A 57,671-nucleotide genomic window follows, 5' to 3' on the forward strand; every position below is an offset into this window, starting at 1 on the left:
GCCGTTACCCAAATAACGGATATACCCCCAAAGCCGTCAGTACCCGCTGCTACCGTAATCCACCTGAAACACAAACCCCTCAACCCGCTCCACACCCGTTTCCAACCGCCCGTCGGCATGCAACCGCAGCCAGCGATACCCAGGCGCCTGCTCACTCACCTTGAAATCCTCACTCCCGGGAGCGAACTGAATACAGGTAGAAGGCGAAGCCAACAAACGCACCCCATTACGCTCCCGGTCAATTTCCTGATGCACATGCCCCCAAAGCACCGCCCGCACCTGAGGAAACCGATCCAGCACCGCAAACAGCGCCTCAGGATTACGCAAACCAATAGGCTCCATCCAAGCGCACCCAATCGACACCGGATGATGGTGAAAACACACCAGATGATGCCGCGTCGGCGCCTCACTCAACGATTGCGCCAACAGTTGCAGTTGCTGGTCCTGCAAATACCCCGGCACCGAGCCCGGCACCGCCGAGTCCAGCAGGGTGATCCGCCAGTTGCCCACATCCACCACCGGCTCCAGCAAGGCACTGTTGATCGCCGCTTGCAGCATCACCTGCGGCTCATCGTGATTCCCCGGAATCCAGCGCGCCGGCGCCTGAATCTGCCGCGTCATGTCACGAAACGCCTGATACGACTCCAGCGTGCCGTCCTGGGACAAATCCCCGGTGGCCAGCACCAGATCAATCTGCGGCTGCTGCGCCAGCACCAGTTCGATGACCCGTTGCAGGCTCTCGCGGGTTTTCATGCCCAGCAGCCCGCCGTCCGCCTCGGCAAACAGGTGGCTATCGGACAACTGCACCAGCAACGCCGGAGCGTCAGGGTTCAAGGCGGATACGCTCGGCAAGGCGTTCTCCCAGGGCGTGATCACAGGAATGGACATTTGAGGCGATTATGCTGGGGCAGGACACAAAGAGGAAACCCGTGAAGCGGACACAGTTCACATCTATCGAACGACTTCGAACTCGTGGCCCAGGGCCAGGCAGTGGCTCAACCATTCGCCGAGGAACACATTGAGCTGTGCTTTCTCATCGGGCTGGTGCATGAACACATTGGGGTAAGGATAGATGCTGCGAAAGCGTCGCGCATGTTCGGCGCTGATCACTTCGGCCATGCGCGCGTCGTGGTACACCTGCACTTCCAACTGCGGCACCGGCAACCAAGGCAGGCTGTGCTCCTGACGCACCCGCAGGGTGGTGGTGTACGGGCAATTCACGATCACTTCCAGGGTCAGCACGCCGAGCATCTGGTCGCCGTGAGTCACGGCGATGCGCCGCGCCTCGGGGGTGTGGCGCATGTCCGGCAGCAGCCGCATCAGCCGTGCATAGTTGGCCTCGCAGGCTGCTTGCAGCCCGATCAGGTCAACCCGATATCGCTCCCGTGCCTTTACTGCCATAACCCCCTCACTTCCGCGCGATTAAGCGCAAGCCATTGCAGGGCAATAATGCTTGCTGCGTTGGAAATTTTACCGTCACGTACCGCTTGCAGGGCGTCTTCAAAGGCCCAGACGGTGACGCGGATATCTTCGGCTTCCTCTTCCAGCCCATGGACGCCACCGGCCCCGGCGCTTTCGCAACGGCCCAGGAACAAGTGGACAAATTCGGTGCTGCCACCCGGCGACGGAAAGTACTTCGTGATCGGCCAGAGTGCAGAGAAGGTAAGGCCAGCTTCCTCTTCGGCTTCGCGGTGTGCAACCTCCTCCGGTTGCTCATCTTTATCGATCAGGCCGGCGACCATTTCGATCAGCCATGGGTTTTCGGTACGGCCCATGGCGCCTACGCGAAACTGCTCGATCAGCACCACTTCGTCGCGCTGCGGGTCGTAGGGCAGCACACACACGGCGTCATGACGAACAAAGACTTCGCGATTGAGCTCACGGCTCATGCCGCCATCAAACTTCTCGTGCCGCAGCTTCAGCCGATCCAGTTTGTAGAAGCCCTTATAGGCATTGTCGCGCTGAACAATCTCAACCTTGCTCGGCGTCGATTTCGCTGTGTCCGTCATATCAACCCTCGTTTTTTGCCTTGCGGTATCGAGGCGGCCTCGACATCGCGCCATCCTAACGCGCCCGTGCCCCTTGATGCAGCCCCTTTCCGGTTGCCGGGATAGACGGCGGGCGTCAAACTCACTCTAATCAGCTTAGTGGCGAACTGACTGCCTTGTCGGTAGTCGAAGCTCCACATTTTCACCTTTCCTCGATTTATGAAGGACACACATGTCGCTTTTAAAAATCGCCTCCGTGGCCTGTATCGCCTTGACCCTGGGTGCTTGCCAGAGCCTGTTCCAACCGAGCTATCTCAAGCCGCTGGACACCACCGCCGACGCCTCCGAGCAGATCAAACCCGGCTGCAGCAGCCCGGATTGCCCGCTGGTAAACATCGACACCGTGCACTTCCCGTCCGAGCCACAGCTGGACCAGATCATCGAACAGCGCCTGCTGCAGATGGCCAGTACCTCGCCGAGCCAGAGCATGCCCGCTACCCTGAACGCCTACCGCGACAAGTTTTTGCGTGAGTCGCCTGACCGCAACAGCATGTACTTGCAGGCCAAGGTACGTGAGCAGCATGACGGACTGGTGATCATCGAAGTGTCCAGCTACCTGGACACCGGCACCGCCCATGGCGAGCCGGGCCGCGGCTTCATCAACTATTCACGCCTGCTGCACAAAGAGCTGAGCCTGACCGACATGCTGTTGCCGGGTCAGGAAGATGCGTTCTGGAAGACCGCAAAAGTCGCCCACAACAACTGGCTGATCAACTCGCAGATGGACCGCGACCCGGAGTTCGTGAAGAGCTGGCCGTTCCAGAAAACCCCGAATGTGGCGTTGACCAGCAATGGCGTGGTGCTCAAGTACAACGTGACCACCATCGCCCCGTACGCATTGGGGCTGATCGAAATGACCATCCCCTATGCGCGCCTGACTGGCGTGATCAAGCCTGAGCTGGTGCCCGCACGCCACTGAAGGCCCGGCCCAGGATGAAGTGCAACAGCCCTGCCAGCACCAGCGCCGGCAGGGTCGCGCCGACATCCGGGTACAGATTCGCCAGCAAGTGATAAGTACTGACGCCACCGAGCCAGGCCAACAGCGCCGGCCAGCGTAGGTTGGCAGCGACGCCAAGGCCACGGCGGCGCAGGATAAAGTGATCCACCAGCACCACGCCGAACAGCGGCGCGAACACAGAACCGATCAGCAGCAGGAAGTTCTGGTACTGCGCCAATGGCGCAAAGCAGGCGATCAGCGTGCAGATAACACCAATGGCCAGCGCCAGGTGCTCGACTTTCAAACGCAACAGAATCCCGCTGGACACCGCCGCCGAGTGAATATCGGCGAAGGCATTTTCTGATTCATCCAGCAGAATCAGCAGCAGCGGAATCCCCAGGCCCGCCCCGGCCAATGCCAGCAGCAACGCATTCACTTCACCGCTCGGCGCAAACGCCAGGGTGTAGGCCACGCCCAGGCTCATCAGCCAGAAGTTACCGATGAAGAAACCCAGCGCCGTGCCGCCGAACACGTTTTTCGCGCGTTTGCCGAAGCGTGAGTAGTCGGCTATCAACGGCAGCCAGGACAACGGCATGGCGATGGCGATATCGAAGCCAACGGCGAATGGCATCGAACCGTCACCGGCCTGGGCCCAGAGTGCGGCCAGGTCGGCTTTGGCGAACAGGTTCCAGGTCAGCCAAAGGCAGGCGGCCAGCAGCAGCCAGATGCCCCACTTGCGCAGGACCTGCCGTACGAAGGTCAACGGACCGCTGACGGCGAGCAAGGTCGCTAGGGCGCCGAATACCAGGGTCCAGAACAATGGGCTGGTCAGCAGGCTGCCTTCGCTGAACGCGCGAGCGCCCAACAGGCTGGCGGCGTCGCGCATCACGATGATTTCGAACGAGCCCCAGCCAATCAGCTGCAGCAGGTTCAGCAGCGCCGGCAGGCTTGCGCCCTTGATGCCGAGACTGAGTTTGAGGGCAGCCATGGAGGACAGGCCGGTGTCGCTGCCAATCACGCCGACGGCGGCCAGCAGCAGGACGCCGACCAGGGTGCCGAGGAAGATCGCCAGCAACGAGCCGGAGAGGCCCAGGCCTGGCGCCAACAGCGCGCCGGTTTGCAGGACCATCAGGCCGATGCCGAGGGAGAACCACAGGGAAAAGAGATCGCGGGCGCCGAAGACGCGTTTGTCCAAGGGGACTGCGATGTCGGGAGAGTAGGTACTCGCTTGAATGCTCAAGGGTGTTATCTCAGAGGAGTATTTGTTGTTTGAGAGATTGCTTTCGCGAGCAAGCCCGCTCCCACATTTGAATGTGTTCACAAATCAAAATGTGGGAGCGGGCTTGCTCGCGAAGAGGCCCTTACAGGCGCCCGCGATCCCGGATCAGACCTTTTTGTACAGCTGGCTACCTTCCTGCTTGAACCGCTCCGCCTGCTCCGCCAGTCCCTTGGCCACGTCCACATCCACCGCCTCTATGCGCTGGTTGGCCGCGTACTCACGCACTTCCTGGGTGATTTTCATCGAGCAGAATTTCGGCCCGCACATCGAGCAGAAATGCGCGACCTTGGCCGAGTCCTTCGGCAAGGTTTCGTCGTGGTACGAACGCGCCGTGTCCGGGTCCAGGCCCAGGTTGAACTGGTCTTCCCAGCGGAATTCAAAGCGCGCCTTGCTCAATGCGTTGTCACGAATCTGCGCCCCCGGATGCCCCTTGGCCAAGTCCGCCGCATGCGCTGCGATCTTGTAGGTGATGATCCCGGTCTTTACGTCATCCTTGTTCGGCAGGCCCAAGTGTTCCTTCGGCGTGACGTAGCAGAGCATGGCGCAACCGAACCAGCCGATCATCGCCGCACCGATACCCGAGGTGATGTGGTCATAACCCGGCGCGATGTCGGTGGTCAGCGGGCCGAGGGTGTAGAACGGCGCTTCGTCGCAGCACTCCAGCTGCTTGTCCATGTTCTCCTTGATCAACTGCATCGGCACGTGGCCCGGACCTTCGATCATGGTTTGCACGTCGTGCTTCCAGGCAATCTTGGTCAGTTCGCCGAGGGTTTCCAGTTCGCCGAATTGTGCGGCGTCGTTGGCGTCGGCAATCGAACCCGGGCGCAGGCCATCTCCCAGGGAGAAGCTGACGTCATAGGCCTTCATGATTTCGCAGATTTCGTCGAAATGGGTGTAGGTGAAGTTCTCTTTGTGGTGCGCCAGGCACCACTTGGCCATGATCGAACCCCCACGGGAAACGATGCCGGTGACGCGCTTGGCGGTCAGCGGCACGTAGCGCAGCAGCACGCCGGCGTGGATGGTGAAGTAATCGACGCCCTGCTCGGCCTGTTCGATCAGGGTGTCGCGGAACAGCTCCCAGGTCAGGTCTTCAGCGGCGCCGCCGACTTTTTCCAGGGCCTGATAGATCGGCACGGTACCGATCGGCACCGGCGAGTTGCGGATGATCCATTCGCGGGTTTCGTGGATGTGTTTGCCGGTGGACAAGTCCATCACCGTGTCCGACCCCCAGCGAATGCCCCACGTCAGTTTCGCCACTTCTTCTTCGATGGACGAACCCAGGGCGCTGTTGCCGATGTTGCCGTTGATCTTCACCAGGAAGTTACGGCCGATGATCATCGGTTCCAGCTCGGTGTGGTTGATGTTGGCCGGGATGATCGCGCGGCCACGGGCGATTTCTTCGCGCACAAATTCCGGGGTGATGATTTTCGGCACGCTGGCGCCGAAGCTGTGGCCGGCGTGTTGCTGGTCCAGCAGGCCTGCGGCACGGGCCTCTTCCAGCTTCATGTTTTCGCGGATGGCAACGTATTCCATCTCGGCGGTGATGATGCCTTTGCGGGCGTAGTGCATTTGGGTGACGTTAGCCCCGGCCTTGGCGCGGCGCGGGTTCTTCACGTGGGCGAAACGCAGGGCAGTCAGTTCGGCATCGCTCAGGCGCTGTTGGCCGAAGTGCGAGCTCAAGCCCGAGAGGCGCTCAGTGTCGCCACGGGACTCGATCCACGGCGAGCGCACATCCCCCAGGCCTTTGCGCACGTCGATGATCACATTCGGGTCGGTGTACGGGCCGGAGGTGTCGTAGACCACCACGGGCGCGTTGATTTCACCGCCGAAGTCGGTGGGGGTCACGTCGAGGCTGACTTCGCGCATCGGCACGCGGATATCCGGACGGGTGCCCTGGACGTAGATTTTTTGCGAGCGGGTAAAAGGCTGTACGGAACCGGAGTCGACCTTGGCCGATTCACTCAGGTGCACGGTATTTTTTGATTTTTGGCTTTTTAATTCGATGCTCATCACGGGCTCTCCAACTATCCAGGCGGTGGATTTTTGTCGGAGTGAACCTGTGACGGATGGACGCACTGTGACAGTGCTGTGCTTGGCGCACGGGCTGTTCGATTGTCGAACAACATCCCGGACGAAGCACAAGAGGACTCGCCGGGTGACGAGAAATCTTGTTCCCTACGCAGGCGCTAACCTGATCAGGTTCAACGGGATCCGGTATTTACCGATCTCAGCCTTCCAACAAGGCACCCCGACAAGAACGCGGCCAGTCTAGACCATGGAGCAGGCAAATTGCCAACGGCGGTGCATTCATCGTGATGAATGGCGTAATTACAGGATTGTTGTGCCGTGATAGCGCCACTACACTCGGTGACTGCTTGAGGTCTTGACGCCAGGAATGGGCCGCCTTAGCCTTGGGCAACAAATTATCGTCGTAATATTATTCTAGGGATCGCCTCATGCTGCGCAAACTTTCACTGGCTCTCGCCGTGTCTTGTGCGACCAACGGACTGGTCTGGGCAGCTGAAGCGCCCCTGACGACCAAAACCGACCTGGTCAGCGTCTACCAGGAAGCGGTGGACAACAACGCCGACCTGGCCGCCGCCCGCGCCCAATACGGCGCGCAGAAAGAAGTGGTGCCCCAGGCCCGCGCCGGCTTGCTGCCGAACCTGTCGGCCGGTGCCGACATCAATAATGTGCGCACCCAGCTCGATCAACCTGCGGCCACGGTCAACCGCGATGCGCATTCCTGGCGCGCGACCCTGAGCCAGCCGCTGTTCCGCGCCGATCGCTGGTTCCAGCTGCAGGCTGCCGAAGCCGTCAACGAACAGGCTTCGCTGCAACTCTCGGCTACCGAACAGAACCTGATCCTGCAAAGCGCCGAAAACTACTTCGCCGTGCTGCGGGCCCAGGACAACCTGGCCTCGACCAAGGCCGAAGAAGCGGCCTTCAAGCGCCAACTGGACCAGTCCAATGAACGCTTTGACGTCGGCCTGTCGGACAAGACCGACGTGCTGCAATCCCAGGCCAGCTACGACACCGCCCGCGCCAACCGGATCCTGGCCCAGCGCCAGGTGGACGACGCCTTTGAAGCGCTGATCACCCTGACCAACCGCCAGTACAACTCGATCCAGGGCATCGTGCACACGCTGCCGGTGCTGCCACCGTCGCCGAACGACGCCAAGGCCTGGGTCGAAACCGCCGGCCGCCAGAACCTGAACCTGCTGGCCAGCAACTACGCGGTCACCGCCGCCGAAGAAACCCTCAAGCAACGCAAGGCCGGCCACGCGCCGACCCTGGACGCCGTGGCGCAATATGAAAAAGGTGACAACGACGCCCTGGGTTTCAGCAACCCGAGCGCCTTCGGCCAGCCGTATCAAGGTGACGTGTCGCAACGCACCGTGGGCTTGCAGTTGAGGATCCCGCTGTACAGCGGCGGCCTGACCAGCTCGCAAGTGCGCGAATCCTATTCCCGCCTCGGACAGACCGAGCAGCAGCGCGAAGGCCTGCGTCGCCAGGTGGTGGAAAACACCCGCAACCTGCACCGCGCGGTGAACACCGATGTGGAGCAGGTGCAGGCGCGCCGCCAGTCGATCATCTCCAACCAGAGCGCAGTAGAAGCCACGGAAATCGGTTACCAGGTGGGCACGCGCAATATCGTCGATGTGCTGGACGCCCAGCGCCAGCTCTACACCTCGGTGCGCAACTACAACAACAGCCGCTATGACTACATCCTCGACAACCTGCGCTTAAAGCAGGCGGCGGGAACGCTGAACCCGGGGGATTTGCAGGATCTGGCGCGGTATTTGAAGGCCGACTACAACCCGGACAAGGACTTCCTGCCGCCGGACCTGGCCAAGGCGGCCGCGGCGCAGTTGAAGGCTAACCCCGGTTACTAAGACTGCCGAATAACTCAATGTGGGAGCGAGCAAGCCCGCTCCCACATTTGATTTGTGTTGTTAGACGTTCAGCAGTCTGCCCAACCCGTCCAGCAAACGCTTCAACGCCCCCTGATTGGCGCGCATCACCGCCAGCCCCGCCTGCCCCATCTTCTGCGCGTCACGCGGCAGCTCGAACAAGCGCTGCACCGCCACCGCCAAACCCTCGGCATCGTCCACTTCCTGCAACGCCCCGGCGTCGCGCATCATTGCGCTGATTTCAAGGAAGTTGAACACGTGGGGCCCGCAAATCACCGGCTTGGCCAAGGCTGCCGGCTCCAGCGGGTTATGCCCGCCCGTAGCGACCAGGCTGCCGCCGACAAAGGCGCTGTCGGCCAGGGCATACAGAAACAGCAACTCGCCCATGGTGTCGCCCAGCAACACGGAAGTCTGCGCCGTCACCGCCTCGCCGCTGGAGCGACGCACGGTGGCGAAGCCTTGCTGCTGGCACAGCTCGAACATCGGGTTGAAGCGCTCTTGATGGCGCGGCACCAAAATCAGCAACGCATTGGGATAGCTGGCGAGCAACTGGCGATGGGCGGCGAGTACCACTTCATCTTCGCCTTCGTGGGTGCTGGCGGCTATCCACACCGGGCGTTCGCTGGCGTGCCATTGCTCACGCAAGGCGGCGGCGCGCTCCAGCAGTTGCGGGTCGATGGTCAGGTCGAACTTGATCGAGCCGGTGACCTCGACGGTCTCGGGCCGTGCACCCAGGCTGCGAAAACGCTCGGCCTCGGTTTCGGTCTGTACGGCGAACAGGCTCATTTCCGCCAACATCGGCGCCGTCAGCTTGGCGAAACGCCCGTAGCCCTTGGCCGACCGGGCCGACAGCCGTGCGTTGGCCAATGCCACGGGGATCCCGCGCTGGGCGCACTGATGAATATGGTTGGGCCACAGCTCGGTCTCCATGATCACCGCCAGTTTCGGCTGCACGCGATCGAGAAACCGCTTGGCCGCACAGGGCAAATCGTACGGCAGGTAGCAATGCTGGATGCTTGGCTCGTTGGCGAACAACGCCTGGATGCGCTCGGAACCGGTGGGCGTCATGCAGGTGACGGTGATCGGCAGCTGTGGATAACGTTCCAGCAGACCGCGGATCATCGGCGCAGCGGCGATGCTTTCGCCCACCGACACGGCGTGCACCCAGATCCCGCCAGGCTGCATCACCGGCAAGCCATAGGAAAAGCGCTCACCCACGCGCTTCGCGTAAGCCGGCGCCTTGCGTGAGCGCAGCCACAGACGTAAAGCCACCAACGGCAGCGCCAGGTAAAACAGACAGCTGTAGAGAGTTCTATTCATGGCGGCGGAGTTTATCGGCTTTTTCAGTCGATCGCCTGCAAGCACTCGGCAAAACGTTCTGCGAGGAAACGCGCGGCCGGGCCGAGGGGTTCGTCGCGGCGCCAGACCAACTCCACCACCAGCGCCGGCGGGGTCCATTCGCTGTTGAGTTCGACCATCTGGTTCTGATAGGCCGGATACTGCACCACATGCCGTGGCAACCAGGCCCAACCCAGGCCCCGCGCCAGCCATTCGGCCAGCACGTAGAAACTGTCAGCCCGCCACACTTGCGGGCTGGCGGCCTCGCTGCCGGGATACACACTGGTCTGAGTGGCCATTAGCAACTGGCGAAACTGTGCCAGGCGCTGGCAATCCACGAACTGTTCCTTGGCCATGGGATGACCGATACCGCACACGGTCACCATCTCCACACTGCCCAGCACCCGGCGCTCCAGCGCTTCGGGGATTTGATCGTGATAGAACAGCAGGCCCAGATCGGCCTTGCGCTCCACCAGTTTGCGCGCGACATCGCCTTGGGCCGCGCTGGACAACTGCACCTCCAGGCTGGGAAATTTTCCCGCCAGCGCTTCGAGGCTATCGAGCACCGGCTGATAGAGCATGGCTTCATCCTGGGCCAGGCGAAGGCGCGCCTCTTCGCCGCGCATCAACGACAAGGCGCGGCCATTCAGGCGCTCACACTGGCGCAAGACTTCCCGCGCCTCTTCGAGCAATGCCGTGCCGGCCTCGGTCAAACGGGGCTGGCGGCCGCTGCTGCGATCAAACAGACACAGGCCCAGGTCCGCCTCCAGCAAGGCAATCCCATTGCTGACCGCCGACTGCGCCCTGCGCTGATCCCGTGCCACCGCCGAAAACGAGCGTTGCTCCGCGACGCTTACAAACAGGCGCATCTGCTCAAGACTCCACTGCACGCTCATGGCTCAACCCATCTTTAATTCGGATAGGTAATGACTTTACCGCATCTGGAAAGTCTCTAGAATGCCGACCTTTGTAGGAGCGAGCTTGCTCGCGAAAAGCCTCAGCGCGCCGCGTTAAACCAGATGCACTGCGTCATCGTTGACTATTTTCGCGAGCAAGCTCGCTCCTACGGTTGAACCCCTGTACCGAGGATTTACCCATGAACGCCGCCTACTATTACCTGGCCATTGCCATCTGCTCGGAAGTGATCGCCACCGTTTCCATGAAAGCGATCAAGGGTTTCAGCACGCCTATCCCGCTGTTGCTGGTGATCGTCGGCTACGGTGTGGCCTTCTGGATGCTGACGCTGGTGGTGCGCACCGTGCCGGTGGGTGTCGCGTATGCAGTGTGGGCCGGGATGGGCATCGTGATGGTCAGCATCGCCGCGCTGTTTATCTATGGGCAGAAACTGGATATCCCGGCGATGCTGGGGATGGGCCTGATTGTGCTTGGGGTGGTGGTGATTCAGTTGTTCTCGAAAACGGCCGGGCACTGATCACCGACAAATCGCCACCGCGCTGTGCCTGTATACTGCGCCTCTTGTCTTGAACACTGAGGTCGCTGCATGCCATCCGTTATTTCCACCGACGTTCTGATTGTCGGCGCCGGGGTTGCCGGCCTCTGGCTCAATGCGCGCCTGCGCCGCCAGGGCTTTTCCACGGTGCTGGTGGAAAGCGCCACCCTCGGCGGCGGGCAAAGCGTGAAGTCCCAGGGGATCATCCACGGCGGTGCGAAATACGCACTGCACGGCGCCCTGACCGGCGCCTCCGAAGCCATCGCCGACATGCCCCGCCGCTGGCGCGAAGCCCTGGCGGGCAACGGCGAGTTGGACCTTTCCGGCGTGCGACTGCTGTCCGAAGCCCACTATCTGTGGTCGCCGGGGACTATCGCCGGCAACCTCACCAGCTTCTTTGCCAGCAAGGCCGTGCGTGGCCGCGTGGACCAAGTGAAGGGCGATGACCTGCCACCGGCCCTGCAAGACCGCCGCTTCAAGGGCAAGGTCTACCGCCTGGCCGAACTGGTGATCGACGTCCCGAGCCTGATCGAACGCCTGGCGCAACTGGCCGGTGACGGCCTGCTTGCCGGGGAGAAGATCGAACCGTTAATGGAAGACGGCACGCTGGCAGGCCTGAAGGTCGATGGCCGCGAGATCCGCGCCCAACGTATCGTCCTCAGCGCCGGTGGCGGCACCGCTGACCTGCTCAGCGCCCTGGGCCTGAGCCAGCCCGCGATGCAACGCCGACCGCTGCACATGATCATCGCCAAGGGCCCCGGCCTGAAGCCGCTGTATGCGCACTGCCTGGGTGGCGGCACCAAGCCGCGAATCACCGTTACCACACACCCCGCCGCCGATGGCAATTGGGTGTGGTACCTGGGCGGCGATATCGCCGAGGCCGAAGGTGTGGCCCGTACCCCGGAGCAACAGATCGCCACGGCACAAAAAGAGCTGGCGCAGCTGCTGCCCTGGATCGATATGAGCCAGACTCAGTGGGCCACCCTGCGCGTGGACCGCGCCGAGCCGTTGCAGTCAGGCCTGACCCGCCCGGACAACGCCTTCCTCGCCGAGCAGGATCGCCTGCTGGTGGGCTGGCCGACCAAGCTGGCATTGGCGCCGGACTTTGCTGATCGGGTGATCAACGCACTGGAACGTGACGGCATCAAGCCCGGCACTACCGAAAAACTGCCTGAACTGCCGAAACCCTCCATCGCCCAACCTGCCTGGGAGCAACTGCTGCCATGACCCTGCCGACCCTGCATGACCTTCATCGCCCGCTGGGCAGCACCGGCCTGCTGGTTTCGCCGCTGGGCCTGGGCACCGTCAAGCTGGGCCGCGACCAAGGGGTGAAATACCCCAGCGGCTTCCAGATTCCCGATGACGATGCCGCGCGGATGCTGTTGCGCCAGGCCCGGCAATTGGGCATCAACCTGATCGACACCGCACCCGCCTACGGCCGCAGCGAAGAACGCCTGGGCCCGCTATTGCGCGGCCAGCGCCAGGAATGGGTGATCGTCAGCAAGGTGGGTGAAGAGTTCGCCGAGGGCGTGTCCCATCATGATTTCAGCGCGGCCCATACCCGACTGTCTGTGGAGCGCAGCCTGAAACGACTTGAAACGGATTTTATCGACCTGGTGTTGGTGCACTCCGACGGCAACGACCTGCATATCCTCAATGACTGCGAGGTTTACCAGACCCTGGCGGACCTCAAGCGCGAGGGCAAGATTCGCGGTTTTGGCTTCTCCGGTAAAACCGTCGAAGGCGGCGTAAAGGCTCTGGAACAAGGCGATTGCGCCATGGTCACCTACAATCTGAACGAACAGGCCGAGAAAGCCGTCATTGATTATGCCGCCGACCATGGCAAAGGCATCCTGGTGAAAAAGGCACTAGCCAGTGGCCATGTCTGCCTCGAATCAGGAGTGGATCCAATTCACGCCAGTTTCATGTTGTTGTTTGCGCAAACCGGCGTCGCCAGTGCTATTGTCGGGACCATTAATCCGCTGCACCTCGCCCATAACGTAGCGACCGCTGCCAAGGTCATTCGCCAACTCTGATGCCGCCGACGCGGCCGACCCCGACGCAAGAAGGAGCCGACATGGCGCGAACGCTCATTAGAAAAAACCCGAGTAACTTTAAAACACTGCCGCTGCATGTCGAAGCCACGCCCGAAGGCTTGAGTTACCAGAGCGTTGGCATGCCGCTCAACTTCGCCCAGACCCTGCAACGGCGCAAGCCGGTGGAGGTGCAAGACACTGAGCGGTTCGTACTGGAACTGGCCAATCTTGGCGTCTCGGTACGCCTGACTCTGCATTGGCAGAACCGCGATTACTGGGTGCTGGTGCGCCAGCGCCGGCAAGACCGCGGCGATGTGGTGCTCAAGCTGATCTCCGGTTATGTGCCGGCCCACGAACTGAACCTGCCACTGCACACCGCCATTCAGGAAATCGCCGAGGAATGCCTGCTGGAAACCCCGGAAGGCTGGCTGGGCGGGCGCTTCAACGACACCTGGCTACCGGCACCCTACTCGTCTGCCCTGCACTACCGCGAAGCGTTGCCGTTTCGCCTCTCGCCGCTGTCCGGGGCCGCGCGCCCGGTGCGCTGCGCCACCATGCAATTGATTGAGCGGCCACGCGCTTACGTGCACCTGCCTACGGCTTCGCTGCAGTTGATTTATGACTTGCGCCTGGAAGTGCCCAAGGAAGCAAAGTCCCTGAGCCTGTTTCATGTGGACGAGCGACTGGAAGGCGATCAACTGGTGGCCCGCCTGGACCGTCAGCGTCCGGACTTGTACCTGATGCCCCTCAAGGACGGGCAGCCGTGTGCAGAGCTGTATACCTTGAAGAAGGATCAGCTGTATCCGGCGAGTACGCGAGGGTTATATCTGGCTGAGAGCTTTGCACAGCAGGAAGGCTGGGTGGTGCGTGATGAGCGAATCCGCTGGAAGGATTGGCTGCGGCAGCAGGGGCTGAGCGCGCCGGAGAAAGAGTCGAAGTTGAAGCGGTTGACGGGTAAGGCGCGGCAGATCTTGCGCAAGATTGTGCCGAAGAAAAAAGCCAACCGGTAACCGGACGTCAGGTCGCGGCGGTCGAATGTGGGAGCGGGCTTGCTCGCGAATGCAGTGTGTCAGTCACTGCATCTGCCAACTGATCCACCGCTTTCGCGAGCAAGCCCGCTCCCACACAAGCCCGCTCCCACCATCAGTTATTGCGGATCTTCTCGACGATCGCCGTAGTCGAGCTGTTTTCCACCAGCCCCAACACTTTGACCTTGCCACCGTAAGCACTGACGATATCGGCACCGACCACCTGGTCGACCGAATAATCACCGCCCTTGACCAGTACATCCGGCTTGACCTGAGCCAGCAGGTTTTCCGGGGTCGCCTCGGCAAAGCTGATCACCCAGTCCACCGCCCCCAACCCCGCCAGTACCGCCATGCGACGGTCGACACTGTTGATCGGACGCCCCGGCCCTTTCAGGCGGCTGACCGATGCATCGTCGTTGACTGCAACGATCAAGCGATCGCCTTGGGCCCGCGCCTGCTCCAGGTAGGTCACGTGACCGGCGTGGAGAATGTCGAAGCAACCATTGGTGAAGACGATGCTCTCGTTGTGGGCACGGGCATCGTCAATCGCCAACAGCAGTTGCTCAAGGCTCAACACACCACGCTCCGAACCTTCCTCACGCTGGATAGCACGACGCAGTTCAGGGGCGCTGATGGCCGCCGTACCGAGCTTGCCGACCACGATACCCGCCGCCAGGTTGGCCAGGGCCACCGCGTGGGGCAGTTCCTCGCCTGCTGCGATTGCCGCGGCCAGGGTGGAAATTACCGTGTCGCCGGCACCGGTCACGTCGAACACTTCACGGGCTCGCGCCGGCAGGTGCATCGCCGGCTGATCAGGGCGCAGCAAGGTCATGCCGTGTTCGCCACGGGTTACCAGCAAGGCGCCCAGGTCGAGGTCGGCCATGAGCTTGGCGCCCTTGGTCACGAGCTCGTGCTCATCGACGCAACCGCCGACGATGGTTTCAAATTCGCTGAGGTTCGGCGTGATCAGGCTGGCGCCCCGATAAATCGAGAAGTCCTTGCCCTTGGGATCCGCCAGCACCGGAATGCCCCGGGCCTTGGCGGCCTGGATCAGCATCTGGTGGTTTTTCAAGGCGCCTTTGCCGTAGTCGGACAGCACCAGCACCTTGATGCCTTCGAGCAACTCGTCGACCTGGGCACTGAGGGCCAGGGCGTCGGTGGCGAAGGGTTCTTCAAAATCGATACGCAGCAATTGCTGGTGACGGCTCATGACCCGCAGCTTGACGATGGTCGGCTGATGCGGGATGCGCTGGAACAATGCACGCACGCCAGCGCCACGCAGGCTGTTGGCCAGGCTGTCGGCGGCTTCGTCGTCGCCGGTCACACCCACCAGGGAGGCCGGGGCGCCGAGAGCGGCAATATTGAGGGCAACGTTGGCAGCGCCACCTGGACGGTCTTCGATTTGCTCGACCTTGACTACCGGTACCGGTGCCTCAGGGGAAATCCGTGAGGTACCGCCATGCCAGTAACGGTCGAGCATGACATCGCCGACCACCAAGACAGGGGCTTGATCGAATCGCGGCATGGACAACTTCATGGAGCAACCCACATACAAAATGAACAGGGGCGCGATATTACCACAGGGTTGTCAAAGGCTTGTGCAATGTAGGAGCCGGCAAGCCGGCTCCTACAAATCAGGTGATGTCGGCCGGGATCGGCGCGTCCAGGCCCATGGCGTGCAGGCGGGCGTAATAACCGTTTTGAGCCAGCAGTTCGCCGTGGGTACCGCGCTCGACGATTCGGCCATCGTCCATGACCAGGATCAGGTCGGCCTTCTCGATGGTCGACAGGCGGTGGGCGATGACCAGCGTAGTACGGCCTTGCATGACCTTGTCCAGGGCTGCCTGGATATGGCGCTCCGACTCGGTATCCAGCGCCGAGGTCGCCTCGTCGAGGATCAGCAGCGGAGCGTTCTTGAGCAAGGCCCGGGCAATTGCCAGGCGCTGGCGTTGGCCACCGGACAGCAGCACGCCGTTTTCGCCGACCTGGGTATCGAAGCCTTTAGGCAACTGGTCGATGAAGTCCTTGGCATAAGCATCGGCCGCCGCCGCCTCGACATCGGCCCGCGGCGCGCCGGCCAGGTCACCGTAGGCGATGTTGTTGGTCACGGTGTCGCTGAACAGGGTCACGTGCTGGGTCACCTGGGCGATGTGCCGACGCAGGTTGAGCAGGCGGTAGTCTTCGATTTCCACGCCATCGAGCAGAATCTCGCCGCTCTCGTGGTGGTAGAAACGCGGGATCAGGCTGGCCAGGGTCGACTTGCCGCTGCCCGAACGGCCCACCAGGGCAACCATCTGCCCGGGCTCTGCGGTAAAGGTAATGTCCTTGAGGACATGCCGCTCGGTGCCCGGGTAGGTGAAGTTCAGGTTGCGCACTTCCAGGCGACCGCTGACTTTGTCGCGCTCGATGCTACCGCGATCGATTTCCACATCTTCATCCAACTGCTCGAAAATGCTTTCGGCACCGGCCACGCCTTTCTGGATGGTTGAGCTGACTTCAGAGAGCTGGCGAATCGGCTTGGGCAACAGGCCGGCCAACGTGATGTAGGCCACCATGTCACCTGCAGAAGCATCGCCGCGAAGGTACAGAACCAGGAACATCAGCACCGCCATGGCGCTGTAGATCACCAGTTGCAGCGCCGGCGTATAGATCGCGCCGGTACGGGTCATGCGCAGTTGCTTGTTGGTGTTGCTCAGGCTGGCCTTGAGGAAGCGCTTCTGCTCATACACCTCACCGCCGAAGCTGCGCACTACGCGGTAGCCCTGGATGGTTTCCGAGGCAACGTGGGTAACGTCACCCATCGCCACCTGGATCTTCTTGCTCTGCTTGCGGAATTTCTTGCTCGCGGTGCTGACCATCACCGCAATCAACGGCAGGATGGCAATCATCACCAGGGTCAGGCGCCAGTTCATATACAGCAACGAGGCGAACAGGAAGATCACCGTCATGCCTTCGCGAATCACCACTTTGATGGCATCGGTCGCCGCACCGGTGACCATGGTCACGTTGAAGGTGATGCGGGAAATCAGGTGCCCGGAGTTGTGATTGTCGAAATAGCGGTTCGGCAAGGTCAGCAGGTTGTTGAACAGTTGCACCCGCAGGTCATGCACCAGGCCCAGGGAAACCTTGGCCAGCAGGTAGTTGCCCAGGAACGAGCCGAGGCCCTGCCACGCGGCGATCAGGATGATCAGCAGCGGCACGGCCTGCAGCAGTTGCAGGTCCCGCAGGCCAGGTACCGTGGGGAACAACACCGCTTCAGGGTTGGACAGGCCGTCGACAAAGTACTTGAGGATGTAGCCCAGCATCGGCTGGGTCGACGCGAAAATCAGAAAGCCGACGATACTCAGCGCGAACAAGCCGGCATAAGGCTTAACGTAGCTGAGCAGACGGAAGTATATTTTCAAGCTCGAAGGGCTTGCGCTCGGACTGGAGTCGGTCATATCACGCGGCGGTTTTGAAAAAGGAGGCTGACTTTAGCACAGCTTCTCTGTTGTACTTGCACGCAGCACAACCGCGGCCCCGTTGGATCCAACGGGCGACATTGTATAGCCACTACTTTAGTATGGTCGGCTTTCTTTATTCTGGAACGGCTTTTCTGTATGCAATCCAAGCGCCTTACATATGGCTCAAACCGCGTTTTCGACTTCCTCTGTCTGTGGATTCTGCCCATCGGCTTGTTGCTGCTCCTGAGTGCGCTGTTCTTCGTTACCAATCGAAATGTGCTGCACAGGTTTTACTACCTGCTGTTCGCCGCACCGACACTGTTGCTGCTGTGCCTGCGCCCGACGGAGCTCAAGCAGGTATTGCGCGAGCCCCTGGCGATTGCCTTCCTGGTTTTCTCGGGCTGGGCGCTCACCAGCCTGCTCTGGAGCCCTGAGGCCACGACAGACTCCGACCTGTTCAAGCGGCCACCGAATACCTTCACGCTGTTTGCCGGTTTCGGACTGTTGCTGCATTACCGCAACGAACTGTTCAAACCGATCTTCTTCTGCGCCGCGCTGATTGCGCTGGTCTCCAGTGCCTGCAGCCTGGTGGCTTTTGCTCCCCACATCTCGGATGGCTCGCGAATGATCGGCGGGCGTGGGGCTCTTGATAATGCGCTACTGAGCTCTCACGTATTCGGATTCTTCTGCGTCTACTGGCTGTACGTATGCATGACCACCAAGCGTGCGCACGTGCTCTGGTTCAGCGTTCCGGCACTGGCAATCATGGCCGCTGCAGTGCTGGCCACCGGCTCGAGAACGCCGCTGGTTGCACTGGTCCTCGCCGTACTCTGGATGAGTTTTACCACTCGCAATCGGCGCTCGGCCCTGCTGATTGCCGGCATGGTGCTGAGCGCGGTGGCGTTATTGCTGTTCTATCCCGAACTGATCACCAATCGTGGCAGCTCCTTCCGCTTCGAACTCTGGGGCATGTCGCTTGAGCGTATCGCCGAACACCCCTGGATCGGCCACAGCTACGATTCAGAGCTGTACCTGACGCTTGCCGACGGCTATCAGCTGCGCGAGCCCCACAGCTTTGCTCTGGGTGTGCTGTATTACGTCGGCATCATCGGCTTCATCCCATGGGCCTTCATGCTCGGTTGGGGCCTGTACAAAAGCCTCAAGGAACGTGCACAGCCGTTGTTCATCCTGGCCTCTTCCCTGCTGGCCTACGGCATCGGTGCCGGCCTCACCGAAGGCGGCGGCATTCTCTCGCGGCCAAAAGAGCACTGGTTCCTGCTGTGGATCCCGCTGGCACTGATCGCCGGCCTGAGCATCGCCCAGCGTCGCCGCAGCCTGCTGCGCATGCCGGTACAACGCCTGAAACCTCAAGACTTCGAACAGTTGTGCGCCCACGCCCACGTGATTGAAGCCGACGGCCTGGGGCCCAAGGTCCTGCGCCTGGAGGATGGCAGCTTCCTCAAGCTGTTCCGCCCTCGTCGCTGGTACACGTCAGGCAGCTTCAATCCCTATTCGGAGCGCTTTGCCAGCAACAGCGAGCAGTTGCGCGCATTGGGGATTCCATCACCGGCCATCCTCAATCTCTACCAACTGCAGGACGCCAGCAGCGCCGTACGTTATCAGCCGCTGCCCGGGCTGACCCTGCGCCAGGCCCTGCAAAGCCTGGACAGCAGCCTGCGAGAGTCGCTGATTGAGCGTTTCGGCGGGTTCATGGCCCAGCTTCACGAGCGCGGGGTGTACTTCCGCTCCCTGCATTTGGGCAACGTGCTGTTGATGGATGACGGCGAGTTCGGCCTGATTGACGTGGCCGACATGCGCATCTACCCGTCGGCTCTGCGTAACGCCCTGCGCCAGCGCAACCTGCGGCACATGCAGCGTTATCCTCAGGACCGCAGTTGGTTGTTCGAAACGCATTTCGAGCAATTGGCCAAGGGCTATGCCTCGGTTGCCTCGCCAAGCGCCACGGCGAAGATCCGTGAACAGGTGCTGAAGCTCAATCGTCCGGTCGCACAGGTCGCGAACCCGGCCAAGTGATGGTTTGAACCGCTGAGGTTCCAAGCCCCTGGCCATTGCGCTATACGCAATGGCCAGGCCAAAGCCCTATGAACTGCGCTGCGGTGCCAGATACAGCCGCACCAACCCACGCAAGGTCTTGCGACCCCAGAACTTCAAGGGAATCTGCTTGAGGATCTCCCGCGCCAGCGGGCGGTCGCGGTCGGCTGTCTTGAGGAACATCGAGTTCAGGAAGTTGTAGCGAACCTGATCATAGGCCGGGTGATCGCTGAACAACCCGTAGGTCTTGAGGATGTTCTGGATCATGTAGCGATGATTCTTGTACGTATTGGTCGCGTGCTGGCGATAGCGCGCCATCACCACGCTCAACACGTCAATGGTGTAGCCGGCGTGGGCAATCTTCAATTCGATCAGCAAGTCTTCCAGCGGAATCAGTGGATCGAACCCCCCGACCTCTTCCAACGCCTGCCGGCGGATCATCAGGGTCGGTGCCGGCGGAAAGGGTTTGCGGTCCAGGAACAGGTCATCGAAATCCAGGCTGCGAAACGGCAAATCGCGGCGCTGCTTCTTCTCCGGGTACGGCTTGCCGTCACCATCGATCAACTCGATATTGCCGGCACAGATGCCCACCTTCGGCTTGCCTTCCATGTAGGCAACCTGAGTGGCAATACGCTCGGGCAGCATGATGTCATCGGAACCGAATGGCGCGATCAGGCTGCCTTTAGCGCGGGCGATGGCGCCATTCAGGGTGTTGGTCAGGCCTTGGTTCTGCTGAACCTGGAAGTCAAACCCGTGCTCGGCCTGCAAGCGCTGGATGCGCTCTACGCTGTCATCCTTGGAACCGTCGTCCACCACCAGTAATTCGATGTTGGCGTAGGTCTGGCCAAGCACACTGAGGATGCTCTGCTCGATGTACGGCCCGTGGTTGTACGACGCAATGATCACGGTGACCAAAGGTTGCTGCAGACTCATGCTTTACCTACTTCGCGCAGACCGGTTTCGATCAGGTTCAAATACTTGTGCCGGAACTCGTCCAGGGTGTGGTTTTCTTCCAGGTAGCGGAACACTTGCTCGCCCTTGGCACGCAACTGCTCGTCGCTCAACGCCAGGTAAGTGTCCAGCGCCACCGCCAGTTGCTCGACGTTGCCCGGGTCATGGGACAGGCCGCCCGCACCTTCCACCAACGGCAACATCGCCGGGCCATTGGAGGCGATCACCGGCAAATGGCCGCTCATGCCTTCCAGCAGCGCCAGGCCCAGGCCCTCGAACAACGACGGCATGGTCCAGATGTCGAAACCGCGCACGTACTTCATGCCATCTTCACGAAAGCCCAGCAGGTGTGCACGGCCGGTCAGGCCCAGGCGCTCGATGTCGGCACGCAGGTCCGCTTCGGCGCGACCAGAGCCGATGATCCCCACCTGAGCCTCAGGGTATTTGTCCTTGAGGGTGGCGAAGGCTTGCAGCAAATGGGTGTGGCCCTTGATCGGTACCAGGCGGCCCAAGGCACCAATCATCCGCGCCTCCAGCGGCAGGCCCAGGGCCTTGCGCGCTTCATCGCGCGGCAACTGCAAGGCTTCGGCCTGGGGGATGTCGATGGCGTTGGTGACAAAGGTCGTGTTTTCGCGGGTGAACCCACAGTTGAGGTCCACCAGGTAATCCCTGACCGCGGCCGACACCCCGACAAATCGCCACGCCGGGCTGACCCACTTCTGGGTCTGGCGCCGGCGATAGCCACGGGCGTACTCGCCAAAACCGTGGGAGATGCCGATGCACAGGGGAATCTTCAACCAGCGGTTGAGGGACAGCATCATGTTCACCGACTTGAAGCGGTTACAGATGACCACGTCGAATTTCTGCTCGCGGCAGTATTTGTAGATCTGCCACATGGCGCCAAAACGGATGCCCTTGAGGGACTTTTCCGGCAGCTCGAAGTAATGGGAGTGTTCAGCCACGCTCAGGGGCTGGCCGGGCAGCGGACGGCCGCTGAGAAACCCGGATGTGACCTCGAAACGTTCAGCCGGCAAGGCCTTGACGATCTGCTCGCCGAGGTCGGCGAAGTCGTGGGTCTTGACGTTGTAGTCCGGCTGTAACTGCAAAACCTTGAAACGAGGTTTCATAACTCTCCATGCTGCAATCTGGCTGCGGGCACGCAGCCCGGCGAAAAAAGGGGCGGCAGGCGCTGCAAGCCTGCCTTCAATAAGGTCTCAGTCCTGCTTTAAAACCCAGAGCAATTCATGGCGGCGCACCGCCTTGCGGAAGAATTCATTTTCTCCGTAAGGCGATGGACTACGGCCCGCCAGTAATTGCTGCAACCACCTGCGCACGCGGCGCTTGAACGGCGCCCGCGGCTGCAAGTCGTGCATCATGCCCAGCGCCATGGCCTTGTCTTGCTGCTGGCTCAGCGTCAACGGCAAGCTGCAAGGCACCAGTTCACGCGTGGCATCAAAGCGTGGCGGCAAGGCCACACCAGCGCCCGAGTCGCCCATGGGCCAACGATCATTATCATGCAGGTGGTTGGCGTAGCCGAGCAACGTGTCGGGTTGCCATTCCAGGCCTTGCAGGGCCTCAAGGATCGCGGCGTGGGCGCAGATGTGATCCGGGTGCGGATCCAGCAGCGGTGTTGGCAACACGATCACCTGTGGGCGCGCCTTGAGCAGCAACGCCCGCAGGTCGGCGATCAGGTTGTTCCAGGTCGGGGCACCGTCCACATCCCCGGGCAAGGCCAGGGCATTGAACTGGCGAAACAGCCGCGTATCGTCCAACTGAGCTTCCCGGGAAGCCTGGGGCTGATCCGGCGCGGCCTGCATCGCCGGCAGTTGCATGCAGAAGTAACCCAACTGCACGCACTGCGCCTCGGGTACGCCCGCCCAGCGAGGCACGGTAACGCTGTCCCAGGCACGCAGGCGGCCTTTGAGCCGTGCGGCATCGGCCTTGGGCATGCCCATTTGTTGATAGTGATCGGCTTCGATTTCGCCCGCCGTGAGCGTGACGATCCAGCTCTCATCGGCCTGGCTGTAAAGGCTGAAAGCTGCCAGCTCGGCATCGTCGGCATGGGGCGCGATCACCATCACACGCTGGCGATGGTAATCCGGCTGGCGGAACAACCACAGCGTCGGCTGCCCCTTGATCCGGCAGAAACGCCCGCGCAAGCGCAGCTTACCTCCGGACAGCGCTTCGCCCATGCCTGTCAGGTTGAGATAGCGCCGGCCTGCGACACCCCGCTCGAAGACTTGCCGGTCTGGTGCATCCAGGCCCGACACTTCCACCGCCGGGTCGAGAAAACGCCCCAGCCACGAGCTTTTGAGTTCAACCCCTACGATCAGGGTTTCATCGCCCACCAAGGGCATGTCCAACAGCAGGCGTCCTGCTTCAAGACGCAGACCCGCGCACTCGCTCCCTTCAGGAAACGCGTACTCATAGTCGTCTTTAGGCGAGTAGAACAGATGGTCGGCAAACCAGGCTTCATGCGCAGCCCACAGCATCACGGCCAGCAGCAGCGGCAACCACCAGGCCACCAGCACACCCACGGCCACCAACAGCAACAGGCCCACCAACAACGCAATACGCTTGTTGCGTCGATGCTGCTTGAGCAGTTGCTGTTTGCGACTCATACGCTGAACACCGGCACCGGATTACACCAGCGCTCCTTGTATTCACGATCGGATCGCCCGAAGGAGAAACGCAGCGGCTTGTCGCTCGCCCGCGCTTGCTCCCAGGCACTTTGGGTATTCAGGAAGCTCAACACGCTGCCAGGACTGAATGCCTTGGTTTCCGGGTCGACACCGCCGTTGACGTACTCGGCGCTGACCCATTCCGGCGCCTGCACCTGATACACCAGTTGCACGGCAATCGCAGCGTCATTGAGAAACAGCACCGAGCCGAACAGGAACTCCTTGAGCAGCTCCAGCACTTCTGCCAGACGCTCGGCGCCCGCAGCCGGGAAACCCCAGCGCCGCTGGAACAGGTCGCAATAAATCGCGGCCAGTTCGCTGCTGGAAAACTCGCCGACCGCCCGCACCACACCGCCCGCCTCTTCCAGCAAACGCAATTCGCGGCGCTGGTTGTAGCGAAACTTTTTCGACAGCTCTTCCGGGGTACGCGCCATGGCCAACTGCTCGGCCTGGGGCTTGAGGGTGCTTACGCGCCCCTCATTCAGTGCAGAGAGATAACGCGCGCGATGGCGCAGCGGCAACTGCGCATCGGCGGCAATCGGCAGGATGATCTCGGCGTTACCCAGATCAAACAGGCCTTTTTTGCCTTTGCGCTTGAGCACGTCCTTGGACAGGGCCAGGTCGCGCCCCCAGGTAGCAATTGCACCCTTCAGCTCGCCGTCCTGCTCCCAGCCCAGGTAACGCACCGGAATCTGCGCCAGGTGCGCCAGCCGCTCGACGATCTGCGGATGAGTCGCCACGCTGCCGCCAAAACGCTGCCAGGCCTGGGCGTAAACCTCGGCCTCGACAGGCGTCCAGCCACGTTCACGCCAGCCCTGGAAGCGGTTCAGCATTTAGACCACAGCGTCATAAGGGTCCACGCCGTCCTTGACCACCAGGATGTCTTCCATGATCAAGTACTGCAGGTCGGAACCGAAGAACATGTTAAGCGCGTCAGTCGGCGAGCAGATCATCGCTTCACCACGACGGTTGAGCGAGGTGTTCAGCGACACGCCGTTGCCGGTCAGCACTTCCAGCTCTTTCATCATGTCGTAGTAGCGCGGGTTGTATTCGCGCTTGAGCACCTGGGCACGGGAGGTACCGTCTTCATGGACCACTTCCGGCACGCGGGTTTTCCACTCTTCCGACACTTCAAAGGTGAAGGTCATGAACGGCGCAGGGTGATCGACCTTGATCATCTGCGGCGCGACGGTGTCGAGCATCGACGGGCAGAAAGGCCTCCAGCGCTCGCGGAACTTGATCTGGTGGTTGATCCGGTCAGCCACGCCGGTGGCGCTTGGGCAACCGATGATCGAACGACCGCCCAAGGCACGGGGGCCAAACTCCATGCGGCCCTGGAACCAGGCCACCGGGTTGCCGTCGACCATGATCTTGGCGATGCGTTTCGGGGTGTTTTCGATCTGGCGCCATACCGGTTTGCTTGGGTGCTTGGCGCACGCGGCGATCACGTCTTCGTTGCTGTAGGACGGGCCGAGATAGACGTGTTCCATCTTCTCAACCGGTACGCCACGGGCGTGGGACACGTAGGCGGCTGCACCAACCGCAGTACCGGCATCGCCGGACGCCGGCTGCACGAACAGCTCCTTGACGTCGTCACGGGCGATGATCTTCTGGTTCAGCTTGACGTTCAGCGCACAACCGCCGGCGAAGGCCAGCTTGCCGGTGTCTTTGAGGATGTCGCCCAAGTAATGGTCGATCATCTGCAACGCCAGCTTCTCGAACAGTGCCTGCATGCTGGCCGCGTAGTGGATGTACGGCTCGTCGGCGATATCACCTTCGCGCTTAGGCCCCAGCCACTCGATCAGTTTTGGCGAGAAGTAGAAACCCTTGCCCTTCTCTTTGTAGCGACGCAGGCCGATGACGTTGGCGTAGTCGGTGTTGATCACCAGCTCGCCGTTTTCAAAGGAGGCCAGGCGCGAGAAATCGTACTTGCTGGCATCGCCATACGGCGCCATGCCCATGACCTTGAACTCACCGTCGAGCATCTCGAAACCGAGGAACTCGGTGATCGCGCCATACAGGCCGCCGAGGGAGTCCGGATCGTAGAATTCCTTGATCTTGTGGATCTTGCCGTTTTCGCCGTAGCCGAAGAAGGTGGTGGCGTACTCACCCTTACCGTCGATCCCGAGGATCGCGGTCTTCTCCTGGAAGCCCGAGCAGTGATAGGCGCTGGAAGCGTGGGCCAGGTGGTGTTCAACCGGTTCGATCTTGATTTTCTTCGGATCGAAACCCAGTTGCTCCAGGCACCAGACGATCTTGTTGCGATAGCGCTTGTAGCGACGGTTGCCCATCAGGATCGCGTCGAGGGCGCGGTCCGGGGCGTACCAGTAACGCTTGGCATAGTGCCAGCGGGCCTCGCCGAACAGGCTGATCGGTGCGAACGGAATCGCAACAACGTCAACGTCGGAAGGCTTGATACCGGCTTGTTCCAGGCAGAACTTCGCCGACTCGTAGGGCATGCGGTTCTTTGCATGTTTGTCGCGTACGAAGCGCTCTTCTTCGGCGGCCGCAATCAGCTTGCCGTCGATATACAAGGCTGCGGAAGGATCATGGCTAAGGGCGCCGGACAGGCCAAGAATCGTCAATGCCACAGGGGTCTAGCCTCTTTTAGTCTGCATGCAGGCGCGTCACGCCTGAAAAAAGTGTGCTCCCCGCCTGGGCGAGAAACAGCTAAAGGGCGGGATTATAGCGTAAACACGGCGCGGGATGATCTAGGGATTGTGGCGACCGGTTGTCACTGCAGGCCTAGCGGAAAATCTCGATGCTGCCGTCCTTGTTCTGGCGGTAGACCGTGTAGGGCAGCACGAGGGTGTCGAGCAGGCCGGAGCCCACAAGCTCGGCAGCGAAGATCGGCAAGGACCCGGAGGCATCGCGGGTGTGCTCTTTGGTGGTGTCGGGGGCGCCGTTCAATGTGCAAAAACCGTAGATCACCCCACTGTAGATACGCGGCACGTTTTCACAATAACTGCGCGATTCCTTGAGGTTCTGGCTGGCAACGGCGTCCGGGCGAAAGACGGTATTGATCGTGCCGCAGGCAGTGGTCGAAAGGAAAATGGCGGCGAGCAGAAGATTCTTTGTAGGATTCACGAGCAATTCCCTTTGGCGCAAGTCGGGCATCTTAACCCAGAGTTGTGTAAGACGTAGGCACCGGCAATCGGCAAGAAGAGTATTCGGCAAAGAGCAGTTGAATCGTTAAACTCGCGCGCTTTTGCGTGCTCTATGGATGTTGGTTTGCTCATGAAAGCTGTTGCTCCTACACGTTTTGCGCTGTTGCTCCCTGGTCTTTTGGGGCTGTGTAACAGCGCCCAAGCCGACGAGGCGCCGCTGATCCTCGACCCGAGCGTGGTCACCGGCTCGCGCAGCGCCGGCCCGTCGTTTGACCTGCCTTATTCGGTAGACAGCATCAGCCGTGAGCAAATCAGCGATGGCCAGTTGGGTATCAATGCTTCCGAAGCGCTGTCTCGCGTACCCGGCCTGGTGGTTCAAAACCGCCAGAACTATGCCCAGGACTTGCAGATTTCCTCCCGTGGCTTCGGTGCCCGTTCGGCATTTGGGGTGCGCGGCATCAAGCTGATCGCCGACGGCATCCCCGCCAGCACCCCGGACGGCCAGGGCCAGGCGGCCACGTTCAACCTCGACACCGCCGAGCGCATCGAGGTCCTGCGCGGCCCGGCCGCTACGCTGTATGGCAGCAATGCGGGCGGTGTGATCCAGATGTTTTCCCGCAACGGTGAAGGCCCGCCGCGCATCGGCGCCGAGACGCTGGTGGGCAGTGACGGCCTGAGCAAAAACCACCTGACTGCCGAAGGCGCGGCAGACGGCGCAGGTTTTGTGCTGGACGCCTCTCGCATGGACACCGATGGCTATCGCGACCACAGCAGCGCCCGCCGCGACCAGACCTTTGCCAAGCTGAATTTCGAGCCTGATGAAGACAGCAAACTGGCGCTGATCTACAGCAGTCTGGAGCAGAACGGCACGCAGGATCCGTTGGGGCAGGCGTGGGAGGCGTACAAGGCTGACCCGCGCTCCGTCAGCAGCGCCGCAGAGCTGTACAACACCCGCAAAAGCATCGACCACCAGCAACTGGGGATGAATTACGAGCGGTACTTTGGTGATGCAACGCTGCAGGTGAATGCCTACACCGGGCGGCGGAGTGTGATTCAATATTTGTCGATTCCCAAGGGAACGCCCGCCAACGAACGCGGCGGCGGCGTGGTGCAGTTCGACCGCAAGTTCTACGGCGGCTCCGTGCGCTGGATGCAGCCAATCGACAGCGTGCCGGGCGAACTGATGATCATCACCGGCCTGGATTTCGACCAGAGCGAAGACAGCCGCCACGGCTACCAGAACTACAGCGGCAACACCCTTGGCGTAAAAGGCCAGCTACGCCGGGATGAAATCGACACCGCTCGCAGCCTCGATCCCTACATCCAGGCCAACTGGGCCATCGACCGCTGGACCCTGCAAGCCGGGGTGCGCCACAGCACCATGGAACTGGACGTCGACGACCAGTTCCTGAGCAACGGCGACTCCAGCGGCAACAAGACCTACCAGAAGAACACGCCGTCCGTCAGCGTGATGTACGCCTTCACGCCCGATCTGCACGGCTACGTCAGTGCCGGCAAGGGTTTCGAGACGCCGACCCAGGCTGAACTGGCGTATGCGCCGGGCAGTGTCGAAGGGTTTAACTTCGGCCTGAAGCCGTCCGAAAGTACGCAATATGAAGTGGGCTTGAAGGCACAGCTGAACGATACCCGGGTCAACGCCGCTGTCTTCCAGATCACCACCGAGGATGAGTTGGTGGTGGATCAATCGATCGGCGGCCGCACCAGCTACCAGAACGCCGGCCGCACCCTGCGTCGCGGCTTCGAACTGGGTATCGAAAGCCAGCTCAGCGAGCAGTGGAGCACCAACATCGCCTACACCCGCCTGCAAGCCACCTACGACAGCGACTTCATCGGCGGCGGCAAACCCGTGGACAAAGGCAACTACCTCCCCGGCGTTCCGCAAACCACACTATTCGCCGAACTGAACTGGAAACCCCGGGACTGGGTCACCACCGCCCTGGAAGGCATGTACCGCAGCAAGGTCTACGTCGAAGACACCAACCAGCAGCACGCGGCACCGGGCTACAGCGTGTTCAACTGGCGTGCGCGCTTTGAGCAGAAGGTGGAGCACTGGACCTTTCACCAGACCTTGCGCCTGGATAACTTGCTGGATCGCCAGTACGTGGGTTCGGTGATTGTCGGGGACGGGAACGGTCGGTACTACGAAGCTGCGCCGGGGCGCTCGTGGTATGCAGGCGCCGGCGCCGAGTACCGCTTTTAACCTTAAAAACGTAGATTTCCGGTCTGCCGCGTACCCTTGCGAACAGTCGGCTGCTGCCTGTTCAGGTCCGTGCGGCTGACACTGGAGTCGGCAGCCGGCACCGGTTCCACAACAGGCTCCGGCTCAATCCTGGCCTCGCGCTTCGGGCGACTGTGCGCCGGATCGACAGCGTTACGGGTGACACCAACAGGGGCATTCAAGCGCATAGGTAGATCTTCGAAAAAGAAATGAGCTGAGAAACTACCTCAGCCCAACTACCCGACAAGACTAACTATTTACCCCACCCACACTCGTTGGTAACCGCTGATCAATCACCCGATACAACGCACTGCTCTCTGGCCAGTTACGCATAAACCTTGCGCGATCCTTGGCGTATGCCGGAGCAAAGCTGCTCAAGGACGTGTGCTGACACATCGAATCCAGGTCGATCAGCGCCCAGCGATCCGAGTGCCAGAACAGGTTGTGCCCCTTGAAATCCCCGTGGCTGATGCGCTCGCGAATCAGCTCGGCGAACAAGTAATCCAGGGCCTGCAACTCGGCCTCGGGCGCCTCACCACTTTCAACATAGGGCGCAAACCGCTCGATGATGTCCGGCCCCGGCAGGTACTCGGTCACCAGGTACGCCCGGCTGCGCAGCCACAGGAAACGCTTTTCCAGCAACGCCAGCGGCTTGGGCGTGGCGATGCCGAGGAACGCCAGGCGATTGCCTTCACGCCACGAATGCCAGGCCCGGCTTGGCCGCCAGAAACGCTTGAGCCAATGGGCAAATCCCTTGATGTTGTAGCGTTTGATCACGAGTGGCCGACCGGCCACCTCGACCTTGGCAACACTGGCTGCACCACCGGTCTTATACAGGTGACCCCGGTCGAGCAGCGCGTCGGCCTGCTCCAGCACTGGCAGCATGGCCGCTTCTTCCTCACGCCGAATCGCGCGCAAGGCAAACGGCCCGCGAGTCACGCTGAACAACGTGCACTCACGACCGACCTTGCCCAGGAAGTCTTTCAAACGCCAGACGCTGACTTTGCGCACCCGCTTTTGCAGCGCCTCCAGCGGCAAGCCGTGTTCGCCGTTGCTGAGCAAATAGTGCACCAGCAATTCTTCGGTAAACGGCTCGAGATTCTTCGGCAGTTGCGCAAAAAACACCCCGAGGTTTTCCAGCACCCGGTTGCGCGACAGCGGCTTGCCCGCCTCTTCGACACAGATCCCGGCACCATCGATCAAATACAGTTTGCCGTCCTGGCGCAGCAGGTTGTCCAGGTGCAGGTCTTCCTGCCACAGGCCTTTGGCGTGCATCTGCGCAATCGCACCTAGGGCTTCGGCGAGCACCGCTTGCTGCTCGTCAGCCAGTGGCGGCAAGCTTTCAACAGCCTGCCACGCATCTGCCAGGCTGTCGGCGCCTTCCAGAAACTCGAACAGCAGCCAGCCGCCCTCACCTTCTTGCAGACCATCGGCCAGCAACAGCGGCGTGGTCAGGCCTTGCTTGGCCAGCAGCCGCACACCCTTGAGCTCACGCTGAAAATGCCGCGCCGCCTTGTTGCCCACCAGCAGCTTGGCCAGCACCGGGCGCCCGCGCCACACGGCTGCGCCGACATAGCGCTGGCCCGGCAATACCCGCAGCAGGCTTAGCAGTTGCAACTGCCCAGGCCCTGCAGCGTCCGCCAGCTCGATGCTCAAGGGCAGGCTTGGCGTGCGGCCGGCATTTTTCAGTTCGGACAAACGCATCAACGTTTCTCCTTGTGACTACGACGGGCCACCAGGCGCTGGTGCCACGTGGCAACCAATGCGCTGTCCTGCGGCTGATCCAGATACGCCGCCAACAGCTGACGCACCTGATCGTCAGACCACTGCGGCGCACGGCGCAACAGCGGCTCCAGGTCCTTGACCCGGTCACGCCAGCCGAACAACAGCGGGCGGGTTTTCTCCAGGTCGATCAATTGTGCCGCATAACCGTCGCCGGCGGCCTGCAGGAAAATATGCTTGGGGTAAAAACAGCCGTGCACCTGACCCACGCTGTGCAGACGGCGCGCCAACTGACCGCAGGCCAGCAGGATCGCTCGCTGCTGCGAGTCGCTCAATGCAGCCCATTGCTCCAGCAGTGAATCCAGGTCATTCCAACCATCCAGCGCCCGAGTCAGCAACATCGCCCGGTGCTCGCCCGCGACTTTGCGCTCACCGAAAAACGCCGCCTGCAATGCCGGAATTCCCAACTGCCGATAGCGGCTGATATTACGAAACTCACGGGCAAAACTCGGCTCGCCAAACGGGCGGTGCAAGGTGCGCGTCAGGTAGTTGCTCTGGCGCTTGAGGTAGTAGCCTTGGCCTTCGAGCTCGAGGCGAAACACGCTGCTCCAGCCGCCGCGACTGGTATTGGGCTCGTCCACCGCATCCAGTTGCTTGGCCCACAGCGCGTCGAAAGTGCCGAGGCCGTTGCGCTCAAGCAATGCTCGATCTTCGGCCGCCAGGAAATCACTCATTCTCGCCCCTCGAAAAACTTCACCACGTGGCGAATTCGCTGTTTGTCCGCCACGCTCAGGTGTTTGCGCTGACGGTACTGCATGTAGAAACGCAGGCGCTGGGTGGCCGACAAGTGATACTTGGCGACCTTGTCCAGGCAGGCCAGGTCCTTGGTGATACGGTATTTGAGCCAGAACCCGCGCCAGAAATCGCCGTTGGGGCAATCGATCAGGTACAGGGTTTGCTGGTCGTCCACCAACAAGTTGCGCCACTTCAAATCGTTGTGGGTAAACCGGTTGTCGTGCATGGTCCGCGTGTATTCAGCGAGCTGGCGACTGATCTTGTTGACCCACACCGGGTCAGACAGTTGCGGGTCTTTGCGCTCGGCCAATGCCGACAAATCTTCGGTCTTTGGCAGCTCGCGCGTGATCATCGCCCCACGGTGATAAGCCAGGCCTTTACGCTCCAGGCCCCAGGCGATCACGTCGGCAGTGGGAATGCCCCACTTGGCGAAGCGCTTGAGGTTCTGCCATTCAGATTTGACCCGTGGCTTGCCCAGATAGCGGCGCAACCCCTTGCCCGCACCGACGTAGCGCTTGACGTAATAGTTGACCCCGCCGCGTTCCACGCGAATCACTTCGGACAACGGATCGCGGGTCAACCGCTCGCCTTGCAGGGCGAACACTGCTTCCAGGCTACCAAAATCATCCGCCAGGGCGGCGTAAGCGGGCTCCAGGTTCCAACCCGCCATCAGAGCGCATCCCCGTAGCGTTGCTTGCGGTCGTAGAGCTTGGCCGCCTTGCGTTCCAGCCAGCCGAGCAAGGCGGCTTCTTCAGCGAGAATCCGGCGCAGTGGCTGCTGGAAATAACCCTTGAGGAAGCGCAGTTTGTCGCGGCGGGTCAGGCCAATGTCCAGGGCCGAGAAGTACAGTGCGGCCAGGTCCTTGTTGCGCCAGCGCAATGGAATCTTCGAACGCACCTGGGCGCGATGCAGGTCGATCACCGACAACTTGAAGTCATCAGCCACCAACGGTTTGTCGGTGTGCAGCAGGAAATGGCAGATGTAGCAGTCGCGGTGATTGACCCCGGCGCGGTGCATCATGCCGGTCATGCGCGCCACTTCGGCGATCAGCGCATGCTTGATCACAGGCACCGGCGGCTGCTTGACCCAGTCCATGCTCAGGTCTTCGAGGCTGACGGTCGGCGCCAGCTCTTCGGTGACGATGAACGAGTGCTGGTCCGCCGGGTTGCTGCCCTTTTCGCCGTAAGCGACGGCGGTCATAGTCGGCACGCCCACTTCCTGCAAACGCTGGATCGCCAGCCATTCCTGGCCCGCGCCCAACACCGGCAACTTGGCGGTGATCAGGTTCTTGAGGATTTCGGCCCAGCCGATCCCCCGGTGGATTTTCACGAAAAAGCCGTGGCCGTCCACTTCCGTACGCAAGGTACGGCGGGCATCCAGTTCACGGTACACCTGGCCGTCCAGCTTCTCGACTTCGGCGAACGCATCGCGTCCGGCCCACAGGGTCTTGAACGGTTCGGCAAGAATCAACTTCATCGGTTTGGCTCCGCCAGAATCAGGTCCGCAGCGTACTGCGGCATGCTATAGAGGTCGGCCGTCTCAGCGAAGGCCAGACCATTGCGGCTCCAGGCCGCGCGCGCTTGTGGGTCGTCGAGCATGTCGACCAGGTACTGGTTGAGTTGGGCCTGCTCGAACGGCTCGTCCAACACCCGGCCATTCTGGGCCTTGTCGATGTAGAACGCGTAACCGCAGACCTTGCTCACCAGTACCGGGAGGCCGGCGACCACCGCTTCGATCAGCACCATGCCGGCCGCCTCGTTGTACGCGGGGTGAATCAACAAGTCCGCGCCCAGCAGAAAACGCGGGATATCGCTGCGCCCCTTGAAGAACTGCACCTGGTCGCCCAGGCCCAGCGCAGCACTCTGCAATTGGAATACTTTGGGGTCGTCCTGGCCGATTACAAATAGCCGGGTGCGTTTCTTCAGGTTCGACGGCAGTGCGGCCACGGCCTTGAGGCTGCGGTCGACGCCCTTGGTCTTGAAGCCCGAGCCGATCTGCACCAGCAGCAAATCGTCTTCGGCCAGACCGAATTCACGACGAAATTCGGCGCGAATCTCGGCAGCGTTGGGCGGCGCGCGGCGGTCGCGGGCGATACCCGGCGGCAACAAATGAAAGCGCTCGGCCTGGGTGCCGTAATACTGGGTGAACAGCTGCTGCTGATGCTCGGACAGCACCATGATCTGCGTCTTGGCGTGCTTGTCGAACACCGCGCGCTCGTATTCAGCAAAGTGCTTGTATCGGCCGAACCAGCGGTACATCGGGTTGCGCAGGGTTTGTGCCTTGTCTTCGAACACACCGTCTGCAGCGAAGTACAGGTCCAGCCCCGGCATTTTGTTGAAGCCTACCACCCGATCAACCGGGCGCTTGGCCAGGTCGGCCTGGATCCAGGCGTAGAGTTTCTCATTGCGCCGATGGTTGACCAGCGCCTTGACCGGCGCCACCAGCACTTCAAAGTCCGGCGGCACGTCACCTTCCCAGATCAGCGTGTAGACGCGGATCTTGTGGCCGCGCTGCTGGCACTCCAGGGCAATGCGCATGAAGTCGCGCTGCAGGCCACCAAAGGGGAAATACTTGTAGAGGACAAAAGCCAGTTGCATCAGTGTTCCTCAGCCAATAACAACGTGCTTAATCGCGTTGCGACACGCTCAGGGTTCAGGCGAGTGAAACACAGTGGCCACTCGCGCTTGAGATCAAACCGGCGCTGGTCTTCAGCCGTCGGTTGATAGGTGCATTTCTTTTGCAGGCACGGCGCACACGGGAAGTCGCTGGCCAGGTGGACCTGCGCCTTGCCGTAGGCGCCGGTCAGGCCAGGATTGGTGGGGCCGAACAGGGAAATCGTCGGTACATCCAGCGCGGCCGCCAAGTGACCGAGACCTGTGTCGACCGCGACACACGCCTTGGCACTCGCCAGCACTCGGGCCACGCCCGCCAGGTTCAGCTTGGGCAGCACTTCGGCGTTTTTCAGGCCGCTGGCCAAGCGTTCGGCCCGGGCCTTTTCGGCGGCATTGCCCCACGGCAATTTCACGTCCACGCCAAAGCGGTCCATGCGTTCGGCCAGGTCGCGCCAGTAGGCTTCCGGCCAGTGCTTGGTGTCCCAAGTGGTGCCGTGCAGCAGCAGTACAAACGGCTTTTTCGGCGGCAGGCCCAGCAGCTTGTCGACGCTGAGGCCGTAATCGCCCAAGCCCTTGGGAAGGTCATAGCCCAGCGCGACGGCAAATAGCTGGCGCAAACGCTCCACCGCATGCTGCCCACGGGCCACGGCCAGGCGGCGGGAATAGAAGTGCGCCGCCAACGGTTCGCGAGCCGACTGCTTGTCGAAACCGGCCACCGGGGCGCGCACGTAGCGGGTCAGCCAGGCACTTTTCAGCAGGCCCTGGGCATCGATCACCAAGTCGTATTTGGTCGACTGCACGCTCTTTTTGAAGCGCCGCCATTCGCCACTCTTGAAGGTCTGCCAGAGGTTCTTGCGCCAGCGGCGGATCGCCACCGGAATCACCTTGTCCACCGCCGGGTGCCAGGTGGGAATCTCGGCGAAGCCTTCTTCCACCACCCAGTCAAAACGGATGCCCGGGATCGCCCGCGCCGCGTCGGTCAACGCCGGCAAGGCATGAATCACGTCGCCCAGGGATGAGGTCTTGATTACCAGAACCCGCAACTCAGTGAACCTCGACCACGTCGCCCTGCAACCGCTGCAACGCGTCGCTGACAGGTTGCGGCAGCAATTGGCGCAGGCAGTTGTAGTGGCCAAAACGGCAGGTACGGTCGAAACACGGGCTGCAATCCAGGCCCAGGCGCACCACTTCGACCTTGTCGGCCAACGGCGGGGTAAACCCGGGAGACGTCGAGCCGTACACCGCCACCAGCGGGCGATTCAGCGCCGCGGCCACGTGCATCAGGCCCGAGTCGTTGGACACCACCGAGTCGGCGCAGGACAGCAGGTCGATGGCCTCGGCCAGGGACGTATCGCCGCTGAGGTTGACCGCTTCTTCACGCAGGCCCGGGATCAAGCGCTGGCGAATATCCTCGCCCACCGAATGATCGTTTTTCGAGCCGAACAGCCAGACTTGCCAGCCCTCGCGAATCTTCATCTCCGCGACCTTGGCGTAATGCTCAGATGGCCAGCGCTTGGATTCGCCAAACTCCGCGCCAGGGCACAGCGCCAGCACCGGACGGTCCAGCTCCAGGCCAAACTTGGCCAGGGCGGCGTCACGGGTAACCGGGTCGATTTGCAGGCTCGGACGTGGATACGGTGCAGGCAACTCGGCACCCGGCGCGTAGGCCAGGGCCATGAAGCGCTCGATCATCAGCGGATAACGGGCCTTGTCGAGCTTGCGCACATCATTGAGCAGGCCATAGCGAAACTCGCCACGCCAGCCGGTGCGCTTGGGGATACCGGCGAAGAACGGCACCAGTGCCGACTTCATTGAGTTGGGCAACAGGATCGCCTGATCGTACTGGCCGGCCAGGGACTTGCCGATACGTCGACGGGTCGCCAGTTCCAGCGCGCCGTGGCCGAGCGGGAAGCTCAAAGCCTGACGCACCTCGGGCATACGCTCAAGAATCGGCCGGCTCCACTCGGGGGCGAGCACGTCGATTTGGCAGTCGGGATGACGTTGCTTCAGGCACTGGAACAGTGTCTGTGCCATCACCATGTCACCGACCCAACTGGGCCCAACGATCAGAATATTCATGTAGTTTCCACAAACGATGCGGGGAGGCTCATGCCTCCCCGCCTTATATAATGTTCAGCTTAACCCCAGTTCATGCCAGATTCGCTGCACCTGGCGCCGTTCGTCAGCGAACTGGTCCCCGGCCACTGTGCCGGCCTCGTTCTGCAAGGCCTGGCGGTGAGCGGCGGAACGGTAGGCTTTATACACCTCGCGCAGCAAATGGGCATCGGCGGCGGGCATCAGCCCGACCTGCTCCAGCCCTTCCAGAATGCGGATATTGTCGGTGTAGCGCAGCAACGTTGGATGTTGTGCAGACCACGCCAAAGCCGCGTATTGCACCATAAATTCAATATCGACGATACCTCCGGCGTCCTGCTTGAGGTCGAACGCCACCGTGGGTTCGAAGGCATTCGCCGCCGTTCCCGCCGCCGTGGACTTGGTGCCGAGGTTGTCGCGCATCTTGGCGCGCATCTCGCTGACCTCCTGGCGCAGCTTGTCCAGGTCCTGCGCGCGGCCCAGCACTTGCGCCCGCACCTGCTCGAAAGCACGACCGACATCCTGACTGCCCACCAGCACCCGCGCACGTACCAATGCCTGGTGCTCCCAGGTCCAGGCTTCGTTTTCCTGATAGCGCGCAAAGGCGCCCAGGGAACTCACCAGCAAACCGGATGCGCCCGAAGGCCGCAGGCGCATGTCCACTTCATACAGCTGGCCCGAGTTGGTCTGGGTGGTCAGCAGGTGAATGATCCGCTGGCCCAGTCGGGTAAAGAACTGCGCGCCGTCGATCGGCTTCGCCCCGTCTGTTTCGGCTTGCGGGTCACCGTCATGGATAAACACCAGGTCCAGATCCGAACCATGCCCCAATTCGATGCCGCCGACTTTCCCATAACCGACAATGATGAAGCCAGGATCGCACAAGGTGCCGTCCACCCGTTGCGGCGAGCCGTGACGGGCGACGGTCTGGCGCCAGGCCAGGGCCAGCACTTGCTCGAGGATGGCTTCGGCGAGCCAGGTCAGGTAGTCGCTGACTTTCATCAGCGGCAGGCTGCCGGCGATTTCCGAGGCGGCCACCCGCAGACGGTGCGCCAGCTTGAAGTGACGCAAGGCTTCCATCTGCTGTTCAAGGTCGTCTTCGGGAATACGCGTCAGGCGCTCGCGCAATTCGGCGGCCAGTTCCGGCGCCAGCGGCGGTTTGAACAGGCGGCCTTCGTTAAGCAGTTCGTCCAGCAGCAGCGGGAAGCGGGTGATCTGCTCGGCAATCCACGGACTGGCGGCACACAGGGTCAGGAGGCGACGCAGCGCGTCGGGGTTTTCCGTCAGCAGCACCAGATAAGCGGAACGCCGGGCGACGGCTTCGACCAAGGGCAGAACGCGCTCCAAAACCAGATCCGGATTGGCGTGCTCGACAGCCTGGGCCAGCAAGCGCGGGATAAAAGCATCCAAACGCTCACGCCCCAAACGCTGCATGGCACGCAATTGCGGGCTGCTACGCAGGCCAGCCAGGGTTTTCAAGGCTTTGGGCGCGTCGGTAAAGCCGCCTTCCTGCAACTGACGGCAAGCGGCTTCCTCGTCCTGGGACTCTTCCCACAACGGCAACCACTCGCCACCCACAACCAACTCGCTCTCTTCACCCTCTTCTTCATCCGGGTCGGCAATTACCTGACGGAAATGCCAGTCCACCCGACCGCGCCAGTACATCAGGCGCTCATGGAACGCGGTCCAATCCGGGAAACCCATCATGAAGGCAATCCGCGCCTGGTCTTCGGGGCCGTCCGGGAGCATCTGGGTCTGGCGATCGGCAATCGCCTGGATCGCGTGTTCGGTGTAGCGCAGGAATTCATAGCCATCACGCAGCTCGGCGATCACCGCCGGCGGCAGGTAGCCCTGGCCTTCCAGCGTGCCCAGCACTTTTAACAGCGGCCGCTGTTGCAGGCTCAGGTCGCGGCCACCGTGGATCAGCTGGAACGCCTGGGCGATAAATTCGACTTCTCGAATGCCGCCCGAGCCCAGCTTGATGTTCTCGGCCATCCCCTTGCGCCGCACTTCCTGCTGGATCAGCTGCTTCATGGTGCGCAGCGCTTCGATGGCGGAAAAGTCCAGGTAACGCCGGTAGACAAACGGTCGCAGCATGTCGAGCAATTGCGCGCCGGCCACTTGGTCACCGGCCACCACCCGCGCCTTGATCATGGCGTAGCGTTCCCAGTCGCGGCCCTGGTCCTGGTAGTACTGCTCCAGCGCGTTGAAGCTGAGCACCAACGCCCCGGCTGAACCGTAGGGCCGCAGGCGCATGTCGACGCGAAATACGAAGCCGTCGACGGTCATCGGGTCCAAAGCCTTGATCAGTTTTTGACCAAGTCGAATAAAGAATTCCTGATTATCCAGTGAGCGTTTGACGCCCACGGTGTCGCCGCCTTCGGGGTAGGCGAAGATCAGGTCGATATCGGACGACAGGTTCAACTCCACCGCGCCGAGCTTGCCCATGCCAAGGATGACCATGTGCTGCGGCTCACCACTGCGACGGCCGGTGGGCGTGCCGAACAATGTGCAGTGGCGCTGGTACAACCATTGGTAAGCCTGGTCGATGCTGGCGTCGGCCATGTCCGATAGATCACGGCAGGTTTGCACCAGGTCCGCCTGTCGGGTCAGGTCGCGCCAGATGATCCGCACTTGCTGGCGGGTGCGCTGGCGTCGCAGAACCCGGCCCAGCTCGTCTTCTGTCTCGGCCTGCTGCACGGCAACGGCAATCTGCCCGCACAGCTCGCCGGGGGCAAAGCCGCGGTCCAGCTCGCCCCAGGCCACCAGTTCCAGCAACATCAAAGGGTCACGAACACTCTGTTCAATGACGAAATCACTGGCGGCGCACACGCGGGCGAAGTCAGCCCAACGTTGCGGCGTCCACTCAGAAAGGCCATTATCGCCGTCCAATCCGGCCACGGCGTCACGAAATGACTGCTCGGCCCGCTTGGCAAATGGAAGCAGGATGGCCGGTAGTTCGGCCTGCATTGGAAGGCTCATGGTCTATCCTTGATCGGCGCGTAAAGGGCTTGTAGCTGTGAACGCAAGAACCACGCTCGGTGAAGGACTGTCGAACAAAGGTTAGAAATAGCTGAAAATTTTTCTTTTTTGGCAGTCAACATCAAATCTCTACCCTTTCTTGTTCGCAAAAGATCAACAATAACGATTATGCTCGCCAGCTAGACCGAGCAATCCGCTCAGTCTTGTGTAGTTTTACTACTCGTATATACATTCGAAAGGCTGAAATGGCCGACGATTTGTAGTAAAACTACAGGACGCCGAAGCAACCTTCGGCCATCCAAGAATTTATGTCGTCTGCCCACAAGGCCAGTCGCAAACTTCAGGCAACCGATTCTGGTAGCCTTTCCGCCCTGGAGCAAGCCATGCAAGACCTCGATCCCGTCGAAACCCAGGAATGGCTGGACGCCCTGGAATCGGTTCTCGACAAAGAAGGCGAAGACCGTGCTCACTACCTGATGACCCGTATGGGCGAACTCGCGACCCGCAGCGGCTCGCAACTGCCCTACGCCATCACCACGCCGTACCGCAACACCATCCCAGTTACCCACGAAGCACGCATGCCTGGCGACCTGTTCATGGAACGCCGCATTCGCTCGCTGGTACGCTGGAACGCCATGGCTATGGTAATGCGCACGAACTTGAAAGATTCTGACCTGGGCGGTCACATCTCCAGCTTCGCTTCCAGCGCAACCCTGTATGACATTGGCTTCAACTACTTCTTCCAGGCCCCGACCGAAGAACACGGCGGCGACCTGATCTACTTCCAGGGCCACACCTCGCCAGGCGTCTACGCCCGCGCGTTCATGGAAGGCCGCATCACCGAAGAACAAATGAACAACTTCCGCCAGGAAGTCGACGGTCAGGGCCTCTCGTCCTATCCGCACCCTTGGCTGATGCCTGATTTCTGGCAGTTCCCGACTGTATCCATGGGCTTGGGCCCGATCCAGGCGATCTACCAGGCACGCTTCATGAAGTACCTGGAAGCCCGTGGCTTCATCCCTGAAGGCAAGCAGAAAGTCTGGTGCTTCCTGGGCGACGGCGAGTGTGACGAGCCGGAATCCCTGGGCGCCATCTCCCTGGCTGGCCGCGAGAAGCTGGACAACCTGATCTTCGTCATCAACTGCAACCTGCAGCGCCTAGACGGCCCGGTTCGCGGCAACGGCAAGATCATCCAGGAACTCGAAGGCGTGTTCCGCGGTGCTCAGTGGAACGTGACCAAAGTCATCTGGGGCCGTTTCTGGGACCCACTGTTGGCCAAAGACGTCGACGGTATCCTGCAACGCCGCATGGACGAAGTCATCGACGGCGAGTACCAGAACTACAAAGCCAAAGACGGCGCGTTCGTACGTGAACACTTCTTCAACACGCCGGAACTCAAGGCGATGGTTGCTGATCTGTCCGACGACGAGATCTGGAAACTCAACCGTGGCGGCCACGACCCGTACAAGGTCTACGCGGCGTACCACGAAGCGGTCAACCACAAAGAACAACCGACTGTCATCCTGGCCAAGACCATCAAGGGTTATGGCACCGGTGCCGGCGAAGCGAAGAACACTGCGCACAACACCAAGAAAGTCGATGTCGACAGCCTGAAGTTGTTCCGCGACCGCTTCGACATCCCGGTCAAGGACGAAGAGCTGGAGAACCTGCCGTTCTTCAAGCCGGAGCCAAACAGCGCCGAAGCCCGCTACCTCAGCGAGCGTCGCACTGCACTGGGCGGTTTCGTGCCACAGCGCCGCGCCAAGAGCTTCAACATCCCGACTCCGCCACTGGATACCCTCAAGGCTATCCTGGACGGCTCGGGCGACCGTGAAATCTCCACCACCATGGCCTTCGTGCGGATCCTCGCGCAGCTGGTCAAGGACAAGGAAATCGGTTCGCGTATCGTGCCGATCATCCCGGACGAAGCCCGTACCTTCGGTATGGAAGGCATGTTCCGTCAGTTGGGCATCTACTCCTCCGTCGGCCAGCTCTACGAGCCAGTCGATAAAGACCAGGTGATGTTCTACAAGGAAGACAAGAAGGGCCAGATCCTCGAAGAAGGCATCAACGAAGCGGGCGCCATGAGCTCCTTCATCGCTGCCGGTACGTCGTACTCCAGCCACAACCAGCCGATGCTGCCGTTCTACATCTTCTACTCGATGTTCGGCTTCCAGCGCATTGGCGACCTGGCCTGGGCTGCCGGCGACAGCCGTACCCGTGGCTTCCTGATCGGCGGTACTGCCGGCCGGACCACGCTGAACGGCGAAGGCCTGCAACACGAAGACGGCCACAGCCACATCCTGGCGGGCACCATCCCGAACTGCCGCACCTTTGATCCAACCTACGGCTATGAGCTGGCGGTGATCATCCAGGACGGCATGAAGAAGATGACCGAAGAGCAGCAGGACGTTTTCTACTACATCACCGTGATGAACGAGTCCTACCAGCAGCCAGCCATGCCGGCCGGTGTCGAGGAAGGCATCATCAAGGGCATGTACCTGCTCGAAGAAGACACCAAGGAAGCCGCTCACCACGTGCAACTGATGGGCTCCGGCACCATCCTGCGCGAAGTGCGTGAAGCTGCAAAAATCCTGCGTGAAGAGTTCAACGTCGGTGCTGACGTATGGAGCGTTACCAGCTTCAACGAACTGCGTCGCGACGGCCTGGCCGTAGAGCGCAGCAACCGTCTGCACCCAGGCCAGAAGCCTGCGCTGACCTACGTTGAAGAGTGCCTGGCTGGCCGTAAAGGTCCGGTTATCGCCTCTACCGACTACATGAAACTGTTTGCTGAACAAATTCGTCAGTGGGTACCGTCCAAGGAATTCAAAGTCCTGGGCACCGACGGTTTCGGCCGTAGTGACAGCCGTAAAAAGCTGCGTCACTTCTTCGAAGTCGACCGTCACTTCGTGGTGTTGGCAGCCCTGGAAGCCTTGGCTGACCGTGGTGAAATCGAACCTAAGGTGGTAGCAGACGCTATCGTCAAGTTCGGGATCAACCCGGAAAAACGCAACCCACTGGACTGCTGAGGAGATTTTCTGTGAGCGAACTCATTCGCGTACCTGACATCGGCAGCGGTGAAGGTGAAGTAATTGAACTGTTTGTGAAGGTCGGCGACACCGTCGAAGCCGACCAGAGCATCCTGACCCTGGAATCGGACAAGGCGAGCATGGAAATCCCTGCTCCCAAGGCCGGCGTGGTCAAAAGCCTGAAAGTGAAGCTGGGCGATCGCCTGAAAGAAGGCGACGAACTGCTTGAGCTGGAAATCGAAGGTGCCGCTGATGCGGCCCCTGCGGCGGCCGCTCCTGCTGCTGCCCCGGCTCCAGCCGCCGAGAAGCCTGCCGCCGCTGCCGAGGCCCCTGCGGCTCCGGCTGCTGCACCTGCCGCCGAAACAGTCCAGGACATTCATGTTCCGGACATCGGTTCGTCGGGCAAGGCCAAGATCATCGAGCTGCTGGTTAAGGTCGGCGACACCGTCGAGGCTGACCAGTCGCTGATCACCCTGGAGTCCGACAAGGCCTCCATGGAAATCCCTTCGCCGGCTGCCGGTGTGGTGGAAAGCATTGCCGTGAAGCTGGAAGACGAAGTCGGCACCGGCGACTTCATCCTCAAGCTGAAAGTAGCAGGCGCTTCGGCTCCTGCTGCTGCACCCGCTCCAGCTGCCGCTGCTCCGGCCGCCAAGGCTGAAGCTGCACCAGCGGCTGCCGCCCCTGCGCCTGCTGCAAAAGCCGAGGCCGCACCGGCTCCGGCGGCTGCACCTGCGCCAAGCGGTGCCAAGGTTCATGCCGGCCCTGCCGTGCGCCAACTGGCCCGTGAGTTCGGCGTTGAGCTGAACGCTGTGTCGGCCACTGGCCCGCACGGTCGCGTGCTGAAGGAAGACGTGCAGGTTTACGTCAAATCCATGATGCAGAAAGCCAAAGAAGCTCCGGCAGCCGGTGGCGCTACCGGTGGTTCGGGCATTCCGCCGATCCCGGTCGTGGACTTCAGCCGCTTCGGCGAAACCGAAGAAGTGCCGATGACTCGCCTGATGCAAATCGGCGCGTCGAGCTTGCACCGCAGCTGGCTGAACATCCCGCACGTGACCCAGTTCGACCAGGCCGACATCACCGACCTGGAAGCTTTCCGCGTTGCGCAGAAAGCCGTCGCCGAGAAGGCTGGCGTGAAGCTGACCGTGCTGCCACTGCTGCTCAAGGCCTGCGCCCACTTGCTCAAGGAACTGCCGGACTTCAACAGTTCGCTGGCCCCTAGCGGCAAGGCGATCATCCGCAAGAAGTACGTGAACGTCGGCTTTGCGGTCGATACTCCGGACGGCCTGCTGGTGCCTGTGATCAAGAACGTTGATCAGAAGAGCCTGTTGCAGCTTGCCGCTGAGGCTGCTGCACTGGCTGCCAAGGCCCGCGACAAGAAGCTGACCGCAGACGACATGCAAGGCGCTTGCTTCACCATCTCCAGCCTGGGGCACATTGGCGGTACTGGCTTCACGCCAATCGTCAACGCGCCGGAAGTGGCGATCCTGGGTGTTTCCAAGGCCACTATCCAGCCTGTGTGGGACGGTAAAGCGTTCCAGCCGAAGCTGATGCTGCCACTGTCGCTTTCCTACGATCACCGTGTGATCAACGGCGCGGCTGCCGCACGCTTCACCCAGCGCCTGAGCCAGTTGCTGAACGACATCCGCACCATCCTGCTTTAAGCCTCAACAGGTCTCCTGCCCACGCAGGAGACCTGGCTTCAACGATTTCCGAGCGCCACGCTCGTACCTCAACCCCGCCAATTGGCGGGGCTTTTTTTGCCTGCTTTTCCTGTTCCTCTGTAGGAGCGAGCTTGCTCGCAAAAATCCTTAACATTAACGCTGGCACCCTGAATGAACGCGGTGCCTGGACGTTTTTCGCGAGCAAGCTCGCTCCTACAGTTGGGGTCGTATCTGGCGTTGAAAAAGCCATCGGTCACCCCGGTTGTAGAAAACCGTTCGCTGGCCGATAACCCACTTATAGCACTTAGCCTTCATCCTCTCTTGTCAGCCCGTGCCGCATGATGCAACCTTGCCGCAGGCAACAGTAAAGAGGGCGTGAGCCCGGCGCGAAGCGCATTTTTCCAAGCGAGTTCCCCCATGAAAAGCCAACCCGATGTCGCCCGTACGGCGGCCGAGGTAGTGACGCAATTACCGGTGCCTTCGCGCCTCGGTATGCTGCGTTTCGAGCGGCTTAATGAGGCAAGCTGGGCCCTGCTGTACCTCGACCCCAATTGCGAACGCCAATTCGGCCTGTCCGCCGTCGAGCTGTGCGCCTTGATCGGCTCGCCCTACGCCAGCCTGATGGAACCCCAGGCGCGTTATCAGCTGCATGATGCGATCCAGCAACAGCTGACCATCAGCCCGCACTACCTGGTGCGCTACACCCTGCACACCAATGACGGCCCGTTAAGCCTGCTGGAGCTGGGTGAGGCCTACAAACAGCACAACCGCCACCTGCTGCGTGGCTACCTGATGGTGGTCGATGGCCTTTTCAGTGATATTTCGCTGGCCCCTGCCGTGGATCTCGAAAGCCAGAACAGCCGCTTGCAGATCGCCCTGGAACTCAACCAGCGCGCCCAGCAGGAACAACTGCAACACCTTGAGCGGGTGCGCGCCCAGCAGGAACTGATTCTGTTGCTGGCCCGTCAGCGCTACAGCACCAACAACTCGCTGCAAGAAGCCGCCGAGCTGATCACCCGCAGTGCCTGCGATATCTATCAGATCGACTGCGCCAGTATCTGGAACCTCGAAAACCAGCACCTGGTGCCGATTTCCGCCTATCACCGCGCCGATCAGCAGCACCACCTGCCAGAGCCTATCGATGCCAGTGGCTTCCCGGATTACCTGGAAGCCCTGCAAACCAGCCGCGCCATCGATGCCAACAACGCCCTGCGCGACCCACGCACCCGGGAAATGGTCGAGAGCCTGCGCCCACGGGACATCCACGCGATGCTCGATGCCAGCATCCGGGTCGATGGCAACGTGGTCGGGGTGTTGTGCCTGGAGCAGAGTGGCAGCACCCGCGTGTGGCAGTCCGACGAGATCGCCTTTGCCGGCGAGTTGGCCGACCAGTTCGCCCAAGTGATCAACAACCACAATCGCCGCACCGCCACCAGCGCGCTGCACTTGTTCCAGCGGGCCGTGGAGCAAAGCGCCAATGCGTTTCTGCTGGTCAATTGCGACGGCGTGGTGGAATACGTCAACCCCAGCTTTACCGCGATCACCCAATACAGCACCGAAGAAGTCCATGGCCATCAGCTGTCGGAACTGCCGGCGCTGGAGAACCTCAGCGAGCTGCTGTTCGACGCGCCTTCGAGCCTGGCCAAGAGCAACAGTTGGCAAGGCGAGTTCAAGAGCCGGCGCAAAAACCTCGAACCCTACTGGGGCCAGCTGTCGATCTCCAAGGTCTATGGCGACAACCGTGAGCTGACGCACTACATCGGCATCTACGAAGACATCACCCAGACCAAGCTGGCCCAGCAGCGCATCGAACGCCTGGCCTACACCGACAACCTGACTAACCTGGGCAACCGCCCGGCGTTCATCCGCAACCTGGACGAACGCTTTGCCCGGGACAGCGACAGCCCCATCAGCCTGCTGCTGGTGGACATCGACAACTTCAAACGGATCAACGACAGCCTCGGCCACCAGACCGGCGATAAGCTGCTGATCAGCCTAGCCCGGCGCCTGCGCAACAGCCTGACGGCCAGCGGTAGCCTGGCGCGGTTTGCCAGTAACGAGTTTGCCGTGCTGCTGGACGACACCGACCTTGAAACCGGCCAGCAGGTCGCCAGCCAATTGCTGGCGACTCTCGACAAGCCGATGTTCGTCGACAACCAACTGATCAGCGTCACCGGCTCCGTGGGCCTCGCCTGCGCGCCACTGCATGGCCGCGACCCGCAAACCCTGATGCGCAACGCAGGCCTGGCGCTGCACAAGGCCAAGGCCAACGGTAAGCACCAGGTGCAAGTGTTTACCGAGGCACTGAACGCCGAAGCCAGTTACAAGCTGTTCGTGGAAAACAACCTGCGCCGCGCCCTGACCCAGAATGAACTGGACGTGTTCTACCAGCCCAAGCTGTGCCTGCGCAGCGGTCGCCTGTTGGGCATGGAAGCACTGCTACGCTGGAACCATCCGGAAAAGGGCATGATCCGCCCCGACCAATTCATCAGCGTGGCTGAAGAGACCGGGCTGATCATCCCCATCGGCAAATGGATCGCCCGCCAGGCCTGCCGCATGAGCCGCCAGCTGACTGCCGCGGGCATGGGCAATCTGCAGGTGGCAATCAATTTGTCGCCCAAACAGTTTTCCGACCCGGACCTGGTGGCCTCGATAGCCACGATCCTCAAGGAAGAACAGTTGCCCGCCAACCTGCTGGAACTGGAGCTGACCGAAGGCCTGCTGCTGGAAGCCACTGAAGACACCCGCTTGCAACTGGACCAACTGAAGAGTTTTGGCCTGACCCTGGCCATGGATGACTTCGGCACCGGTTACTCGTCGCTCAGCTACCTGAAAAAATTCCCGATCGACATCATCAAGATTGATCGCAGCTTTATTCATGAAATCCCGGACAACCAGGACGACATGGAAATCACCTCGGCGGTGATCGCCATGGCTCACAACCTCAAGCTCAAGGTGGTGGCCGAAGGCATCGAGACCTCCGAACAGCTGGCGTTCCTGCGCCGTCACCGTTGCGACGTCGGCCAGGGCTACCTGTTCGACCGGCCAATCCCGGGGTCCGAGCTGATCGAGAAGCTTAAACGCTACCCTCGCGGGCCAATCGCCTGACAGCGCGGTAACACTCGGGCAAACTGGCAGTCTGAATTCTTACCTGTAACTCAATCTGACTGAGAGGACTGATCATGGTCTTGCGCTCGGAAATTCTGGTGAACAAAAACGTGCTTCCTACTCAAGAACAAGCTTTGCCTGGCCGTGAAACCCCGATGTCCCTGCCCGAGACTCACTTCGTCAACGGCAACCCGCTGCTCGGCCCGTTTGTCGACAACGTAGAGTTTGCGATCTTCGGCCTGGGTTGTTTCTGGGGTGCGGAACGCAAGTTCTGGCAGCGCGACGGCGTGGTCAGCACAGTGGTGGGTTATGCCGGCGGCTACACGCCGAACCCGACTTATGAAGAAGTCTGCTCGGGCCTGACCGGCCACAGCGAAGTGGTGCTGGTGGTGTTTGACCAGGACAAGATCAGCTACGAAGATCTGCTGAAAATGTTCTGGGAACTGCACAACCCGACGCAGGGCATGCGCCAGGGCAATGACATCGGCAGCCAGTATCGGTCGGTGATCTATGCGGTCAAACCGGAGCATCTGGAAGCGGCGAAGGCCAGTGCACAGGCTTATCAGAATGAACTGACCAAGGCCGGCCTGGGCACCATCACCACAGAAATCGAAGAAGCGCCGACGGTGTACTTCGCCGAGGCGTATCACCAGCAGTACCTGGCGAAGAATCCGCAAGGCTATTGCGGGATTGGCGGCACAGGCGTTACCTGCCCGATCTAAGAGCGACACCGATAAAAATGTGGGAGCGGGCTTCAATACCTTGAGATTGGCTTACTCGGCGATAAGCCAATCCATCTGCCAGCCACCCTGGGTTTGCCCAAGCTGCTTGGACAACCACGGCAACAGCTCACGCAATTCTTCCTCCAAGCCCCACGGCGGGTTGGCAATCGCCAGGCCCGAACCGGTCAGGGTGTTCGGCGTATCCAGCGGATGCACCAGCAATTCCACCCGCAGCAACTTCGGCGCACCGGTACCGGCCAGGTCCTGGTAGAAGCGGCGCAACATGCGCTGGTCCTTCACCGGGTACCAGATCGCGGCCACTGTCTGGCGCATCCGGCTCACGGCTTCCTTGAGGGAAGCGGCGCAGCGCTGCATCTCGTCGAGCTTTTCGAACGGAGGGTCAATCAGCATCAGTGCGCGCTTTTCCGGTACCGGCAGCAATGCGCGGGGCACGTGCCAGCCTTCGCCAAGGTGCACTTTCACCCGACGGTCGCCCTTCATGTTGTCCTTGAGCAGCAAGCCGTCTTCCGGGTGCTTCTCGTTGAGCAACACGCGGTCCTGAGGGCGAGTCAGACGTCGCGCCAGCTCCGGGGAACCCGGGTAGTAGCGCAACTCGCCATCCGGGTTCATCTCGTGCAGCACGCGCATGTAGTCGGCGGTCAGCGGCGGCAGGTCGGCCTGGCCCCACAGGCGGGCGATGCCCTCCAGGTACTCACCGGTGCGGTTCGCCTGATCGCCCTGCAGGTCGTACAGACCAATGCCGGCGTGGGTGTCGAGATAGGCAAACGGCTGCTCCTTGCGCGACATCAGGGCGATGAGGCGGGTCAAGGTCAGGTGTTTGAAGACATCGGCGTGGTTGCCGGCGTGAAAGGCGTGACGATAATTCATGGTTGCTCCTGCGCAGGGGGCGAAGTTTACCTTTTACGCAGGCAAAGGTGCAGGGCTGCGCGTCAGGTGGTGCTTATGCCGCAAACACAGGGGCGCCGCCGAAAATAGTCTAATTGCCGGTACGAAAGCGGATTTATTGTGGCCAGCAATTATCCATGGAGGTCATAAAAACTCATGAAAGACGCCACCATCGCCCTGCACCACGGCTTCAAGTCGGACCCGACCACCAAGGCCGTCGCCGTGCCGATCTACCAGAACGTCGCCTTCGAATTCGATAACGCCCAGCACGGCGCGGACCTGTTCAACCTCGACGTGCCCGGCAATATCTACACACGCATCATGAACCCCACCAATGACGTGCTGGAGCAACGCATCGCAGCACTCGAAGGCGGCATCGCGGCCCTGGCCGTGTCGGCCGGCAGCGCGGCGATCCACTACGCGATCCAGACCCTGACCCGTGCCGGTGACAACATCGTCACCACCCCGCAGTTATATGGTGGCACCTACACCCTGTTCGCCCATTTGCTGCCGAGTTTCGGCGTCGACGTGCGCTTCGCCCGTGACGACTCTGCCGCAGCCATCGCCGAACTGATCGATGACAACACCAAGCTGGTGTATTGCGAAAGCATTGGCAACCCGGCGGGCAACATCATCGACATCGAGGCCCTGGCCAACGTCGCCCACGCCCGAGGTGTTCCACTGATGGTGGACAACACCGTGGCCACGCCGATCCTGTGCAAGCCGATCCAGTTCGGCGCGGATATCGTCGTGCACTCGGTGACCAAATACGTCGGCGGCCATGGCAACTCGCTGGGTGGTGTAATCGTCGACAGCGGCACCTTTCCCTGGACTCAATACCCGGAGAAATTCCCCGGCCTCAACCAGCCCGAGCCGGCCTATCACGGCGTGGTCTACACCGAAAAATTCGGCCCCGCGGCGTTCATTGCCCGCGCCCGCACCGTGCCCCTGCGCAACACCGGCGCGGCCTTGGCGCCGATGAATGCATTCCTGCTGCTGCAAGGCCTGGAAACCCTGGCCCTGCGCATGGAGCGCCACACCGAAAACGCCTTGAAGATTGCCCACTTCCTGCAAGACCACGAGCTGGTGGAGTGGGTCAGCTACGCCGGCCTGCCGGATCACCCACACCATCATCTGGCGCAGAAATACATGCAGGGCAAACCGTCGGCGATTCTGTCCTTCGGCCTGAAGGGCGGTTATGAGGCTGGCGTACGTTTCTATGACTCACTGCAAATCTTCAAGCGCCTGGTGAACATCGGCGATGCCAAGTCCCTGGCCTGCCATCCGGCGTCCACCACCCACCGTCAGATGAATGAACAAGAGCAGGCGAAAGCCGGGGTGAAGCCGGAGATGATTCGCCTGTCAGTCGGCATTGAGGCGATTGAGGACCTGATCGAGGACTTGCAGCAGTCTTTGGCTTCAACCCAACTCTGAGCCCAGCCAGGCAGCCAGCGCCTGATGACTGACATCCGGCCGGTGCACGAAGTGAGCGACCTTGTGCTTCAAGGTCGCCGGCGCAAAGGCACTGTGCAGGTCCGGGCGCTGTTCTTCCAGCCATTGCAGGAGGTTGTCCACCAGCGTGACGCTCGATTGCTCACTCAAGTGCTGGAGAACCTGCGGCGGCACTTGCCACCACGGGCTTGGCTTTGCCGCTCCCACCGTTGTGACGGCTACCTCAAGCTGGCGACCATTGATCCAGTAGCGACTGAACACCGGGAGCAACGCCTTTGCCTGCGGCCCCAGTGCCTGCAAAACAGGCAGTACATAGGCGCCGTCCCAGAAGCGAAAGAACACCGCCTGCCCTTCCGGCAACATTACCTTGGTCAGGCTGCGCAGATGCTCGACGACGGTTTGTACGGGACAGGACGACACAGCCAACCATCCCCAATCAGTACCTTCGCATTCGTCGGCCCATTTCAGAAAAGCACTTTCAACGGCAACCACCGCAACGTAGGGCATGACTTCATCCCATGCCGCATATTCGCTGTCCGCCCAAACTGGACTGAGCGAGCTACCACTGGTACGACGCCAGGCTTCAAGCGGCTTGCAGTCGCTGGCATTACCCAACACCGCAAACAACTGCTCACCCGCCTGCAATGGTGCAGACGCCAACCATTGCCCTGGAGAAATCATGGCGCACCTCCGGCCAGTGATGCGTTGCGGTGCAGAGGCCTGTCACACACGCCATTCCTGCAGCGCTCGCACTCTTCACAAAAGGGCGCACTGCGTTTCAGGCTGAACACCTGCACGGCACTCAGCGGTGCTGGTATCACCGCCAGCAACTTTTCCTGTAGCCCAGCCATCAGCGGCGCTGCCGCCGATGCCGGCGAGCCGCCAACCTGAACCTCTGTGCTGCTGAAAATCCCGTCTGACGAAACGTTGATCCAGTGCCCGCCAGCCTGAAGGGTCACACTGGCGCCCGCGTCGATAACGATGCTTTGCCCGGCGCCAATTCGAATGGTCATGCCGGCACGCGTTTGCTGCGAGCCGGCGATCATCAGGTGATCGTCCTGCTTGAGTTCGGTCAGGCGGTTGCCGTGGGTGGTGCGCTGTTCTTCGCCCTGAAGGTCATGACGATCGAGACCTTTCACAATGACATTGCGCTGATTGTCGACCCGTACGTGCTGGTCATGGAGTACGTGTTGGGTCCAGTTGCGCTGGGCACGCAGGTAGATTTCCTCGGCGCCCTTGCGGTCCTCGATGCGTAGCTCGTTGTAGCCACCGCCGCCGGGGCTGGTCTGGCTACGAAAGATGCTGCGGGTCTTGTCGGCCGGCAGGTCCAGCGGCACTGGCGTCGCCGCATTGGCCAGGCAGCCGACCACCAGTGGCGTGTCGGCGTCACCATTGACGAAGCCCACCAGCACTTCCATGCCCACCCGTGGAATCAGCACCGCGCCGTAATGTTCATGGGCCCAGCCACTGGCCACACGGAGCCAGCAGCTGGAATGTTCGTTGTGCTCCCCGGCACGATCCCAGGCCAGTTGCACCTTGACCCGACCGTATTCGTCGCAATGGATTTCACTGTCGACGGGGCCAGTGACAACCGCGTTCTGATAACCGGATAGGGGGGTACGTGCCGGCGGCAGGTCGGGACGAAAAACCGTGTCCCACGGCGTGGCGACGAAGGTGTTGCTGTATCCCTGGAGCGCCCCATCGCCCATAGACTCCTCAAGTACTTGAGGCTGACTGCCGCGGTGAGCGACCCGAGTCACCAGCCAAAGATCATTCCATTCATCGCGGGGGTGCGCTGCCATCTTGAAAAGCTGACCACTGACCAACGACGGTTGATCGCCACTGCCATGGGCCTGTCGATAGTCGCCGCGGTGTCGCTCAAGAGCCCGCTGCGCCAAGTGCTTGCCGTGGGCCCGATCGGTGAAGTGGCCGGGATAGTCGTGATCTTCCAGGGACGGAAGCTGCTCGCCGAGTACTTCACTTTCCAGCTGCAGTCGCGGCTTGCGAAAGTCGTAATCGCGCAGGTTTACACCCGTCGTGCGGGTTTCCAGACGCACCGAAAAACGCTTGATCACGGGTGCATCGGCGACCATCCCGGTGCCAGGCACATAGTCAGTCGCCTGCTCACCCTGCGCGAACACCGCCTGGTCATCACCAAATACCAGGAGGTGCCCGTCGGGACTGTGCTGGAAATGGTAGTGAATCCCCAACTCGGCACACAGGCGCTGGATAAACCCCAAATCGCTTTCACCAAACTGCACGCAGTACTCACGCTCGGGATACACGCCCGCCAACCTGAATTCGAAAGCATCGCCGTGGATGCCCTGCCCTTCCAGCACCCGCTTGATGATCTGCGGCACACTCTGGTGCTGGAAAATACGCTGGTGGCTGCTGTGTTGCAGGTACGCCAGGCGTGGCACCAGGCTGATCTGGTAGCGGGTCAGGCGCCTGCCGGAATCGCCCTGGGCAACGCGGTAGATTTGGCCGTGAATGCCATTCCCCTGAGCATCGAAGCTCAAGAAGGCCTGGCGGTGCAGCAGGCTTTCAAGGTCGAGGTCTGGCTGGTCGCTGACCAGTTCAAGGTCGAAGCGATAAGGCTCGCTGATGGCTTCGTTGCCCTTGAACTCAAAAACCTTGAGATCACTGGGCACGCCGTCGAGGGTCAGGGTAAAGGCACTTTGATTGGCAGGAGCGAACATCCGGTGTTTCTCTGCGAGTAGTGGGTGGCCGATTCTGCACCAGCTGTTTGCCGAGCTGAGTGCGCTGCAGGCAAATCAGTAAATCCTTACATCTCAAGTGCCCAATTCTTCATGTCTCAAACGTCGAGCCACCGTCATGAGCGTGCTAGCGTTACAACCCACCTCATCGGCATCACAATGGAAAAAAACATGGCCAACCGCTACGCAAAAATCGTTCTGACCCTTGCCCTGGCAGCCTTCGCCACACTCGTCGCCTTCAACAACATCACCGACTACGGCTCCAACTTTGCCTTCGTCAAACATGTGCTGAGCATGGACACCACCTTCCCCGGCAACGCCGCGATGTATCGCGCCATCACCACCCCATGGCTGTGGCACGGTGCGTATTGGCTGATCATCGCCGGTGAAACCCTGACGGCCGTGCTGCTGGCGCGTGGCGCACTGGCCTTGTGGCGGGCTCGTCGTGCCACCGGCACCGAATTCAACCGCGCAAAGAAATGCGCAGTTGTAGGACTGACCCTCGGTTTTGTCGTGTGGTTCTTCGGATTTATGGTGATCGGCGGCGAGTGGTTCCTGATGTGGCAATCCCATCAGTGGAACGGCCAGGAAGCTGCGTTCAAGTTTTATATGGCGATCCTGGGTGTGCTGATTTTTCTCAACCAGCCGGACACTGACCACGACTGAAAAACCACGAATTCGAAATCGGTGGATGCCCTTTCACAAACTACTGTCAGATAGCTGACGGTAGTTTGTAGCCCTTTTCCCAAAGTATAAAAACGCCCCACATTCAACGCTCCGAGCCACAAGGCAAGCCCTTAAATTGCGGTGCCATCTCCATTCGGAAAGGACCGCATATATGGCACACAACCATCCTGCGTTGAATAACCCCAACACCCGCAAAGATTGCTGAGGACGCCCCAATGCCTCAGCCCTATGCATTCATCAATGAAAGGCAACAAACGTCAATCGAGCTCAAGGCAAGGTTGCGCCTGGGCAAACACGCGCTAACCAAGTTCGACGTACTTAACACACACATTCGCAATGCTGTTGTTCTACCCGGCCAGTTGGTGATCATCGGCGATGACTCCACGGCGGCCTGCACCCTGGAAGAATCCCGCCTGATGAGCGCCGCCTGGAATATTCGCCATAGTGTTATGGCCGAAGGCGGCGATACCTATGCCCTGCACAACTACGACCTGTTGCAAAAAATGCTGGGCTACGCTTCGCTCGGGATAGGCACGGCGGGCGATGCATGGAGTCGACATTTGCAGGACATTGGTAAAACGCTCGAAGACATTGATGCACTGCATAAACAGTCCCTGCGCCAGGGTGGCGGCGCCGTACGAGACGACTTCCTGGCTCGAAGACGAACCCTGTTCGCCAAGCTGGAGGCGCAAATGCGCGGCTTTGCGCGCTATGGAACCAACTTGCGCAATGAGGGCTCGATCAAAAAAATGCTCGGGATATCCACCCGAAGCTATCTGCGTACCGGAGAAATCAACAGGTATGCCGACACGCTTGCGCGGGTATCAAAGACGGCCAATCTGCTGAAAAATGGAACGCCACTGGGGATTGCGCTAAGCACTACGGCGTCGGCACTGGAAATCAAGGAGGCTTGCTCGACGGGGAGAGAAGAGCAGTGCAGGAAGGCCAAATATGTGGAGGCAGGGAAGTTGGCGGGCGGAGTGGCAGGAGGATTAATCGGCGGCTACCTGGGAACAGCTTTATGTGTCGCGGTACTGGCCCCCACCACTGGCCCGCTCGCGCTGAGCTGCATATTAATCGCGAGCGGTGCTAGCGGAGCAGCATTCGGCAGCCTTGGTGGAGTTGCAGGAGAGGAGATCGGAGAAGCCATTTATGAATATTGACTACTTTCTCAATCTTCCAGTGAAAACCCAGCTAGCGATGGGCTCGTCCCTTGCAATCATCGCTTCCGTCACTATCGGTGTATTCCTGGCCTACCGAAAACTGGAGTTCATGGAAGGCCTATTGGATAACTGCCGCTTGGTAGCTACCCATCGGCGTCTCTGGGGAAACTCCCTACGAGGAAAAATGACCCGACTATGCGTCATCCATGTGGCCATTACGCTGCCAGGATGGAACGCAAGACGTGGCGCTATTGACTTACGGCAAGTCCAAGCTTTTCCACGCGGCCTGAAAGCGATCTTTAGCGGGATGAGCTTTTTTGGCATAACCGGGATGACGGGCTGGATAGCTGTTTACTTCAGTGATCATCTGAACCTGTAAAACACCACTGCGAGATCTGGAAGGCAAAAAAACGGCCCGTCATCCAAAAGATGCGGGCCGTTTTCAGTTCAGCGGGCATTCAAGCCCCCGCCGATTACTTGTTGAGGTTGTAATCCGCCTCGGCCGCGTCAAACCGCTGAACCATGCCAGCCGTCGGAGCGCCCAGCTTGCTCACGAAGTAGATCGCCAGGCTGGCAAAGATGAAGCCCGGGATGATTTCGTACAGGCCCAACAGGTTGAAGTGCTTCCACACGATCACGGTGATCGCCCCCACCAGGATGCCGGCCAGTGCGCCATTACGCGTCATGCCTTTCCACAGTACCGAGATCAGCACCACAGGACCGAATGCAGCACCGAAACCAGCCCAGGCGTAGCTCACCAGGCCCAGTACGCGGTTTTCCGGGTTGGCGGCCATGGCGATGGCGATCAGCGCCACCAGCAGCACCATGGCGCGACCGACCCACACCAGCTCAACCTGGGAGGCGTTTTTACGCAGGAAGGTTTTGTAGAAGTCTTCGGTCAGGGCGCTGGAGCACACCAGCAACTGGCAGCTCAGGGTGCTCATCACGGCAGCCAGGATGGCCGACAGCAGCACACCGGCAATCCATGGGTTGAACAGCAGCTTGGCCAGTTCGATGAACACACGCTCGTGGTTCTCTGTCACGGGACCGGCGACTTCCGGGTGCGCCGAGAAGTAGGCGATACCGAAGAAGCCCACCGCCACGGTGCCGCCCAGGCACAGGATCATCCAGGTCATGGAGATACGACGTGCATTGGCAATCGATTTCACCGAATCCGCCGCCATGAAACGCGCGAGGATGTGCGGCTGGCCGAAGTAACCCAGGCCCCAGCCCATCAGCGAAATGACGCCGATGAAGGTGGTGTTTTTCAGCATGTTGAAGTTGTCAGGGTTCTGCGCTTCGATCGCCAGGAAGGTGGTGTCGACGCCACCGGTGGCCAGCAGCACGATGATCGGCGTGAGCAACAGGGCGAAGATCATCAGCGTGGCTTGTACGGTGTCAGTCCAGCTCACCGCTAGGAAACCACCGACGAAGGTGTAGGCAATCGTCGCGGCAGCACCGGCCCACAGCGCAGTCTCGTAGGACATGCCGAAAGTGCTTTCAAACAGGCGGGCGCCGGCCACGATGCCGGAAGCGCAGTAAATGGTGAAGAACACCAGGATCACCACCGCAGAGATGATCCGCAGCAGGCCGCTTTTATCTTCGAAACGACTGGAGAAGTAATCCGGCAGGGTCAGGGCGTCGCCGTTGTGCTCGGTCTGCACTCGCAGGCGGCCGGCAACAAACAGCCAGTTAAGGTAGGCACCGACGATCAGGCCGATGGCGATCCAGCTTTCCGACAGGCCAGACATGTAAATCGCGCCGGGCAAGCCCATCAGCAACCACCCGCTCATGTCCGAGGCGCCGGCCGAGAGCGCGGTGACCACGCTGCCGAGGCTGCGACCGCCCAGAATGTAGTCGGAAAGGTTATTGGTGGAGCGATAGGCCATAAAGCCGATCAGCACCATGGCAGCGATATAGATCACAAAGGTGATCAGGGTAGGATTACTTACGCTCATTGAGTTACGCCCTGGCATTGTTTTTATGTAGCGGCGGTCTGTCCGGACGGCCACCCACTAGCTAGTGGATAGACGAAGCCTGGCGCCGCGCATTTATGACTGACGTTTCCCCAGGAAAGCCATCAGCCGATGAACCGCCGGTAAGAGGTTGCACCTTGGGCGCGAATGCTATTCAACAAAGTAAATAAGGTGCAACCAGTTTCTTGAGAATAAGTTGCACCTTGATGTGTTTTCCGGAAAACACCGTGTTTTTGCTCCTTTTCGGAGCAAGCACAGCCAAAGTCAGAAGCAAATGTACCAAGACGCAGCCGATTCGGCTGTGGCGATAATTTTTCCCGATCAGCATCAAAAATTTCATGGATAAAAAGGGTTGCACCCGGTTGCACCTCTCTCGGCGCAAAGCTAATCTTGCCGCCAGCTGATGCCACGCAGTAGTGGCACCCATGAGGATAAAAAGATGGCTACGACCACCCTTGGGGTCAAACTTGACGACCCGACCCGCGAGCGCCTGAAGGCGGCCGCGACCTCCATTGATCGCACGCCGCACTGGCTGATCAAGCAGGCGATTTTCAATTACCTGGAGAAACTCGAGGGTGGTGCAACCCTGGCCGAGCTCAACGGCATGGGCAGCAAGGACGCAGAAGAAGCCGGCGAGGTCCAGACCGACCACGCCCACCAGTGCTTCCTGGAGTTCGCCGAGAGCATCCTGCCGCAATCGGTACTGCGCGCGTCGATCACCGCCGCTTACCGTCGCCCGGAACCGGAAGTGGTGCCGATGCTGATCGAGCAGGCTCGCCTGCCTGCGGCAATGGCCGAAGCCACCAACAAGCTCGCCTCTTCGATCGCCGAGAAACTGCGCAATCAGAAAAGCGCCGGCGGACGTGCAGGCATCGTCCAGGGCCTGCTGCAAGAATTCTCCCTGTCGTCCCAGGAAGGTGTAGCGCTGATGTGCCTCGCCGAAGCGCTGTTGCGCATCCCGGACAAAGGCACCCGCGACGCGCTGATCCGCGACAAAATCAGCACCGGCAACTGGCACCCACACTTGGGCAACAGCCCGTCGCTGTTCGTCAACGCCGCCACTTGGGGCCTGCTGCTGACCGGCAAACTGGTCGCCACCCATAACGAAGCCGGCCTGACGTCGTCCCTGAGCCGCATCATCGGCAAGAGCGGCGAGCCGATGATCCGCAAGGGCGTCGACATGGCCATGCGCCTGATGGGCGAGCAGTTCGTCACCGGCGAAACCATCGCCGAGGCCTTGGCCAATGCGAGCAAGTTCGAAGCCAAGGGCTTCCGCTACTCCTACGACATGCTCGGTGAAGCCGCGCTCACCGAACACGACGCCCAGAAATACCTGGCCTCGTACGAACAAGCCATCCACTCGATCGGCAAAGCGTCCCACGGTCGTGGGATTTATGAAGGCCCGGGCATTTCCATCAAGCTCTCGGCCCTGCACCCGCGTTACAGCCGTGCGCAATACGAGCGTGTGATGGACGAGCTGTACCCGCGCCTGCTGTCGCTGACCCTGCTGGCCAAGCAATACGACATCGGTTTGAACATCGACGC

45 protein-coding genes and 1 riboswitch (1 of these 46 running past the window's edge) are annotated in these 57,671 nt (G+C 60.9%); of the genes, 17 read left to right on the forward strand and 28 right to left on the reverse strand.

The features are described from left to right. Positions 1 to 36 precede the first annotated feature (36 nt). The 3 genes from cpdA to SNL23_RS16245 all read right to left on the reverse strand — a co-directional run bounded on the left by cpdA (position 37) and on the right by SNL23_RS16245 (position 2,009). Positions 37 to 852: a 3',5'-cyclic-AMP phosphodiesterase gene (gene cpdA, locus SNL23_RS16235; RefSeq protein WP_318302796.1), complete on the reverse strand. Its 816-nt coding sequence runs from the start codon at positions 850 to 852 to the stop codon at positions 37 to 39. Positions 853 to 951: 99 nt separating this feature from the next. Continuing rightward, entirely contained in the window at positions 952 to 1,401 is a 450-nt protein-coding gene (locus SNL23_RS16240) for a DUF1249 domain-containing protein (RefSeq protein ID WP_003209507.1), read from the reverse strand. Further along, a complete protein-coding gene (locus SNL23_RS16245; RefSeq protein WP_318302768.1) occupies positions 1,392 to 2,009 on the reverse strand; it encodes an NUDIX domain-containing protein in 618 nt (205 codons plus the stop codon). The genes SNL23_RS16240 and SNL23_RS16245 overlap by 10 nt, the downstream gene beginning before the upstream one ends. A gap of 211 nt (positions 2,010 to 2,220) precedes the next feature. Between SNL23_RS16245 and SNL23_RS16250 the strand changes: the two genes are divergently transcribed. Further along, positions 2,221 to 2,967 (forward strand): RsiV family protein, encoded by a 747-nt coding sequence (locus SNL23_RS16250; RefSeq protein WP_318302769.1) that lies wholly within the window; start codon positions 2,221 to 2,223, stop codon positions 2,965 to 2,967. On the opposite strand, the gene cytX is transcribed toward SNL23_RS16250, so the two are convergent. Next, positions 2,936 to 4,225 carry a putative hydroxymethylpyrimidine transporter CytX gene (gene cytX / locus SNL23_RS16255; protein WP_318302770.1) on the reverse strand — a complete coding sequence of 430 codons (1,290 nt, stop codon included), beginning with the start codon at positions 4,223 to 4,225 and terminating at the stop codon, positions 2,936 to 2,938. The genes SNL23_RS16250 and cytX overlap by 32 nt on opposite strands. A gap of 144 nt (positions 4,226 to 4,369) precedes the next feature. Continuing rightward, positions 4,370 to 6,274, reverse strand: coding sequence for a phosphomethylpyrimidine synthase ThiC (gene thiC / locus SNL23_RS16260; RefSeq protein ID WP_008439122.1), 1,905 nt, complete (start codon positions 6,272 to 6,274; stop codon positions 4,370 to 4,372). A gap of 145 nt (positions 6,275 to 6,419) precedes the next feature. Further along, a riboswitch (TPP riboswitch) is annotated at positions 6,420 to 6,525 on the reverse strand. Between the two features lie 195 nt (positions 6,526 to 6,720). Here thiC and SNL23_RS16265 point away from each other — a divergent pair. Next, entirely contained in the window at positions 6,721 to 8,160 is a 1,440-nt protein-coding gene (locus SNL23_RS16265) for a TolC family outer membrane protein (RefSeq protein WP_076015522.1), read from the forward strand. A gap of 60 nt (positions 8,161 to 8,220) precedes the next feature. Here SNL23_RS16265 and waaA read toward each other — a convergent pair whose 3' ends face one another. Further along, on the reverse strand, positions 8,221 to 9,498 hold the full coding sequence (gene waaA / locus SNL23_RS16270; RefSeq protein ID WP_076015521.1) for a lipid IV(A) 3-deoxy-D-manno-octulosonic acid transferase: 1,278 nt from the start codon (positions 9,496 to 9,498) through the stop codon (positions 8,221 to 8,223). 23 nt (positions 9,499 to 9,521) lie between these two features. After that, positions 9,522 to 10,412, reverse strand: coding sequence for a LysR family transcriptional regulator (locus tag SNL23_RS16275; RefSeq protein WP_076015520.1), 891 nt, complete (start codon positions 10,410 to 10,412; stop codon positions 9,522 to 9,524). 200 nt (positions 10,413 to 10,612) lie between these two features. Here SNL23_RS16275 and SNL23_RS16280 point away from each other — a divergent pair, with 200 nt between their 5' ends. The 4 genes from SNL23_RS16280 (at position 10,613) to SNL23_RS16295 (ending at position 14,012) form a co-directional block, all read left to right on the forward strand. Next, the gene (locus tag SNL23_RS16280) at positions 10,613 to 10,948 is read left to right on the forward strand and encodes a DMT family transporter (RefSeq protein WP_003209492.1); all 336 of its coding nucleotides are present in this window, start codon (positions 10,613 to 10,615) and stop codon (positions 10,946 to 10,948) included. Between the two features lie 69 nt (positions 10,949 to 11,017). Next, on the forward strand, positions 11,018 to 12,193 hold the full coding sequence (locus SNL23_RS16285; protein WP_076015519.1) for an NAD(P)/FAD-dependent oxidoreductase: 1,176 nt from the start codon (positions 11,018 to 11,020) through the stop codon (positions 12,191 to 12,193). Then, complete coding sequence (locus tag SNL23_RS16290) at positions 12,190 to 13,002, forward strand: aldo/keto reductase (RefSeq protein ID WP_076015518.1); 813 nt, start codon at positions 12,190 to 12,192, stop codon at positions 13,000 to 13,002. Before SNL23_RS16285 ends, SNL23_RS16290 begins: the two co-directional genes overlap by 4 nt. A 41-nt stretch (positions 13,003 to 13,043) precedes the next feature. Beyond that, positions 13,044 to 14,012 (forward strand): metal ABC transporter ATPase, encoded by a 969-nt coding sequence (locus SNL23_RS16295; protein WP_076015517.1) that lies wholly within the window; start codon positions 13,044 to 13,046, stop codon positions 14,010 to 14,012. 133 nt (positions 14,013 to 14,145) lie between these two features. Here SNL23_RS16295 and hldE read toward each other — a convergent pair whose 3' ends face one another. Then, positions 14,146 to 15,567, reverse strand: a complete 1,422-nt coding sequence (hldE, locus tag SNL23_RS16300; protein WP_076015516.1) for a bifunctional D-glycero-beta-D-manno-heptose-7-phosphate kinase/D-glycero-beta-D-manno-heptose 1-phosphate adenylyltransferase HldE — start codon at positions 15,565 to 15,567, stop codon at positions 14,146 to 14,148. Positions 15,568 to 15,664: 97 nt separating this feature from the next. After that, positions 15,665 to 17,470, reverse strand: coding sequence for a lipid A export permease/ATP-binding protein MsbA (msbA, locus tag SNL23_RS16305; protein ID WP_318302774.1), 1,806 nt, complete (start codon positions 17,468 to 17,470; stop codon positions 15,665 to 15,667). 159 nt (positions 17,471 to 17,629) lie between these two features. On the opposite strand from msbA, the gene SNL23_RS16310 reads away from it, so the two are divergent. Then, complete coding sequence (locus SNL23_RS16310; RefSeq protein WP_318302775.1) at positions 17,630 to 19,507, forward strand: O-antigen ligase family protein; 1,878 nt, start codon at positions 17,630 to 17,632, stop codon at positions 19,505 to 19,507. 66 nt (positions 19,508 to 19,573) lie between these two features. On the opposite strand, the gene SNL23_RS16315 is transcribed toward SNL23_RS16310, so the two are convergent. The 6 genes from SNL23_RS16315 to SNL23_RS16340 all read right to left on the reverse strand — a co-directional run bounded on the left by SNL23_RS16315 (position 19,574) and on the right by SNL23_RS16340 (position 26,244). Further along, positions 19,574 to 20,458: a glycosyltransferase gene (locus SNL23_RS16315; RefSeq protein WP_167662919.1), complete on the reverse strand. Its 885-nt coding sequence runs from the start codon at positions 20,456 to 20,458 to the stop codon at positions 19,574 to 19,576. Next, on the reverse strand, positions 20,455 to 21,603 hold the full coding sequence (locus SNL23_RS16320) for a glycosyltransferase family 4 protein (RefSeq protein WP_318302777.1): 1,149 nt from the start codon (positions 21,601 to 21,603) through the stop codon (positions 20,455 to 20,457). Before SNL23_RS16320 ends, SNL23_RS16315 begins: the two co-directional genes overlap by 4 nt. An 87-nt stretch (positions 21,604 to 21,690) precedes the next feature. After that, a complete protein-coding gene (locus tag SNL23_RS16325; RefSeq protein ID WP_318302778.1) occupies positions 21,691 to 23,097 on the reverse strand; it encodes a PIG-L deacetylase family protein in 1,407 nt (468 codons plus the stop codon). Then, a complete protein-coding gene (locus SNL23_RS16330) occupies positions 23,094 to 23,990 on the reverse strand; it encodes a GNAT family N-acetyltransferase (RefSeq protein WP_063033419.1) in 897 nt (298 codons plus the stop codon). Before SNL23_RS16330 ends, SNL23_RS16325 begins: the two co-directional genes overlap by 4 nt. Beyond that, complete coding sequence (locus SNL23_RS16335) at positions 23,991 to 25,748, reverse strand: carbamoyltransferase family protein (protein ID WP_076015509.1); 1,758 nt, start codon at positions 25,746 to 25,748, stop codon at positions 23,991 to 23,993. A 154-nt stretch (positions 25,749 to 25,902) separates the two neighbouring features. Next, a complete protein-coding gene (locus SNL23_RS16340; RefSeq protein ID WP_318302779.1) occupies positions 25,903 to 26,244 on the reverse strand; it encodes a YceK/YidQ family lipoprotein in 342 nt (113 codons plus the stop codon). A gap of 150 nt (positions 26,245 to 26,394) precedes the next feature. Here SNL23_RS16340 and SNL23_RS16345 point away from each other — a divergent pair, with 150 nt between their 5' ends. Then, the gene (locus tag SNL23_RS16345; RefSeq protein ID WP_318302780.1) at positions 26,395 to 28,485 is read left to right on the forward strand and encodes a TonB-dependent receptor family protein; all 2,091 of its coding nucleotides are present in this window, start codon (positions 26,395 to 26,397) and stop codon (positions 28,483 to 28,485) included. A 267-nt stretch (positions 28,486 to 28,752) separates the two neighbouring features. Here the strand turns inward: SNL23_RS16345 and SNL23_RS16350 are convergent, their stop codons facing one another. The 8 genes from SNL23_RS16350 to glnE are packed head-to-tail and all read right to left on the reverse strand — an operon-like array spanning position 28,753 to position 38,705. Next, entirely contained in the window at positions 28,753 to 30,207 is a 1,455-nt protein-coding gene (locus SNL23_RS16350) for a lipopolysaccharide kinase InaA family protein (RefSeq protein ID WP_318302781.1), read from the reverse strand. After that, positions 30,207 to 30,959 carry a lipopolysaccharide kinase InaA family protein gene (locus SNL23_RS16355; RefSeq protein ID WP_076015504.1) on the reverse strand — a complete coding sequence of 251 codons (753 nt, stop codon included), beginning with the start codon at positions 30,957 to 30,959 and terminating at the stop codon, positions 30,207 to 30,209. The genes SNL23_RS16350 and SNL23_RS16355 overlap by 1 nt, the downstream gene beginning before the upstream one ends. After that, the gene (locus SNL23_RS16360) at positions 30,956 to 31,690 is read right to left on the reverse strand and encodes a lipopolysaccharide kinase InaA family protein (RefSeq protein ID WP_076015503.1); all 735 of its coding nucleotides are present in this window, start codon (positions 31,688 to 31,690) and stop codon (positions 30,956 to 30,958) included. The genes SNL23_RS16355 and SNL23_RS16360 overlap by 4 nt, the downstream gene beginning before the upstream one ends. Beyond that, positions 31,690 to 32,496, reverse strand: a complete 807-nt coding sequence (gene rfaP, locus SNL23_RS16365; protein WP_167662926.1) for a lipopolysaccharide core heptose(I) kinase RfaP — start codon at positions 32,494 to 32,496, stop codon at positions 31,690 to 31,692. Before rfaP ends, SNL23_RS16360 begins: the two co-directional genes overlap by 1 nt. After that, positions 32,493 to 33,617 (reverse strand): glycosyltransferase family 4 protein, encoded by a 1,125-nt coding sequence (locus tag SNL23_RS16370; RefSeq protein WP_318302782.1) that lies wholly within the window; start codon positions 33,615 to 33,617, stop codon positions 32,493 to 32,495. Before SNL23_RS16370 ends, rfaP begins: the two co-directional genes overlap by 4 nt. Further along, a complete protein-coding gene (gene waaC, locus SNL23_RS16375; RefSeq protein ID WP_017478297.1) occupies positions 33,617 to 34,675 on the reverse strand; it encodes a lipopolysaccharide heptosyltransferase I in 1,059 nt (352 codons plus the stop codon). Before waaC ends, SNL23_RS16370 begins: the two co-directional genes overlap by 1 nt. Before the next feature lies 1 nt (position 34,676). After that, positions 34,677 to 35,711: a lipopolysaccharide heptosyltransferase II gene (gene waaF, locus SNL23_RS16380; protein WP_167662929.1), complete on the reverse strand. Its 1,035-nt coding sequence runs from the start codon at positions 35,709 to 35,711 to the stop codon at positions 34,677 to 34,679. A gap of 54 nt (positions 35,712 to 35,765) precedes the next feature. Next, positions 35,766 to 38,705 carry a bifunctional [glutamate--ammonia ligase]-adenylyl-L-tyrosine phosphorylase/[glutamate--ammonia-ligase] adenylyltransferase gene (glnE, locus tag SNL23_RS16385; RefSeq protein WP_318302783.1) on the reverse strand — a complete coding sequence of 980 codons (2,940 nt, stop codon included), beginning with the start codon at positions 38,703 to 38,705 and terminating at the stop codon, positions 35,766 to 35,768. Between the two features lie 383 nt (positions 38,706 to 39,088). Here glnE and aceE point away from each other — a divergent pair, with 383 nt between their 5' ends. The 4 genes from aceE (at position 39,089) to msrA (ending at position 47,225) form a co-directional block, all read left to right on the forward strand. Beyond that, positions 39,089 to 41,734 carry a pyruvate dehydrogenase (acetyl-transferring), homodimeric type gene (gene aceE / locus SNL23_RS16390; RefSeq protein ID WP_167662931.1) on the forward strand — a complete coding sequence of 882 codons (2,646 nt, stop codon included), beginning with the start codon at positions 39,089 to 39,091 and terminating at the stop codon, positions 41,732 to 41,734. Positions 41,735 to 41,745: 11 nt separating this feature from the next. Further along, positions 41,746 to 43,395: a dihydrolipoyllysine-residue acetyltransferase gene (gene aceF, locus SNL23_RS16395; protein WP_318302785.1), complete on the forward strand. Its 1,650-nt coding sequence runs from the start codon at positions 41,746 to 41,748 to the stop codon at positions 43,393 to 43,395. Positions 43,396 to 43,812: 417 nt separating this feature from the next. After that, on the forward strand, positions 43,813 to 46,503 hold the full coding sequence (locus SNL23_RS16400; protein WP_318302786.1) for a putative bifunctional diguanylate cyclase/phosphodiesterase: 2,691 nt from the start codon (positions 43,813 to 43,815) through the stop codon (positions 46,501 to 46,503). A 74-nt stretch (positions 46,504 to 46,577) separates the two neighbouring features. Beyond that, entirely contained in the window at positions 46,578 to 47,225 is a 648-nt protein-coding gene (gene msrA, locus SNL23_RS16405; RefSeq protein ID WP_167662933.1) for a peptide-methionine (S)-S-oxide reductase MsrA, read from the forward strand. A gap of 51 nt (positions 47,226 to 47,276) precedes the next feature. Here the strand turns inward: msrA and SNL23_RS16410 are convergent, their stop codons facing one another. After that, positions 47,277 to 48,113 (reverse strand): 23S rRNA (adenine(2030)-N(6))-methyltransferase RlmJ, encoded by an 837-nt coding sequence (locus SNL23_RS16410; protein WP_076015494.1) that lies wholly within the window; start codon positions 48,111 to 48,113, stop codon positions 47,277 to 47,279. Positions 48,114 to 48,287: 174 nt separating this feature from the next. Here SNL23_RS16410 and SNL23_RS16415 point away from each other — a divergent pair, with 174 nt between their 5' ends. Next, the gene (locus SNL23_RS16415; RefSeq protein WP_318302789.1) at positions 48,288 to 49,565 is read left to right on the forward strand and encodes an O-acetylhomoserine aminocarboxypropyltransferase/cysteine synthase family protein; all 1,278 of its coding nucleotides are present in this window, start codon (positions 48,288 to 48,290) and stop codon (positions 49,563 to 49,565) included. Here the strand turns inward: SNL23_RS16415 and SNL23_RS16420 are convergent. Together SNL23_RS16420 and SNL23_RS16425 are read right to left on the reverse strand one after the other, a co-directional pair. Continuing rightward, entirely contained in the window at positions 49,551 to 50,264 is a 714-nt protein-coding gene (locus tag SNL23_RS16420) for a DUF4123 domain-containing protein (RefSeq protein ID WP_076015492.1), read from the reverse strand. The genes SNL23_RS16415 and SNL23_RS16420 overlap by 15 nt on opposite strands. Further along, on the reverse strand, positions 50,261 to 52,282 hold the full coding sequence (locus SNL23_RS16425; RefSeq protein WP_318302790.1) for a type VI secretion system Vgr family protein: 2,022 nt from the start codon (positions 52,280 to 52,282) through the stop codon (positions 50,261 to 50,263). The genes SNL23_RS16420 and SNL23_RS16425 overlap by 4 nt, the downstream gene beginning before the upstream one ends. Before the next feature lie 189 nt (positions 52,283 to 52,471). On the opposite strand from SNL23_RS16425, the gene SNL23_RS16430 reads away from it, so the two are divergent. From SNL23_RS16430 to SNL23_RS16440, 3 genes are all read left to right on the forward strand, one after another. Next, positions 52,472 to 52,966, forward strand: coding sequence for a DUF2165 family protein (locus SNL23_RS16430; protein WP_318302791.1), 495 nt, complete (start codon positions 52,472 to 52,474; stop codon positions 52,964 to 52,966). Positions 52,967 to 53,202: 236 nt separating this feature from the next. Continuing rightward, positions 53,203 to 54,150: a hypothetical protein gene (locus SNL23_RS16435; protein ID WP_318302793.1), complete on the forward strand. Its 948-nt coding sequence runs from the start codon at positions 53,203 to 53,205 to the stop codon at positions 54,148 to 54,150. Next, positions 54,140 to 54,529, forward strand: a complete 390-nt coding sequence (locus tag SNL23_RS16440; RefSeq protein WP_318302794.1) for a hypothetical protein — start codon at positions 54,140 to 54,142, stop codon at positions 54,527 to 54,529. Before SNL23_RS16435 ends, SNL23_RS16440 begins: the two co-directional genes overlap by 11 nt. A gap of 94 nt (positions 54,530 to 54,623) precedes the next feature. Here SNL23_RS16440 and putP read toward each other — a convergent pair whose 3' ends face one another. Both putP and SNL23_RS16450 read right to left on the reverse strand, forming a co-directional pair. Then, positions 54,624 to 56,108 (reverse strand): sodium/proline symporter PutP, encoded by a 1,485-nt coding sequence (gene putP, locus SNL23_RS16445; protein ID WP_076015490.1) that lies wholly within the window; start codon positions 56,106 to 56,108, stop codon positions 54,624 to 54,626. Positions 56,109 to 56,230: 122 nt separating this feature from the next. Next, positions 56,231 to 56,536, reverse strand: a complete 306-nt coding sequence (locus tag SNL23_RS16450; protein WP_159442635.1) for a hypothetical protein — start codon at positions 56,534 to 56,536, stop codon at positions 56,231 to 56,233. A gap of 29 nt (positions 56,537 to 56,565) precedes the next feature. Between SNL23_RS16450 and putA the strand changes: the two genes are divergently transcribed. Further along, positions 56,566 to 57,671: the 5' portion of a trifunctional transcriptional regulator/proline dehydrogenase/L-glutamate gamma-semialdehyde dehydrogenase gene (gene putA, locus SNL23_RS16455; RefSeq protein WP_318302795.1), read on the forward strand. It continues 2,848 nt past the right edge of the window; the window shows 1,106 of its 3,954 coding nt (coding positions 1-1,106); it begins with the start codon at positions 56,566 to 56,568; the stop codon falls past the right edge of the window.

The organism is Pseudomonas sp. SED1 (genome assembly GCF_034044025.1).
Lineage (GTDB): Bacteria > Pseudomonadota > Gammaproteobacteria > Pseudomonadales > Pseudomonadaceae > Aquipseudomonas.

Coding starts and splice junctions, on each gene's coding strand:
- SNL23_RS16240 (WP_003209507.1), bottom strand. CDS start 1,401: ATGGCAGTAAAGGCACGGGAGCGATATCGGGTTGACCTGATCGGGCTG.
- SNL23_RS16245 (WP_318302768.1), bottom strand. CDS start 2,009: ATGACGGACACAGCGAAATCGACGCCGAGCAAGGTTGAGATTGTTCAG.
- SNL23_RS16250 (WP_318302769.1), top strand. CDS start 2,221: ATGTCGCTTTTAAAAATCGCCTCCGTGGCCTGTATCGCCTTGACCCTG.
- thiC (WP_008439122.1), bottom strand. CDS start 6,274: ATGAGCATCGAATTAAAAAGCCAAAAATCAAAAAATACCGTGCACCTG.
- SNL23_RS16265 (WP_076015522.1), top strand. CDS start 6,721: ATGCTGCGCAAACTTTCACTGGCTCTCGCCGTGTCTTGTGCGACCAAC.
- waaA (WP_076015521.1), bottom strand. CDS start 9,498: ATGAATAGAACTCTCTACAGCTGTCTGTTTTACCTGGCGCTGCCGTTG.
- SNL23_RS16275 (WP_076015520.1), bottom strand. CDS start 10,412: ATGAGCGTGCAGTGGAGTCTTGAGCAGATGCGCCTGTTTGTAAGCGTC.
- SNL23_RS16280 (WP_003209492.1), top strand. CDS start 10,613: ATGAACGCCGCCTACTATTACCTGGCCATTGCCATCTGCTCGGAAGTG.
- SNL23_RS16285 (WP_076015519.1), top strand. CDS start 11,018: ATGCCATCCGTTATTTCCACCGACGTTCTGATTGTCGGCGCCGGGGTT.
- SNL23_RS16290 (WP_076015518.1), top strand. CDS start 12,190: ATGACCCTGCCGACCCTGCATGACCTTCATCGCCCGCTGGGCAGCACC.
- SNL23_RS16295 (WP_076015517.1), top strand. CDS start 13,044: ATGGCGCGAACGCTCATTAGAAAAAACCCGAGTAACTTTAAAACACTG.
- hldE (WP_076015516.1), bottom strand. CDS start 15,567: ATGAAGTTGTCCATGCCGCGATTCGATCAAGCCCCTGTCTTGGTGGTC.
- msbA (WP_318302774.1), bottom strand. CDS start 17,470: ATGACCGACTCCAGTCCGAGCGCAAGCCCTTCGAGCTTGAAAATATAC.
- SNL23_RS16310 (WP_318302775.1), top strand. CDS start 17,630: ATGCAATCCAAGCGCCTTACATATGGCTCAAACCGCGTTTTCGACTTC.
- SNL23_RS16315 (WP_167662919.1), bottom strand. CDS start 20,458: ATGAGTCTGCAGCAACCTTTGGTCACCGTGATCATTGCGTCGTACAAC.
- SNL23_RS16320 (WP_318302777.1), bottom strand. CDS start 21,603: ATGAAACCTCGTTTCAAGGTTTTGCAGTTACAGCCGGACTACAACGTC.
- SNL23_RS16325 (WP_318302778.1), bottom strand. CDS start 23,097: ATGAGTCGCAAACAGCAACTGCTCAAGCAGCATCGACGCAACAAGCGT.
- SNL23_RS16330 (WP_063033419.1), bottom strand. CDS start 23,990: ATGCTGAACCGCTTCCAGGGCTGGCGTGAACGTGGCTGGACGCCTGTC.
- SNL23_RS16345 (WP_318302780.1), top strand. CDS start 26,395: ATGAAAGCTGTTGCTCCTACACGTTTTGCGCTGTTGCTCCCTGGTCTT.
- SNL23_RS16350 (WP_318302781.1), bottom strand. CDS start 30,207: ATGCGTTTGTCCGAACTGAAAAATGCCGGCCGCACGCCAAGCCTGCCC.
- SNL23_RS16355 (WP_076015504.1), bottom strand. CDS start 30,959: ATGAGTGATTTCCTGGCGGCCGAAGATCGAGCATTGCTTGAGCGCAAC.
- SNL23_RS16360 (WP_076015503.1), bottom strand. CDS start 31,690: ATGGCGGGTTGGAACCTGGAGCCCGCTTACGCCGCCCTGGCGGATGAT.
- rfaP (WP_167662926.1), bottom strand. CDS start 32,496: ATGAAGTTGATTCTTGCCGAACCGTTCAAGACCCTGTGGGCCGGACGC.
- SNL23_RS16370 (WP_318302782.1), bottom strand. CDS start 33,617: ATGCAACTGGCTTTTGTCCTCTACAAGTATTTCCCCTTTGGTGGCCTG.
- waaF (WP_167662929.1), bottom strand. CDS start 35,711: ATGAATATTCTGATCGTTGGGCCCAGTTGGGTCGGTGACATGGTGATG.
- glnE (WP_318302783.1), bottom strand. CDS start 38,705: ATGAGCCTTCCAATGCAGGCCGAACTACCGGCCATCCTGCTTCCATTT.
- aceE (WP_167662931.1), top strand. CDS start 39,089: ATGCAAGACCTCGATCCCGTCGAAACCCAGGAATGGCTGGACGCCCTG.
- SNL23_RS16400 (WP_318302786.1), top strand. CDS start 43,813: ATGAAAAGCCAACCCGATGTCGCCCGTACGGCGGCCGAGGTAGTGACG.
- msrA (WP_167662933.1), top strand. CDS start 46,578: ATGGTCTTGCGCTCGGAAATTCTGGTGAACAAAAACGTGCTTCCTACT.
- SNL23_RS16410 (WP_076015494.1), bottom strand. CDS start 48,113: ATGAATTATCGTCACGCCTTTCACGCCGGCAACCACGCCGATGTCTTC.
- SNL23_RS16415 (WP_318302789.1), top strand. CDS start 48,288: ATGAAAGACGCCACCATCGCCCTGCACCACGGCTTCAAGTCGGACCCG.
- SNL23_RS16420 (WP_076015492.1), bottom strand. CDS start 50,264: ATGATTTCTCCAGGGCAATGGTTGGCGTCTGCACCATTGCAGGCGGGT.
- SNL23_RS16425 (WP_318302790.1), bottom strand. CDS start 52,282: ATGTTCGCTCCTGCCAATCAAAGTGCCTTTACCCTGACCCTCGACGGC.
- SNL23_RS16430 (WP_318302791.1), top strand. CDS start 52,472: ATGGCCAACCGCTACGCAAAAATCGTTCTGACCCTTGCCCTGGCAGCC.
- SNL23_RS16435 (WP_318302793.1), top strand. CDS start 53,203: ATGCCTCAGCCCTATGCATTCATCAATGAAAGGCAACAAACGTCAATC.
- SNL23_RS16440 (WP_318302794.1), top strand. CDS start 54,140: ATGAATATTGACTACTTTCTCAATCTTCCAGTGAAAACCCAGCTAGCG.
- putP (WP_076015490.1), bottom strand. CDS start 56,108: ATGAGCGTAAGTAATCCTACCCTGATCACCTTTGTGATCTATATCGCT.